The organism is Rhodohalobacter sp. 8-1 (assembly GCF_038150125.1).
In the GTDB taxonomy this organism is placed as follows: Bacteria; Bacteroidota; Rhodothermia; order Balneolales; family Balneolaceae; genus SW132.
Map to the genome: position 1 here is coordinate 115,343 of NZ_JBBVMF010000006.1, position 57,671 is coordinate 173,013.

Sequence of the window (57,671 nt, forward strand, 5' to 3'; positions counted from 1 at the left end):
CGCTTCACCGCTATAAAAAAACGGTTTTCCACGAATTCGTGATTCGAAGACCAGGAAAGCTTCGGATGACAAGCGAAGCGACCACTCGACAATTCAAGGGGAGAGGGGACTTTGGGAACACCGTATATTTCAATATCGAACATTGAACACTGAATGTCGAATACGAAGGGATCCTGAGCGTTAATCTGCGCCGTGGGGGCTTGCAGTGACCTCAGCGTTGAGACAGGTTGATGTGTTGAACTGGTAAACTGTCGAACTGTTATACTGGTTTACTGTCGAGTCGATTCTCGAACGACAGACAATTCCACAGTTCATCAGTTCAACGTGAGCAACGCGAACACTCAACCGTTCAACTTGCGGCAAAAACACTGAAAATGTGCCAAAAGTCCAAACATTTGCGTGGATAGTCCAAGTATTTATCCAGCCTACACGGTACAATCAGGCTGAAACAGGTATTTCTTAATGGATAGCCCTGGTAACGGACACAACTGTCTCCGGAAATTGTACGACAACCACTGTAAGATACCGTGGTTTTTTTGCGACCAAACAATTCCAGGGAAACCAGCCCGGAAGCGTTGAACCTACCTGACAATCCGAAATAAAATAAAATCAAATAAAAATGAAAAAAAGAACCAAAATTAATACGCTTTTAGTGGGCGTTATCGTGTCACTAAACATGATCGGGTGTGAAACGAATGTTACACAGCCAAACCAGACTGACGAACAGCCGGGACTTGCTATTACGAAATCGATGGATGTAGTGCTATCAACATCAACCGACTACAGCAATCATACTTTAGTTTTAGGATATGCTGAATATATTACTGACCCTGCAAGCGATGAGGCTGGTGGTGTTGTTTGGTTCCAAAAAGATCTTGGAAATGCCCAATTATCACATGACTATGTTTATCAAGATCCTCGAAGTACATGGAATGATCCGGAAGCGGGTCTTACATACGGAGTAAAAGAAGGAAACCAATCCTCTGATGTTAATTTGACGAATCAAATTGGCTGGATGCATGACTCAATTAAGACTTGGGATAATCAAGCATGCGCTGATCTTACGTTAAGTGAGAATGACGTCAGTGACGATACGCCCGGAGTAGTAGAAAATTTCTTTAATGGAGGTGGTATTAATCCTGGCCTGATAGAAGCTAATTTGACACAAGTAGGTTTTCTTAGTCCAGCTGAGTTCCCATACTTTGCATTTAACCCAAATGTATTGGGAGTTGCATTTACATTATTTTGGACTGATGTGAATGGGGTTCTAACAGATATTGACAATAATGGTAAAATAGATGTCGCTTTCCGTGAATTATACTACAATGATCGGTATGAGTGGGCAGATAATGGATTAGAAGGGCGACAGCCGAACGGACAGAGAATTTTTGATTTCCCCACTGTAGCTATTCATGAAGCCGGACACGGGGTAAGCATGGCTCATTTTGGCAACATTGGTCTCAAAAAAGGCTCTCTTTTTGCTGCCCCCAGAAGCATAATGAATGCAATTTATGGTGGATTACTGAGAGAACCTGTAGGACGTGACAATGGGTCGTTTTGCAGCAACTGGGCACAATGGCCTAATAACTGACCGTCAAAACAATTTCATGCTTAAAGGAGGCCAATTTGTTTGCCTCCTTTTTTTATGCGTGTTGAATCCTTTACCACTTTTATCTTCATCTCAAAGTAATAGTTACATCATACCACTTTTTAGTGGGGCTGTTAACGGCCAATATTTTACGGAATTAAGTTGGACACATGATTGGAGTAGTGGCCTCTTTATTTTAATTATCAGAAAAATACAGAGAGTCAATTTTTCGATGACCAAGGAAGGAAACAAATTCGTTTTTTAATCACCTGAGTTCGATTAAAAATAATGTTAAAGCAGTCCAAAAAGGGCGTCATCTCGCACTTGATGCGTGATCTACAGTCTTTAACAAAGGTAGGAGATGCGGGATCTAAGTCCGGCATGACATAATTGTTGATGAATTAACTTAACTAACGCCCTTTTTGGACTGCTTTTGGGGGTATTTGACAAGTTTAAGAATAGAACTCAGGTTAATCGATTAGAAAAGAGTCACTAAGTAGGCAGATTACCGAACTAGTAAATCTGCGGAAATAATCGAACTCTCATTCACATCTTCTGAATGGGATAATATCATAAATTCTGAGAGCACACAGTTCAGAATATCCGAACGGCACACAATTCTACGGTTCATCAGTTCAACGTGAGCCACCCTGCGCTATAGCTACGGATGACAAGCGAAGCGAACACTCAAGAGTTCAACTTCCGACAAAAACCCTGAAAATGCGCCAAAAGTCCAAACATTTGCGTGGATAGTCCAAAAGGTTGACGTCGCCTTCATTTACATTCAAATGAGGAGAAAAAACTTAACCATCACCAACACATCCACACAACTATGAAAACAGCAGGTATTATTGGCGGTTCAGGATATATCGGCAGCTACGTCACGAAACGATTTCTCGAAGAGAACTACAGCGTGAGGGTGTCTGCCAGGGATATCTCTAAAAAGAAAAAGTATCAGCATCTGAAGCAGCTTCAGAATGCAGAAAACCTGGCCATTGTTCCGGCCGACGTAACGGACATCGAGTCACTGAGGGCGTTTATGGATGGATGTGATATTGTCGTTCACACCGGCACGCCGTTTCAGCTGGACGTAAAAGATCCAACCAAGGAGCTTTTTGAGCCCACCATCAAAGGTACCGAGAATTTCCTGGCGCTCATCCAGGAATCGGGCACGGTAAAGCAAGTGGTGGTTGTGGCCTCCGTTGCCGCATATAACACGGGGTACCCGTTGCCGGTTGAGGGGCGCCCGGCTGATCATCTCTACACCGAAAGTGATGAGCCGCACCTGAATGAGGAGGGGCATCCTTATGCGCAGGCCAAATATTATGCTGACCAGGTCGTCCAAAAATTTATAGCCGACCACCCGCAGTCCGACATCGACATTGTAAGCGTGTACCCTGTGGGCGTAATGGGGCCGGCTCTATCCCAGCGGGATGATTCCACATCCATGGGCCTGCAGTATCTGTTCAAACATAAGATTGCACCCAACCCATTTGTGCAGATGCTGTATGACAACGACATGGAGTTTGCCATCGTGGATGTCCGCGATGTAGCCGAGGGGATTTTCAGGGCAGCCACCAAGGGCGGATTGCACGGCAGACAATACTACCTGAGTTACGAGAGCTGGAAGGTGTCGGATATTTCACGCATGCTGAACAGCGAGCCGGTAATGGAGAAACGCAGATTTGTGTATAGCGGCATGCGTGCAGAGCAGGAGTTGGGGCTGTCATACAAAACCGCTCACGTTTCATTCAGTGACTACGCCGCAGCAAGCGGTGGTTGAATAGTATACCCGCATCGAGAGGCTGTGAGGAAATTCGATAACATATTTAGATTCAGTTAAACTTTTAAGGCAAATAGATTTATTTCGAAGCTCCCCTCTCTGTCAATCCGCCGGCTGGCGGAGCGATAGGGAGGGGACGGGGGTGGGTCAGAAAGACTGGAAGCGCTGAAATTGACAGGATTCTTAAATTAATTAGGGGTGAAATATTTGGAAATCAATTTTCTCACAGCCTCTCGAGAGAGAAGAGGGATGTCCCTCTAAGTCTCGAAATGTCTATCAAAAGGTATTATTCTACAAAAATTTATCCCTCATTACCCTTGGTCGGTTAGCGCAGGGACATTCTTCAAAAATCAACTAACTAAACGATGACTGAACCAGAAATGCCGCTCAACAACCAAACCACCCTGAGTTCGGATGGCCTTAAACGGACCATCAGTGTTTGGGGTTTGAGCGCCAACATTGTGAACATCGTGGTGGGGACCGGTATATTTGTCTTACCGGCCATTGTAGCCGCCGGTTTGGGATCGGCCGGTTTGATTGCCTACCTGTTCTGTGGTCTGCTTATTGCCCTTATTATGCTCTGTTTTGCTGAGGCGGGAAGCGAAGTTACCGACTCGGGCGGGCCTTACACCTATATTGAATCGGCTTTCGGCAAATATGCCGGGTTTATGACCGCCAACCTTTTCCTGATTGCATATCTGGCCGGCGGGGGCGCTGTTGCCAATGCCGTAGCCGATATCCTGGCAGCCTTTATTCCCCTGCTTGATGTTAAGCCGGTAAGGATTTTCTTCTTCCTGATCATGTTCGGATTTTTTGCCTGGATCAACATACGTGGGGTACGATTGGGAATCGGACTGGTTATTTTCACAACCATTGCCAAGCTCATCCCGCTTTTGTTACTGGTCTTGATTGGCTGGAAAGATGTAATCGGTGATAACCTTTTGTGGGAGTCCATTCCTGACATCAGCAGTATTGGACAGATTTCGCTCGTACTGTTTTTTGCTTTTACCGGTGCTGAGGTCGGGTTGTCTGTTGGTGGTGAGGTAAAAGAACCTCAAAAAACTTTTCCGCGAGCGATCCTTATCGGAATTACCGGCGTTTTGGTTATATACACGCTTATACAAGCCGTTTCTGTTGGAGTGCTTGGAAACGGTCTCGCCAGTTACCCGGAAAATCCGCTGGCAGAAGTTGGGGGTGTGGTTTTTGGTCCGATTGGCATTACACTGATCACAGTGGGGGCGGCGGTTTCCGCTTTTGGAAACCTGAACGGCGGGATATTAAACTTGCCCCGTGTACTATTTGCCGCAGCCAGAGACCGGGTAATACCACCTGCGGCACTTGCAAGAGTTCACCCTGAATATAAAACACCCCACATTTCCATCCTTGTTTTTACAGCCATTATATTTCTTATGGCGTCCATGGGCGGGTTTCAGGTACTTGCCATTGCCACCAGTGCGATCTCTTTGCTTGTCTACCTTGGCGTTGTGCTGGCGGTCATTAAACTAAGGAACGTTGTACCTGATCACGCCCAATCCTTCCGCATCCCGGGCGGATATATAGTACCCGTGGCGGCGTGTCTCGCTATCCTTTGGTTCCTGTCGCACCTCACGGGCAGGGAAGCCATCGCGCTGCTGATTCTTGTCCTGATACTTACGGCCGTGTTTTTCCTAAAGCGCTTTGTGGAAGCAAAAACCGCAGAGCCTGTCAGGAAAAAAGAGATCATCTCTGAACCAGGTGAATCATGATGGCATGCTAAAAAGTCTTCCGTAACACCCACAAAAAATTAAACCCAACCGATGCGCCGTCTGACCAAGCTTCAACCATTTAACCGACAGGTGGCCATAAATTGCGTGAAAAGTCCAAACATTAGCGCGAATAGTCCAAGACTGTAACAAGAGTAAACAGTAAAATAGTCCTGGAAACGGGAGTGACTATGTTGGCGGATGCCTTATCTCGTCAATGTTTAAAATACCGATCCATTTAAAGTCTGGCTTAACGGGCAGATATATAAACACAAAAAATCAAAAGATAATTATTATGAAAATAAGAATAACCTCTACACTATTGTTTGCAGTTTTTGCCTTTTTGGCGGTGGATGCAATCGCACAGGAAACCGAAGAAAACGTACGCATGGAATATCTTCTTTGCACGCTGAATGAAGGATTTACATTTGAGGATGTAATGAACGATGCGAAGGAGTATGGCGAAAAAGTTTCAGCCGACGGAAGTATGTATAATCAATTTCTGCTGCGGCCGATGCTTGTGGGGCAACGTCTTGTTGGAGAAGGGACTGAGAGTATCACCCATATTATCGCCGGCATGTGGCCCAATGGCGAAGAGATGTACAAGGAGTACGGCAACTATGTAAATAAGTATGTTGATGAGGATAGCGAAAATAGCCCGCACACCTGCAGGATATCATATGCAACGATGGATCATGTTGTAATAGATGACTTTCGCGAAAATGAAACCACAGATCAAAGATGGCCTGTTCAGTTGGCGGATTGCACACTAAAAGATGGTGTGTCCATGGAGTATGCTATCCAGGTTCAGAAGGATGTGCATGAGGCAGCTCTTGAAAATGACATGGGTGGATATGGCGTTCATTTTCAGGTACCCTACCTCGGTTTCGAAGATGTTGAGATTGATTTTCTTTCTGCTGCATGGTGGCAAAGTTTTGAACACAGAGGAAATATGGCGCAAAACTACTATAAGATTGCGGAAACTCACGGCCAGCAGATGAATTCTATTGTTAGCTGTGAAAATAACCGGGTCTATTTTGCAGAGCGGCTTTTCACGACATGGGATTAACCATAATCCTTATAAACTGAGTTCGATTATAAATAAGGGCCAAAAGCACTCCCCACCTGTGTAAGGAGGGGAGTTTTTGACTCCTAACAATAAAATTATTTATCGAAATAAAACGTAGCAATAATCAACGATTTTAAACTCTATTAAACAGAACTATTATGAAAACACAGAAAATATATACATCCATTTTATCGGTACTCATCACAGGCATCCTTACCGGACTTATTTCCGCACCAGCCGTACAGGCCCAGGATGAAGAAGATAGTATGCTTCTGTCAATGACGGAATTTGTTGTAAAACCCGGCCACAATACCCAGTTCATGGAAGGGGTTAAAGCCTGGAAAGAGTGCTACCTGGAACATGAAGGTGATTGGACGTGGAATATGTGGAGCCGCGTACAGGGAGAAGGTAACGTATATGCGCTTACCTCCTTCATGGAAAACTGGGCGGAAATGGACGATACCTCCGATGAAGCCGGACAAGCTTGCCAAAACCTGGCGGTAAACTTAATTAACCCCAGCGTTGAGAAGGCTACCCGTAATATGGCCAGTACCATTCCATCGATGAGTATGGCACCCGGAGCAGCGATGGATGTTATTAATGTGAGGTACTGGAGGTTGAATAATCAGAACCTCTTCAGGGAAACGGTATCGGAGGTTGAATCAACGCTGGTTGATGTAGAAGGAGCGCCGAGATCATGGTGGTATGAGCTGAACGGGGGTGACCTGAACGCGCCGCACTATTTTGTGGTAACACCATATGAAAATTTCGCAGCTATGGACAATGAAAGAGATGGCGTCTGGACGGTTGTGGAAAATGAACACGGAGAAGATAAAAGAGAGGAACTTCAAAATAGTTATAGGGAATCCGTAGATGAGACCTGGGCTTTTATGTGGCGAAGGATGGCGGATATGAGCTATAGCGGCGAAGAGTAGCCTGGTGGTTGTGATTAAACAGCAGTCGCCGTTCCTAATTTATTTTAATTGCGGTTGCTGCTGTTTATTTAAAAAAGCTATTTGTGCCAAATTTCAAATAAGAAAGACTACAAGAAGAAAAAGCTATGAAATTTTTAGTTGTAGACGATGAACGCGATGTGGAAATGCTATTTAAGCAGAAATTCAGAAAAGAGATGCGGAGCGGGTTGATTGAGCTGGAATTTGCCTTTTCGGGTCAGGATGCGCTCGACCGCCTTCAGAGCATTCAGCCACCGGATGTGATGTATATTTTTTCGGATATCAATATGCCCGGGATGTCTGGCCTGGAACTGCTAAACAAGATTAAAGCTCAGTTTCCGCAGATCCAGGTGAGCATGATCTCGGCCTATGGAGATGACGAAAACTACCAGAGAGCCATCGATTTTGGAGCCAAAGAATTCTTCACAAAGCCGATTGATTTTGCCTCGCTGAAACAGGAGATGCAGGAAATGTTGGATCAGGATTGAAATGCAAAAAATCATCGGATGAGTTTTTCGGAAAATCGAGTCACGCGGGATTATTAAATATTAAGGTAAAAAGGCCTCCTCTAAAAAGGAGGGGACTTTTTTAGCTCTTCGATGAAGAGTAAGAATCGAATCCAGTTTACAAAGGATCCTGTTCCGATATAAATAATAAATTTGATTATGATAGATCTTCCGATGATTTAAAACTTTAAATGTGGTGCTACTGTATTTCAATTCTCAAACCGACAATCAATAGATCTGTGAAGTCGGTTTAGAAACTGAGTGTTGACTTTATAGCAGATTCATGAAATCAACCCTATAACCCGGACATCATTATAAGCATAACGGATACTGGCCCGGCTCGGGAACGATAATCAAGCTATAACACACGTGCAAAAGGCAGCTGAAAATGCCACGATCATGTAGCTGGCAGGCAGCATAAATTAAACGAATAACGGGTATCATGATATTCGGAGTAAAATGAAAAACCTGCTTTTATCAAAAATTCTGCCTTTTAGTCAAAGTGGCAAGGCGGAATCACAGCTTCTCGAACAGCGATACGTTAATCTGCATACGACGTATGAAAAAATCAGACTTGAAGAGGAAAGGATTAAACAGTTTGCACCTTTAGTTGATAAGATCGATAAACTTTTTGAACTCCCGAGAAGCTGGGACAATGCCAATCAAATTGAGCAGTTTCTGGTTCCCATTTATACCCCACCCGAATTGGATTTAGAGATCAAAGTGAAGCTTTTGCATGCGAAGAGAAGGCTTCGCGAAGAATACTGGAGGTTTTATGATTCTGAATTTGGTGAGTTGAATGAAGAGCAGAAACAGAGTCTGCTCAGCAGATTATACAAAGATTTGCACTGGGCGTATGATGTTGAAGAACTTGGAAAGGATTATACGACGAAGACACGCATCAGAACCAGCATTCTTTTTATCGTTTCAATATTTATGTTTTTCATGATTGATCAGGTACCATTCATTGCTGACTTACTATCGATTACACCCGGTGAGAGAGGTGATTTTATCGTAACTGCCATGGCAGCCGGCTGGATGGGCACTTCCTTCAGCATGCTAATAAGTTTGAAAAATCGTATAGAAATTAGCTCGATCTCTGATTTAAAAGTGATCCACCGCTTTGATTATCTATCGTCGAGAGCACTAATTGGAATGATAAGCGGCCTGCTTCTTTTTTACGCTTTCGAGTCGGGCATTCTGACCGGGATATTTTTTCCGGATTTTAGTACAGAGAGTACAGACTCATTCAGCGGCGACAGAAATGCCGCCCTTTTAATAGTCTGGTGTTTTGTTTCAGGTTTTTCGGAAAAACTTGTGCCGGACCTTCTCAATAAAACGGAGCAAAACATGTCTCAAGACAACATAAAATAATTGTGCAAACTCTTTTTTTATGAACCATCTAAACTTCCAACATAAGCATGCGATCATGAAGATAAATTATAACCACTACCTGACAATACTTTTACTATTCACAGCAGCAATTATGTTTACTGCCTGTGAAAATTCCGGAGAAAAAATATCAGAATCGCATGACGGCGCCACGACTTCAATGCCACACGAGCCGGGCCTTTCTCATGAAAGCATGGAGGCAGGCCAGCTTGTGGTCGAGTTCGCGGCACTGGATTACATGTTTGCCGGCCCCTCCGAAATCCCGTCCGGCTGGACGACCTTTCGTATGCCGAACCGGGGCGAGGAGCATCACGTCATGATACTCATTCAGATGCCTGAGGGAGTCTCTTACGCGGAGTATAACGAAGCAAGAGCCCAGCGTGCTATATCGGGAGAATCGCCTGATTGGTGGGATGATCTGGTAGTTATGGGCGGACCTGCTGCGCTGGCTCCCGGCTTTACAGGTGAGACAACGATGAAACTCGATTCGGGGGAGTACGTGATGGTCTGCCCGGTACCAACCGCCGACGGAACGCAGCACAGCGCCCTCGGCATGATGCGTCCGCTCACTGTCACGGAAGAAGAAACCGGCGCCCCGGAGCCGGAAGCGGACATCACCATGACGCTCCAGGGCCTCGAATTCGAGATGGATGGAGTCATTACACCGGGGCGTCATACGATTCGTGTGGTCTTTGAACATCAGCCCGAAGGCAAACCGCATGACGTACACGTTGCGCGTCTCGGGCCGAATCAGACACTCAAGTATTTTGCCACGGCAATGGAAACCCTTGATTTAACCGACGTCTACTTCATCGGCGGTGCAGAGGACATGCCCGAGGGCTACACAGCCTATTTCACCGCAGACTTTGAGCCGGGGCGATATGCATTCTGGTGCCATTACCACTCAAGAGATGGGATGGTGGAGGAGTTCACCGTCGAACCGCTATAGTGTTAAGTCAAATATGAAATGGTGTGTGACATGGTTAAACTAAGTTGCGGCTGGTTCACATTTGGTGTAATTTTGCATCAAAACAAAAATTTATGGCAAGACAAAGCATATCTCTTACGAGACCAAATGATGAGTGGTTAAAAGCACAAGTAAAGAGTGAAGAATATTCCAGCAAAAGTGAACTTGTGAATGATTTGATCAGACAGGCTCGTAAACAGCAAGTTCAAGTTGATTGGATCAGAGCAAAACTAAACAGATCTGAGGCCGGCGGATTTACTGATGAATCGAAAGAACAAATCTTAAAACAGTCAAAATCATTACTGAGTGGCTAACTATCGATTAAGTAATGAAGCGAAGGAAGACTTAATAAGAATTCATCATTACGGAGTCGAAAAGTATGGAATAACTCAGGCTGATAAATACTTTTACGCGTTTTTTGAACATTTTGAAATTATCGCTCAACGACCATTTTCTTTTGAATCAGTCGATTATATAAAAGACGGATACAGACGATGTGTTTGCGGGGTTGACAGCATATACTTCAGAATAGTGAATGATACAGTTGAAATAATGGCGATTATTGGAAAACAAGACCTCAATAATATTCCGTAATCGTTTCAGCAGTATTTTCAAATCTGTTTATCAACTCGTTTTGCGCGTTTTTGCAGACCTCACTATCAATGTATTCTCAGAATAAGGGTTTGTATTAATAGTTCAAGGTAGGCTTCTCCTGAAAGGGTTCACTAATAAAAAATCACAACTCTTTATAGTTACCAAGCTCCAGTGTCCAGTCGTATTCTTTAAAATCAACAGACGGATCGGCATCCTCGGGAATGATGCCATAGGATTTGATCATTTCAATGGCCCCATCAATACCGCCAAAATCGCCCCTGAACCAGCTGATGAGACGAGTCACCTCAACTCTGTTCTCTTCCGGATAATAATCTGTGGTATCTTCAAGATATTCTTTGGCGCCAATTCGGAGCTGCTCCTCAACCCGATCGGGATCAAAAGGCGCGATGTACGGACAACTGGCCGCCCCGCAATTTATCACGAAATGAATTCTCGGATCCAGTTTATCCCACCAAAACCGCTTGATGAAATCATCCACAAACCATTGGTCAAGATAACCCAGCGAGAGTTTAATTTTTGACCGCCTCATGATTCCGTGCTCAATATCATCAAAGCTAAGTTCTTTCCCGGCAATGGTTACCTGTGGTGCTGTAAAGAAATTATAGCCAAACAAGCTGTTGCGATCTTCAAATAGCTCAGGTTTGTCAAGCAGGAGGATCTGCACGTAAGCGTTGTATACATTGATCCAGAACGCTTTCTTGTCAGATTCTGAATCCAGGTTTTGGTACAGCTCATCTTCCGGTACAGTTGCCAGCCTGTTCGTCATCATAAAATGAGGCTCTCCATCGCGCACGGCCTCAACGAGATCTTTCGAGAGTTCGGCATATGATGCAACGCTGCCAAGGGTGTCTGCAGCCACTATATCTTTGGTTATATTCGCTAAAACAGAATTTTGACTTGAAACTATACACAGCAAAAAGATCATAAATAACCGGATCAGTGTCTTGTGATTTAGAGGAAGCGGGAACGAGAGTCTTTTCGATGAAATCATAAATGGGGAAAAAGTTTGGCATCATTAAACATTAAAATAGAGAGCGAATCCGCGGTATTAAATCAGAACAATCTACCGGCATAAATATCTTGTATTACTAACAGTAACCAATTTAAATACTCTTTTAACAAGGCAATTTAACAGTTTTGTGAGATGTCTGATGGTTCTATTCTATTAAATGAGGTGAACCACGGTCAATATTCTCACTTGAACACAGAGTCAGAAAATCGCGTTATTCGTGTATAACAAAACAATCATTTTATCATGCAGAATTTCAAACATATTTATTGGATCGCTACACTCATCACACTTATTTCCGGGCTGCTCGTTTATACCAATGTAAATGACCGGATTGTTCTGGATCCCGCTGAGGCAGATGAATTTACGCTGGACCCAGCCGAATTCGATCCTGATGATGAGGATGCCAAAATTTTCCGCTACTCCAAATTCGGGCGCAAAGATGAAGCCGTGTATAAGCGCGGAACCCGTGAAAGTGACGGCGCCCCGATTATCGTCGCATCCAGCGATAATTCAATATCAACAGTGACAACTCCCCTCACCGCCGATCCCACAATTTTTCAGAATGTTGATTGGGAATGGAAAATTGAGTCTGTGCTCCCTTCCGGCGACATGACCAAAAAAGACGGCGATGATTTCGCTGCGAGGGTATATGTAACGTTCGATTACGATCCCTCGAACCTTGGCTTTGGGGAGCGAATCAAATACAACCTGTATAAGACCTTTACATCGTTTGAAATTCCGCTTCGATCGCTAAACTATGTGTGGGGAAACAAGCCGGATAGAGTGGGCGATACGGCACCGAGCCCATTTTCCGACTGGGTTCAGTATGTGGTTGTGAAGTCAGGCAATGAGGAAGCCGGAGAATGGCATACCGAAAAGCGAAATATTTTAGAAGATTACCGGATGGTCTACGGCGAAGATCCGCCGGCAATCAGCGGGATAACTATCATGACCGATTCGGACAATACCGGAGAATCAACCCAGGCCTATTTTGGCCCCATTACCATATCGAAAGAATAAGCGGGAGAGCGAATGAGTAAACAGAAGATCGACGATGAACCCCTAATGAGTATTATTATTCCCGCCTATAACGAGGAGCAAACGATAGTGAAGCAGATTCAAAATCTGGCGGAATGCAGCCTGGGGTTTCCCACTGAAATCATTGTCGTGGATGGAGGAAGTACAGATCAAACAGTCAGGAAAGTAAGGGAAATCGATTTTACCTGCCTTGTCACTCAATCGAAAGGCCGCGCGGTACAAATGAATGCAGGCGCAGACTATTCGAGCGGATCGATTCTTTATTTTGTCCATGCCGATTCAAAACCTCCTGATTCGTTCCAGAATGATATTAGAAAAGCTTTGAAAAATGGAGAACAAGCGGGCTGCTACCGGTTTACGTTCGATTCGGATCATCTCTTACCAAAGTTAAATTCCTTTTTCACCCGCTTTGACCGGCTCATGTGCCGGGGCGGAGACCAAACGCTTTTTGTTACCCGAGGCCTTTTTTACGAGCTCAATGGATTTAAGAATGATTATAAAATTATGGAAGATTTTGAATTTATAAGGCGCCTGCGTAAAAGGGAACCGTTCACAATTATTCAAAAAGACACAGTGGTATCAGCCCGAAAATACGATCATAACAGCTACCTGAAAGTTAACCTTGTCAATTTTGTGGTGTTTATGATGTTTTTTTTCGGCGCGTCTCAGGAGGCAATGATTCACGCCTACAAGCAGTTGATTGCCAATACGAAGTTTGGATAGCTGCGCTAAAAATCATCACCAATACTTAAAGACCACTGCAAGTCATACCTGAAATAATGTGGCAGGTAATTGTGTGTATCCTCTTATTAACTAAGGGATTTGTTTAACTGACCATAATTGCCGGCTCCTTATTTAATAGCAGACATATACACTAAATATTGGTTAATAGTTAATGGTATAAAATAAAATCTAAGATAGTTGACGGACGGTTAATAAATCTACAAGATTGCGTGCCAGTGATTTACAAAACCATTATTAAGGATTAAATAAAATAATAGTATTAAATAATGTTCATTTTTTTTACAGGAATTGAATCTATAAATTAAAATCGATTAATGGCTGCGTGTGTGCTTTAAGGTAATCAATACATCCTGCCGGGTTTGAATTGATTCTAAAAAATCGGGGCGGATTAAAGTCCTGTTTGGGTAATCGTATCTATACCATTTACAACATATCATCTGTGGGTACTAAATGTAAATCTCAGGTTCAACTGGGTAGTTCTGCTGTTGTCGTGATCGTTCCGGGCGTTCCGGAAAACAATTGTGGATTTTTCCTGAGCCCTCCGCTATTCAAACATTAAGGTAAAAGCGTTACTTATGGCAGAACCATTGAGAACATCCATATTTTTAGCGGGCCTGTTTTTTATCTTGCCTGTTGTGTTACTTGCACAAACCGAAGCCCCCAACAACCCCACCTTTCTCTCGTCTGAAGCACCCACTCTGCGGTTCGAGAATCTGAACCTCGAAGATGGAATGGCACAACACTCTGCCCAAAACGTCATACAGGACAGCCTGGGCTATATGTGGATCGCCACCCAGGGCGGGCTTCACCGCTACAACGGGTATGAGTTTGATGTATATACATCCAGCGCGTTTGATACCACATCGTTGTCAAGCAGTTCTGTTTTTGGTCTGGAAGAGTCCTCTAATAGTGATCTTTGGGTGGCCACATCAGGTAGAGGGCTCAACCGGTTTAATAGGGAAAATCAAACCTTTACAAACTTCAGTCATGATCCGAATGATTCTACCACGATTGCCTCAAACATTCTTACGTACGTGTATGAGGCAACCAATGGTGACCTATGGGTATCATCACCCTCTGATGGAGTGAGTAGATTACCGGCAGATAGCAGCGATTATTTTATTCGGTATCAGCATGATCCGAATGATCCTAATACGATCAGCTCAAATTTTGCTGTTCGGATTACAGAAGATGCCGACGATAATATCTGGGTTGGTACGCGACGAGGAATCAACAGAATAAATCCGGCGACTGGAGATATACGACGATACTTCACTCCGCCCGACATGTCTCAGCAAAATATACCCTACGTGGTTCGGAGCCAGCATCACTCACCTGAGACACCCGACATTGTTTGGCTGGCTTCCGGAAATGGAATCGTAAAACTCAACGCACAAACCGGCGATTATACGCGATACCTTCCGGACCCGAAAAAATTTGATCGTTCTGAACTGTTAGAGCTCACAGACTTAGCTCCGGACCCGGAAACGCCGAAGATTCTCTGGGCAGTGGGGTTCAATACCGGGCTTGTCAGATTTGATACCCGGACGGAGGAGTACACCTTCTACCGTAACGATCCCGGAGATCCCAACAGCATTGTCAGTAATACAGCGACCAATATTACGACGGATCGCAGCGGTAAATTCTGGATCGGCCATTTGTCGGATGGCGTGAGTCAGTTTACCCCGTCATCAGCAAACTTCTTCCACATACGCCATGACCCGGATAACCCGCAAAGTTTAGGCCCGGAAGAGGTTTGGGGGCTTTATGCAGATCAAAATCAAACACTTTGGGCGGGCACAGGCTACTCTACAGAGTTTTATCTCAATCGAATTGATCTCAACAATGGACAGGTGATACGATATGCACATAATCCGGATGATCCATCTACCCTGTCAAGGTTAAATGTACACGCAATTACTGAGGATATTCTTGGAAGATTATGGGTTGGAACAATACGAGGTCTAAATCTTTTTGACAGGCAAACAGGAAAAGCGACACGCTATCAGCGCGAGCCTGTAGCAGACTTCTTGGCGGAAAATTTTATTACTTCTATTCTTCAGTCAAAAGAAAACCACAATAATCTATGGGTTGGGACTTACAGCGGATTGAAACTTTTTGATATAGAAAATGAGAGCTTTTCCGATGTGCCTATTCGGACTCAAAGTATCGAAGACCCGACTATTACTCACATTTATTATGATTCAATGGATAGATTGTGGGCGGCATCATGGGAAGGGTTAATTCGAATTGACCCGGAGAATGGCGAGCACGTTATTTACAAAAGTAATCCCGCCGATTCAACCAGCCTGAGCTCAAACGGAATTACTGTCATCACCCAGCGGGAAAGTGAACCTGATGTTTTGTGGTTGGGAACTCTTGACGGCGGTCTGAACCGGCTTGATATTGAAAGCGGGGTCGTCACACACTTTACTGAGGACGACGGGCTCGCAAATAATGTGATTTACGGCATTCTGAAAGATGACCAGGGCACGCTCTGGGTGAGCACCAACCAGGGCATCAGCAATTATAACCCGGACGAAAACATGTTCCGAAATTACGGGCTCGAAGACGGACTCATTCAGCTTGAACATAGTCAATTTGCTTTCGCGAAGGATTTAAACGGGATTCTATATTTTGGCCATAAAGACGGCATTACGGCATTCAACCCGGAAAACCTGAGAATCAACACCATCCCGCCCCAGGTTGTGATTTCTGACTTCAGGCTGTTTAACGAAACGGTGCTGCCCGGCGCGGATGCGCCGTTTGACGAGCAGATTGAAAAGGAAGATGAGATTGAGATTTCCTACGATCAGAGCGAAGTAGCGTTTGAATATGTGGGGCTGCACTATAGCAATCCCGCCAAGAACCGCTACAAATACCAGCTGGTTGGATTTGATGCGCAGTGGGTGGATGCCGGGAGCCGGCGTATGGCAACCTACACTAATCTCGACCCGGGAGAATACACGTTTCGCGTACAGGCCTCCAACGCGGACGGCGTCTGGAATACCGAGGGAGCCTCATTAACGCTCACGGTTCTTCCCCCCTGGTATAGAACCTGGTGGGCATATGGCGGGTTTGCGCTTCTGCTGGGCGGGTTTATTTTTGGAGCCGACCGATTTCAGCGCCGCCGGCTTGCGGTTAAAGAACAGGAGCGCGCCGCATTGCGTGAGGCCGAACTCCGCGCTGAGGAAGAGAACAAGCGCAGGTCCGACACCGAGCAGCTCAGCAAAATTGGCCGGACAATCACCTCAACTCTGTCGGTGGACGAAATTATCCATACAACCTACCAAAACGTGAACGAGCTGATGGATGCGGAGGTATTTGGCGTGGGTATTCTGAACCGGGACAAAAACAGGCTGGAATTTCCGGCAACCACAGAAAAAGGGAAATGCCTGAAACACTACAGCCACAATTTGGATGATGATTCCAGGTTATCAGTCTGGTGTTTTAATCGTCAGGAAAAAATCGTCATTGATGATTTTGAAAAGGAGTATGGCAATTATATAACCAAGATAGTAGAACCCATTCGTGGTGAGAATCCCGAGTCGATCATCTATCTGCCGCTGGTGCACAAGGGGGAGGCGATTGGCGTTCTCACCACGCAGAGCTTTTCCAAAAAAGCTTATTCAGTGTACCATATAACGCTGCTCCAGAATCTGGCCAACTATGCGGCCATTGCCCTTGACAACGCCTCGGCCTACCGCCGGCTCAACAAGACGCTTGAGGAACTTCAGGCGGCGCAAACCCAGCTTGTTCAGCAGGAAAAACTGGCATCGCTTGGACAGCTTACGGCCGGCATTGCCCACGAGATCAAAAATCCGCTCAATTTTGTGAATAATTTTTCGGAGGTGAGTGTGGAGTTGGTTGAGGAGGCGAGACATGAGATAAGAGAATTGAGACGTGAGATGGGAGGAGAAACGTCAAACGTGAAAGGTGAAAAAGAAACTCCCCTCTCGAGAGGGGACGGCGCCCCGTCTTTAGACGGAAGCGCCCGGGGTGTGTCCGAAGTGGCAGGAGGTGGGTTAAATGATACCTCTCTTATCCTCGGCATCCTCGACGATATCGAAACCAATCTTAAAACTATCCACAAGCACGGCTCGCGGGCCGATTCCATTGTGAAATCGATGTTGCAGCACTCACGTGGTGGATCTGGTGAGATGGAACCGGCTGACCTGAATAGCATAATCAAGGAGTACGTGAACTTATCATTTCACGGTATGAGGGCCGGTAAAAACCCAATCAACGTGGATATTGACCTGCAGCTGGATAAGTCTATTGGCGAGGTGCCGCTTATGGCGGAGGATTTTTCGCGGGTAGTTTTGAACCTGGTGAATAATGCGTTTGATGCGATGAGGGAAAAGCAAGGTTCAGGGCACAAGGTACAAGGTACAGGGGGATATGAACCTAAATTAACGGTTCGAACCAAATCTGATAGCGGTGGAGCAATCATCGAAATCGAAGACAACGGGCTTGGTATTCCCGATGAGATGAAGGACAAAATCCTGCAGCCTTTTTTTACGACGAAAAAAGGTACTCAGGGGACCGGGCTGGGGCTAAGTATCACCAATGATATCATCAAGGCACATCGCGGAACATTAAGTATTAGTTCCATTCCTTCCGAAAAAACCGTAATTACCATCACAATGAGCTAAATAAGGGTAAAATTAATGCGCAAATCATTGGTTAAGTTATTTTTATCGATCATCCTGATTTTCTTAACGATAGGGGAAATTGAGCTTCTGGCCCAAGATTATGAATTTCGGCATCTCACCACGCGAAGTGGATTGCCCAGCGGATACATCAATCAGATTGAACAGGACAGCCTGGGGTTTATGTGGTTTGCCACCGAACTGGGATTGAGCAAATATGACGGCTACACCTTTACCGATTACCAAGCGGATGAAGAAAATCCCGGCGCAATTCGATCGTCTAACATTTTTTGGTTCAACCTGCTGGACGATCAGAAAATGCTGGTCGGCCATCTTGCCGGAATTGATATGTTTCACGTAGATGAAAACCGGTTTGTACCTCTTGTTGTCTCACCCGACCTTCCCGCACTGGATACGGTACGAACGGTTCTTTTTGATGATCAGGGAGCGATGTGGGTAGGGGCTGGAAGTCAACTGTATCACTTTGTTGATTACGATTTTACGGATACACTGAAAGGGGTAGCCTATTCTTTCGTCAAAGAAAGTACCGATCTTCGAAATTTAGAAGTTGCAGACGGTCAAGTATGGGTCGGTACATCGCAGGGCTTATTTGTGTTTAATAAATCTGACAAGCAAATCACTGCAATTCGTTCGACAAATGAAAAGGTACAGCGAGCGGCAGAATCAGAGATATGGGAGATTATTAAAGGGCCAGACGGGAATTTATATATCGCTACGTTTTACGGACTTTTGAAAAAGTCACCGGACTCAGATGAGTTAACGTTTGTGTCAGACATTGCCGGTTTTTCAGGACAGGAACTGATCGATTTCAAGTTTCAGGATATGATGATCGACTCGGAGGACAATCTCTGGCTTGGGGGAGCTTTCTACGGTGCTGTTAAATGGAATCTGAAAGACAACACATTCATAAAATTCCAGCCCGATGATGCCAGCACCAATACCGTCAATTCGCCGGATATACATTATATCTACGAGGATAATGAAGGCAGCATATGGTTCGGATATCACTATCTGGGAGCCACCGTCATGTATAACCGTTCGTGGAATTATACATTGAAAAAGCCATTCCCTGAGATTCAGGGTGGTGATCCCAGAAATACGATCCTGGAAGTATTTGCTGATGATGAAGGAACAATTTGGGCTACGGCCGGGAATGGATTGATTCGCGATTTAGGAACCGAAAATCAAACCTATTTTTCTTTAGACGATAGTGATATTTCCGTTCCTGAAGATATAAAACTTCTGCAGACCCGAATAACTACCAATGGGAATGACCTTTATTTGACCTCGGCGAGTTCCGTCAATGAGTTTTTACCATACACTGTTGTATTTAACACAGAAACCACAACCTTCAGAATCATTGATGCTAGTGAAGCCATGCTAATGACACAGCTTGAGGGTGTCAAATATAAAGATACGATGTATGGCGGGCAATTTGGGAGCACAAATATTATGAAAATTAACCTGGTTACAGATGAAGTGGAAGAGATTCCGGTCCCGGTTGAGCAAGTCTATTCTGATGCCTCATTCTTAGTTTCAGCTGTCGAATTTTTAAATGGCTCTGATCTCTACGTGAAGGTGTACAGCCTTGGGTTGCCAGACAGTGATATTATTCAACATTTTATTTTGGACCTTGAGACCGGGGAGTTTCGCACGCAAGATATCAGCATAGACTTCCCGATCAATAACATTCAAGCACCTCTCCGCTCATCTTTAGAACCGGGCGTCACCTATATCAATAGCCTCAGGGGGTTGATTCGCGTTGATAATCTAAACAACAGCTACAGTGTTCTGTTTGAGGATAACATGGAGCCCCTTAGGGAAACCATTCGGTTAATGACACAGGATGAGGATGGCTATATCTGGATGAACAATAATGAAGGGCTTATTCGGGCCGATCCGCTGACTGAAACGGTCGACTATTTTGAGCTTCCACCGGATAAATACAGGCCCTACTATGCCCTGCCTACCACGTTACCTGACGGAGATATTATTTTTGCAGGAGTTAATTCATACGTCAGATTTGATCCTTCTGATCTTGAAAGCACCCAAAGTTCAAAAAAAACAATAATCACATCCCTTCAGGCCGGTTCTGAATTATATGAACTAACGTATAATTTGCAAGAGCCACAGGTTCAGAGTGATCAAAACGCACTCACGTTTAACTTTTTGGGATTGAATTTTAGAAATCCGGCATCCGTCAATTATCGATATCGCATCCTTGGCTCCGAAAATGAGCAGTGGGTTACTGTGGGAACGCAGCGCTCAGTGTTTCTTCCTAATTTGCGAGCTGGAGACTACACGTTTGAGGTTCAGTCTGGAAGTCAGGCAGGTACATTCAATGAAGCTACCGCCTCTCTTCACTTTTCAGTATTACCGCCGTGGTGGAATACAATACCCGCATATTTACTCTATCTGATACTTTTTATTGGCGCAGGATTTTCTTTCGACCGTTTGCAACGAAAAAGATTAGTGCGGCAGGAAAGAGAAAGAAACAGAGAAAAAGAACTGGCTCAGGCAAAAGAGATTGAAAAAGCTTATGAAAACCTGAAAGCGGCCCAGGAACAGCTCGTGCAGCAGGAAAAACTTGCCTCACTGGGGCAGCTTACGGCCGGTATCGCACACGAGATCAAGAATCCGCTGAATTTTGTGAATAATTTTTCGGAGCTAAGTGTGGAGCTGGTTGAAGAAGTTCGGGAGGAACTGAGACGGGGTGCCAGGGACGTGGGACCGGAGGGTGAGAATGGAAAAGTGAAAGGTGAGAAAAAAAATCCCCCATTATCAAAGGGAGATAAAGTGGGATATTCATCTCTGGATAAGCAAGAAGTCCAAGACACCGACTTAATCCTCGACATCCTCAACGACATCGAGATGAACCTCAGGAAAATCCACGAGCATGGCTCTCGGGCTGATTCAATTGTAAAATCGATGCTGCAGCATTCGCGGGGCGGTTCCGGCAAGATGGAGCCTGCCGATATAAATGCGATTGTCAAAGAGTATGTCAACCTCTGCTTTCATGGGATGAGGGCGGGTAAAAACCCTATAAATGTGGATATTGATCTTCAGCTCGATGAGTCTGTGAAAGACGTGCCTTTGATTGCCGAAGATTTTTCGCGAGTGCTGGTAAACCTCTGCAATAATGCGTTTGATGCGATGCGGGAGAAGCAGGGTGCAGGGGGGAAGGCGCAGGGTGCAGGAAGATATGAACCCAAACTCACAGTCCGAACCAAATTAGATGATAGTAAGGTAATCATCGAAATCATAGACAACGGGCCTGGTATTCCCGACGAGTTGAAGGACAAAATCCTTCAGCCGTTTTTTACCACGAAAAAAGGAACGGAGGGTACTGGTTTGGGGCTTTCGATCACCAACGATATAATCAAATCACACGGTGGGGAGCTTTCAGTTACTTCAAAAGACGGACAGGGCACGAATTTTATAATTAAACTAAACAAAAAGAGCTTATTATGAGTGACAATAAGATGAAGCTGTTAGTTGTGGACGACGAACGTGATGTAGAGATGCTGTTTCGACAAAAATTTAGAAAAGAAATTCGCAATGGGCTGATTGAAATGGAATTTGCGTTTTCCGGACAGGAAGCAATTGATATATTGAAAAGCAGTGAACCTCCGGAAATAATGTATATCTTTTCAGATATCAACATGCCGGGTATGTCGGGACTGGAGCTGTTGGAAAAAGTTAAATCTGAATTCCCGTCTATCAAAGTGAGCATGATTTCGGCCTACGGCGACAAAGAGAATTACGACAAAGCGATGGCTTCGGGTGCCAAGGAGTTTTTTACCAAGCCAATCGACTTCAATTCGCTGAAAGATGAGATTTCAAAACATATAGAGAATTAGGCTGTTAAACCGGAGATACTATTATGGCAGGACATAAAATTTTAGTGGTAGATGATGAACCCGATCTTCAGATGCTGATGATGCAGAAATTCAGGCAAAAGGTGAGAACAAAGGAGTATGAATTCCTTTTTGCTGAGAACGGAGAAGAAGCACTAAGTGTGGTGTCGAATAACTCCGACCTGTCCCTTATACTCAGCGACATTAACATGCCGAAAATGGATGGGCTTACTCTGCTTGATGAATTACAAAACCTCAAGAGAAACGACCTCAGGACTGTGATTGTGTCGGCATATGGCGATATGGACAACATCAGGACGGCTATGAACCGGGGGGCGTACGATTTTGTAACCAAACCGATTGACTTTAAGGATCTCGAAACCACAATCGAGAAAACACTGTCGGAAATCGTGAAATTTCTGAAGTCTAAGGAAATGGAGGAGCAGCTCGAAGCGCTGAATCACGATCTCGATATGGCGGCCCGCATTCAGCAAAAAATTCTTCACCAGGAATTCCCTGTGTTTCCTGAGGATGAGCGGTTTGATATCTTCGCCAACATGATAGCAGCTAAACATGTGGGCGGCGATTTTTACGACTTCTTTAAGTTTGATGATGACAGGCTCGCCTTTTTTATTGGGGATGTGGCCGGAAAGGGGATGCCGGCATCCATTTATATGGCGGTCTGCCGAACCATGCTGAAAGCAATCGGGTCTGAGGTAGCTGATCCGGCCGAATGTATCGAGAAGGTAAACAACATGCTGATTCCCGAAAGCGATATCTCAACATTTGTCACGGTTTTTTATGGCGTGATGAATTTGAAAACGGGGGAGCTCTCGTACTGCAATGGCGGCCATAACCTGCCCTACATTCAATCGAAGGACGGCAGCGTTAAAGAGCTGGAAAATGTTGGAGGTCTGTTGCTTGGGAAGTTCGAGGAAGCGCCGTACGACATGACGACCATTCAGCTAAGCCCGGGAGATGCGGTCGTAACATTTACCGACGGGGTAACGGAAGCCGAAGATGAAGGAGATGGCTTTTTTGATGAAGAGCGTGTGGTTAGCTATCTCGAAAAACATCCGTCGAAATCATTGGAGTCTCTTGTAAAGGGGCTTTTCCTGGAAGTTATGAAATTTACGGGAGCTGCCGAACAGTCAGACGATATAACGGTCTTGTCTGTCCGCTACGGCTCACCAGAGTAAATTTCTAAAACCATATACATCATAACGCGTAAGGATAACCGGGCCTATTCTTGCTGGTTCTGATAGGCTTCAATAGCTTCGTCAAGCGTTTTATAGTGATCGAATACGGTAATGAGTTTGGTGACAATCAGTAGACTTTCAATTCGATCGGATGCTCCGCAAATTTTAAAATCCCCGCCGGCCTTCCGCATGGTTGTCATGGCCGTAATTAAAATGCCAAGCCCTGATGAATTCATGAATTTAACTTTGCTGAGGTCGCCTATAATGTTGGTCTTTCCCTTGTCAGCCAGTTCTTTAAGCTTATCATGAAAATCGGCTGCATCCGGCCCGCCCATCACTTTACCTTTAAAGGTTACAATTACCGTATTGTACTTTTCTGAGATGGAATAATTCATAGTCAACGTTATTTTAATTATTAAGCAGTAGTTGCGAAGATAACTCTCTGTCTACAGGATTTAAGCATGGAATGCAGTGTGTCAAATGAGGCTGAAAATAAGACGTTACAATACAATTAGTTATCCCTAAAGTTCGCAATCATTAGTTTGCATCGATATATAAACAATCTAATTGTAAAATATAAGTCAAAAAACAGTCTTTATTTTAAAAAAATAGTTAAGTCTGCTCTCCTTTTAGTCTGCCAGGTAAATGATGCAGGAGATTGCGAAAGAGATGTTCAGTGAGCCTTACCGGACCGCTTTATTTAATGGCGATGCGGGGAACAATCAGACATTTAATTCCATTGCATTAAGTAAGTTACCATATAAATCAAAGGAGACATAATGAAGACATACAGATTCAGAAATGGAGACAGCGTAGAAGCCATAGGGCTCGGGACATGGAAATCAGATCCCGGGAAAGTGGGAGATGCGGTTAAAACAGCACTTGAAACAGGCTACAGGCATATCGATTGCGCGGCTATTTACGGAAACGAAGCTGAAGTGGGAGCCGCATTTGATGAGATATTTTCAACGACCGACATCAAACGTGAGCAGGTTCATGTGACGTCAAAATTGTGGAATACAGCACATAAAAAAGAGGATGTGATTCCTGCGCTGAAAAAGTCGCTAACGGATCTGAGGCTCGATTATCTTGATCTTTACCTGATGCACTGGCCTGTGGCGTTTCGCCCGGATGTTGAAGGTTTTCCGAAAAGTGATGACGAGTATTTACCGCTTGATGAGGCACCCATTATCGAAACATGGGAAGCGATGCTCGATGCCAAGAAACAGGGCCTGATTCGCCACGCCGGAGTCTCAAATTTCAGTATTGAAAAACTGGAAGACTTAAGGCAAAAGACAGACGACTTTCCGGAAATGAACCAGGTTGAAATTCATCCCTACCTGCAGCAGCAAGCCATGATTGATTATGGAAAAAAGAATAGTATGCTTATTACCGCGTATTCTCCACTGGGCAGCAAAGACCGGCCCGACCCCATGAAGTCAGACGATGAGCCATCTTTGCTTGAAAATGAGGTAATCAACTCCATAGCGAAAAAGCACGATTCTACGCCGGCACAGGTTCTGATAAAATGGGCCGTTGAACGTGATACCCTTGTCATTCCAAAATCCACAAACCCCGGCCGAATAAGAGAGAATCTGGAAAGTGCCGAAATTAATTTGGATGATGGTGATCACGCTAAAATTAAAGAGCTAAATATTCCATACAGATACCTGGACGCGGAGATGATGGAAACCGAAAGCGATATGTACCAGGATATTTTTGATGACTAATCAGCCTGTATTTATTCGCTAACCTTCAATGCAGAAAACTCTCCCTTCGAAGGTGAGATGGCGAACGATATGGGCAGGTCGGGATGACCTGCATAATCAAGGATGTTCTAAAGCGCTGAACTTTTTCACCTCAATGTCCGATGCGGGTAGTACACCACGGAACAAGATCTATGTTCATCAAAAACAGCTGATTTATAAATTGATACCTCTTAGAATCTAAACAATAGCAGTAAGGACAGAAAATGGACATATCTAAGGAATAGGCTCCCATGTGTATGTTGTGCAAATAATTACAAGATTGGAACCGTAATTTTTTTGCCTACTCTTTATCGCATTTAGGTAATCAAAAAGGTATCTGATTACCCATGAGTTGAAAAATGGATATATGACGATTGGCCTCTACTAAAGTCTTAAAACGATAATGCGAGAGACAGTATCTCAGCCGTAAGTTTCCTAAAAACAGGGTGCAAACGGTTATTAAATTAGATTTCATTAATCCTGACCAATCTGTCTGTTTTTTGCGTTTATTAATTAAGAGAATTTCAAAGTCTGTTAAAAATTCTTTGCTGATTTAACGAGGACTAATTTTCGGAAAAATGAGAGGGCTGAGGTTTACACTCTTACTGTCGGTACTGGTACTAATGTTCAGTTGTGACACGACAAATCCGTCGTTCGATGACACCATACCCGAAGTTTATTTCCTGGATACACGCGTGGTTCCAGCCGGTATGGGCCTGATTCTGGTCAATCCTATTGGCGACAGCTTTGAGGCAAATGAAAGAGTAACACTCGAAGCAATACCGAATGAAGGGTACGTTTTCGAGAAATGGGAAGGTGCCCTGGTCGGTAACACCAACCCGGAATCTATCATTATTGATGATGATAAAAGTATTACGGCCCATTTCTTCCTTCGCAATTACCCCCTAAATATTTTAATAAGCGGAGAGGGAAACGTCGTTGAAGTGATTGAAAGCCGTTCAATAGTCAATACTGAAAATCAGGAAGAGAGTCTGAAAAGTAAGTCTGGGGCAATTGGATTAGGCCAGGTTTCAACACAACCACCTCTTCAAACCGCAGATCCTGAAGCTAATGAAAATAGCAGGTCCAATACTACCGTAAAGCTGAGAGCAGAACCGGCCCAGGGTTGGTATTTTAGCCAGTGGGAAGGGGATCTGACCGGAGATGTAAATCCGGAAGTGATAACGGTAGATGAAGAGAAAAATGTAACGGCTGTATTTCTTCAGGAAGAGTCAGAAGGCTTCACCATTGAAATCGAAGTGATTGGTGAAGGTGACGTTAATAAAAGCCCGGATCGCACCTTTTTTAATGAAGGAGACGAATTAACGCTTACCGCCAATCCGGATCAGGGCTGGAGTTTTGTAGAGTGGCATGGTGATTTAACCGGAATGGAAAATTCACAAACAGTCACAGTCGACAAAGATTTGAGCGTAACTGCACTGTTTGAAGTGTCAGAGGATCCTGGATTGGCGATTACCAGGCAGCCGACCGGATCGACTGCCGGAGTGGTTATGTCTCCATCACCAAGAGTACTGTTGGTTGATGGACTCGGTGACCCGATTCCGGGTGTGGAAATCGGTGTGTCACTCAATGTAAATTCGTTCGCACAAGCAAGCACGCTGCTTGTTAACACTGATGTAGACGGTGTGGCAGTCTTCGATAACCTTACGATTGAAAAGGCCGCATCGAACTATATACTCACGTTTAACGCGGAAGAGGTCGAAGTGCTGAACATATCATCTAATCCATTTGGTGTTGCGGCGGCAGACGTTATACCCTCTAAAACTTCGGCAACGGTACCCGATGGCGGAGCCGGAAGGGAAACGGTAATATCAATACTTGCCCGGGATGAATTTGACAACCTGGTGCCTGGTATAGCAGACGGAATTACGGTTGAGGTGAGCGGAGACAATAGTGCTTCCCCTGTGGTTGTCGAGGGGGATAATCCTGGCGAATACCGTGCATCCTACGTGCCTGAAAACTCGGGCACCGATAAAGTATCGATTCAGGTTGGCGGCGTGCTTATTGCTGGCAGCCCATTTGAAAGCCAGATTGGGACCTCAGAGTATGTGCCTTCAAACAGTACAGCAACTGTTTCGAACGGGACCGCCGGTGACCAATTTGTTATTTCAATATCTGTTAGGGATCAGTTTGATAACAGCGTATCCGGCGTTGCTGAGGACCTTACAGTGAACGTTATGGGGGCAAATAGTGCAACTCCCACCGTTAGTGAAACCAGCAAGTCGGGAGAATACACGGCCAGCTACACTCCTGAAAATGCGGGCACGGACAGAATAGCCATTCAATTGGGTGGCGAGCAAATCAAGGGCAGTCCTTTCAGGCCAAATGTGTCTCCAGCTGCGGCCGATCCAGCAAATAGCACGGCCGAAGTATCTGAAGGAGTTGCGGGACAAGAGACTACAATAACTATTTTTGTGAATGACCGGTTTGGAAACAGCATCGTTAATGTAGAAGATGAGCTTTCAGTTCAGGTTACAGGTGCAAATAGCAGAACGCCTTCAGTCACTGAAACCAGTGTTGCCGGTCAATATCGCGCAAGCTACAACCCGGTAAACTCCGGGACGGATCAAGTATCGATACAACTTGGTGGAGAGCCAATAAACGGAAGTCCGTTCGAAAGCGAGGTGGCAACAGCTGATCCGGACCCGTCAAATAGTACGGCAACGGTACCGGATGGCGTTGCAGGAGAAGCGACTGAGATCACCATTCTGGTGAGAGACCAATTTGGGAATGGGTTGAGTGGCGTGACAGAAGAACTGTCAGTAACTGTTAGCGGTACGAATAGTGCAGATCCTTCCGTAAATGATGGCAGTACTCCCGGAGAATATAATGCGACATACGTACCAGAAACGGCGGGCGTGGATCAAGTTGTGGTCCAGTTGGGGGGTGAGCTAATTCAGGGAAGTCCGTTTGAAAGCACGGTCACGCCTTCAAGTGCTGATCCATCAAACAGCAGCGCGACAGTGCCGGATGGAGTGGCTGGAGAAGAAACGTTGATTACAATTTTCGCCAAAGATTCATTTGGTAACAGTGTGTCGGGTATTGCAGATGAGTTTACCGTGAATATTAGCGGAGCCAACAGTACAACCTCTCCCGTAAGCGCCGGCAGCTTACCGGGAGAATATTCGGCTGTCTATTTACCCGAAGCATCAGGTGTTGATCAAATTGAAATACTGCTTGGAGGGATTTCAATCAGTGAAAGTCCGTTTGAAAGCAGTGTGGCACCGGCAACTGGGGATCCATCAAGCAGCAGCGCTACAGTAGCAGATGGAGTAGCGGGGCAAGAAACCGTGATCACCATTCGTGTGAGGGACCGGTTTGGAAATAATATCAGAAATGCGTCAGATGATCTGTCAGTAGTTGTAAGCGGCGGCAACAGTGTAGCTCCATCCGTAAGTGAGGGAGGATCTGCCGGGCTTTATACTGCAAGCTATATACCCGAAATAGCGGGCAAAGATCAGATAGCCGTTCAGCTGGATGGGGAACCCATTGATGGAAGCCCGTTTGAAAGCGACGTTTCGGCCGCATCTGTCGACCCATCAAACAGCACTTTATCAGCAGATCCGGATGAACTCACCGTCGGTGAAGTATCAATCGTTAAAATCGAACTGCTTGACCGATTCTCAAATAAAGTTATGAACATACCAGGAACTGCGTTTACAGTTTCGGTTAATGGTGACGCTACGGCTGGCTCTATTGAAGAGACGTCTGATAAGGGGTTTTATAGTTTTGATGTAACGAGTACCAATATTGGAGATGTGGAGATTTCTGTATCGGTAGGTGGTATCAAAATTGAAGATGATGCATCCATTGAATTTGAAGCCGGTGCACCAGAAGAGCTGACAATTATCACTCAGCCGGAAGATTCTCAAAGTGGTGAGGCTGTTGGTGGACCTCCCGCGGTTAGGGTATGGGACGGCTATGGAAACCCTGTATCTGGCGTAGATGTGACGGTTAGAGAGGTGAATGGTGCAGAGTTCTTTGATAGTACATTAACAGTTATAACTAATGAATCGGGTATCGCTACATTCAATAATCTGGTATTGAACCGATTCTTCGGAAACTTCAGGCTTATCTTTTTAGTGGATGGCACCTCTGAGGTAACGTCGGAGATTTTCCAGGTGAACCCGTTTATCAATCCTGATTAGTACTTATTCTCACGCAAGAGACATCTCTGAAATTTACTCAGATAAAGCATAGAGTGAGAAAAGATGGTCGTCAGCTCTGAATCCAATATGATTCTCAGAAATATGAGTCACCATTCCCTCCCTGGGAAACTGAACCCTGAATTGAGGCGACCCGGTTTGATCCAGAACAATCCACTCCTGTTTGTCAGAATGAAGTGTAAGTTGAAGCCAGATTCTGTTTTGGGAATCAATAATCATTTGGTGAGCTGGCACTTTTTGCTCGGGCAGCAGTTCATCTACCGTTTCCCATTGTGCAGGCTGGTATTCCCCTTCAAGTGAGTCTCGTTCTGCAGACGACAATGGCTCAGAGATTAAACGGACAGGAATTGTTTTGAGGGTATCAAAACGTATTGGATCTAAAACAGTAATATGAGGTTCCTCTGGCCAAAAAACGTAAAGCTCCGTTTTATCTATTGTATTGTCATACATTAGAGTCGGAGTGAATGGAACTTTTGTAGCCCCTCTTGTCTGGCCGCCAATTTGTAGCAGGGCATACGTGTCGCCCGGGTACACAATCTCTTGGATGATCTCGTCGGAAACTAAATTGTAGCTCGAAATCTTACTTACTGGATCCGCATTCTGACGGTTTAAGACCGAAAAATCCCACCATATCATACTAATAACGTCGGGCCGGGAGGTTGCAAATGCTTCATTAACTCGGGTAGTTTCAGTTCGTGGAACCGCAAATTCGTCAATATTTGATGAATCGAGCGTTTTTCTGATAATTCTTTGTCGCTGCTGATCTACAATCAAAATGGTAGAGTCGTCAATCATCTCTACAGACATGGGGTCCTGCACCTCGCCGGGCCCGTTTCCCTTTTGCGCTATTAAATCAACCAGCTGACCCTGCGAGTTTACCCGAATAATATAGCTGCCTTCCCGATCATTTAGAAGTATATCTCCATCGGGCAACGCAACGGAGCTATAGTTCAGGTGCTGAAAGAAATAGTCACCAGCGTGATCAAACTCTGAAATCAACTCAAGATCGGCGATCGGCAGACTCTCAAATTCAGCTTTAAGATCGATTTTCTGGTCCTGGCTGCAGGAAAGCAGGATAAATATAAACAGTAGCGTAAGGCGGTTGGTGTTTGATGTCATGAAGATTTGATTTGATGAATAACAGGATTTTTGTCAGCTAAGGATTTAGTTGAATATCATATATCAATCTACTAAAAACACTGCATAAACACTGAAAGACCCGATAGGTACCGTCAGGTGAATTTCCATGAATTAAAAAGCATGAGGCAATATCAACAAGATAAATTACTATTGATAGGTTAAATAAATAAAAATACATTCCACGAAAGTCGTGCATTATGAAAAATATTACATTCTCAGCAAATGAAAGCTTAATTGAGGAAGCCCGTGAAAAGGCGCGTCTTGAAAATACATCATTGAACAAACGATTTCGGGAATGGCTTGAGCAGTATGTAAGAAGAGGAAACCAGAAAGAGGAGTTTCAGTCCGTTATGAAAAAACTTGGATATGCTGAGCCTGGAAAAACATTTACAAGAGATGAGATAAATGAGCGATAGATTTTTTCTGGACACAAATATATTTGTCTACACATTTGATGACCTGGAGTTAGAAAAACAGAACGTTGCTTCAAATCTGGTAGAATCAGCAATGACGGGGCGAAATGCATCGATCAGCTACCAGGTAGTTCAGGAATTTATAAATGTCTCGACGTGAAAATTTAAAATCCCGCTTACACCCTCAGATTGCCTTTTATATTTAGGTAAAGTCTTGTTTCCACTTTGGAAGGTTAATCCCAGCAAAGTACTGTTAGAAAATGCAATTCAGATTTCGGAAAGATATCAGTATGCGTTCTATGATTCCTTAATTCTTGCAGCAGCCCTGGAGTCAGAATCGATATTCTCTATTCAGAAGATCTATAGGATGATCAGAAAATAGAATCACTCAGGATAGTCAAACCATTCAGGTAGAATGTAATCTTCTTCGCAATGGATCAGCCGTATCTTAGATTGAAATGTTAGTCTCTTCTACACGCAGCTGTTGCGTGTGATTGGATTAATCCGAAGTCAGTTTGATAAAGACCTGTCAGCATTTCGGTGCCAGTGTTTTTCTGGTCCCGATCCCTCGGGACTTTTTCGGTTTCTGACAGCGCCTGAACACTCCATCTCAACGCTGACAGATCCGGTAGGTGCTCAGGTTGACGATTCAGACCTGACAGCATTTCCGCGCCTTTTGCGGACTTCTGTCAGCGTCGATGCACAAACAACTTTTTTAAATCTTTGGTCTTCTCATTAATGACTCATACTCGCCAACCTACCCGACAGGCGATAAAAACAATCGTCAGCCACGAAAACTTCGTCTTCATGCTGCTTCTGCAGGCTGACGAATTGATAGGGCCCTAATCCAGTTTAAGAGATCTCTCCATCAAACTGCGAAACCTTAACCTACCTGACAGAGTACCAACAGCAATCATCAGCTGGGGAATCGTCTGCACGCTGCATTCGCGGGCTGACGAGTGATTAAGCCTCGACCCCAATTCAAGAGATCTCTCCATCAAATTGCGAAACATTAACCTACCCAACAGACGGCCAACAGCAGCCGTCAGCCGGGCATTCATCAATACCCGGCTGCCTGGCCATCTACACGTGATTCAGAGGCGCCGTAATAGACGCCATTTTCAAGATCCCGCATGATAGCCTGAAAGCGGCCAAAGAAACTGTCACCGATTTGTACGTTATGGCCTTTCATTTCAAGGTCACGAACCACTTGGTAATCGATCGCCGATTCAATGCTGACAACTCCTGAGTTTGTCAGGTGTTCTGAAAGATCATCGGTGGGCTGCGTTGACCCTGAGTGATCCCAGCGGAGTGCATCCCCAGCCTGCTGAATATTCATCCCAAAATCGATGACATTGGTTAAAATACTTACGTGACCGATCGGCTGGTAGGCACCGCCCATATTTCCAAAACTCATGAACGGTTCACCATCTTTCATTACAAAACCGGGGATAATGGTGTGAAACGGACGTTTGGCGGGCGCATACACGTTGGGGTGCTCGGGATCAAGCGAAAAAAGTTCACCGCGGTTTTGGAAACTAAACCCGGTTCCCGGCACAACAAATCCGGTACCCATTCCACGAAAATTACTCTGAATAAGTGATACCATATTTCCTTCGTCATCTGCCGTTGTGAGATAAATAGTGTCGCCATCTTCAAGAACATCAACACCGGTGGTCAGGTCCTCCATGGCTGTTTCACCGATAAGCTCACGGCGCTCGGCGGCATACTCTTTTGAGAGTAAGATGTCGTAAGGTACGTCATGGAAATCGGGATCGGCATAGTGCTTAGCACGATCTTCAAAGGCAAGTTTCTTGGCCTCAATGAGCAGGTGTAATGTTTCAGGTGAAGCAAAGCCGGTTTCCGAGAGATCGAATCCTTCCAGTATATTCAGCATTTGAAGAACAGCTGTCCCCTGAACGTTTCCGCCGACCTGGTACACATCATATCCGCGATAGTTTGTAGTCACGGGATCAACCCACTCAGATCGGTGGTCATCAAAATCTATATACCGGAGGTAACCGTCGTTATCCCTCATCCATTCATCAACTTTTTCAGCTATTTCACCTCGGTAAAAAGCGTCACGCCCTTGTTCAGCAAGCAGGCGGAATGTGTTGCCAAGATCGGGGTTACTGAAGATTTCCCCTTTTTCAGGCCCCTCTCCTTCGATTGCAAAAGTCTCTTCAAATGCTCCTGGCTGATCAATCAGGAACGATACGCTGCGGCGCCATGAGGCCGAAATTGCTTCACTGACAGGGAACCCGTTCTCAGCATACCAAATGGGCTCTGAAAGAATCTCTTCCATCTCTACTGACCCAAACCGTTCGTGCATCTCAAACCAGCCATCCACCGCGCCGGGCACCGATACCGAAAGCAGGTCATAAGGAGGAATCGAGCTTACGCCTTTATTTTCAAGGATCTCCATCAGCTCATCGTAAGACAAGTTTTGAGGCGAACGGCCGCTTGCGTTCAGGGCGTATAGCTGACCACTTTCTTCATGCCAGATAATGGCAAAAAGGTCACCGCCGATGCCATTGCCGGTAGGCTCCATTAGTCCCATTGCTGCGTTGGCCCCGATAGCAGCATCAATTGCATTGCCGCCGTTGCGAAGTATATGAAGCCCAACCTGGGTAGCCAGCGGCTGACTTGTAGCGACCATCCCGCGTTCGGCGATGACTTCTGAACGTGCAGTAAACAGCTTGCCCACTTCACGGTCGATCTGGGCATGAAGCAGGTCAGTCATTAAAAGAAAGGGAAGCAGAAGAGCTGCAGCGAGGGTAAGTTGACGGTTCATAATTTGATGATTTGTAGTTCAATAGAGCATAATGAATATAATAAGCACTGATTTAGCTAATCTAACGAACTATTTAAGAAAATCAATTGGAAACCTCACCTTCGCCTGCATGCTGTTTCTGCAGGCTGGCGAATGGATGTGGCTCGAGCTTAGTCCAAGAGATTTCTTCATCAATCCCGGGGACCTTAACTATCCGTCAGACGAAAAAGGCAATCGTCAGACGGGAATCTCGTCTGCATGCTGTTTCTGCAGCCTGACGAGTGGATCTGCTCCGAACCTGATTCTGGAGATCCCTTCTTCAAACTAAGTGACCTTAATCTACCCGACATACTAAAAAGGCCACAAAGTGCAAGTGCATCGAACCTAATTCAGACATCCTCTCATCAAAACAACAAGCAGTTAAACCAAGATATGTGCGTATATACAGTTGTAAAAGAAGTATTATAATGGCACATATAATTATTCAGCTGTTAATTATAGTTTGCCTCGTGAAGTTTCTTAACTTTATTCGATACAAATTGGCTACGAGCCTGGGCGTTTAGTGCCATCTCTTTATCCTTGCACCATTTAACTAATTCATCTAAATCAATTTCTATTTTATAAACCGTAAATCCATTGCCCCGTAATTCATTAAATGATTTTTCTGCGCTCTCTTTCCATTCTTGATAAGTGTTATCAAAAATATGACTATCAGAACTGATCTGTTTAGCCTTTTCCCATTGATCAGGTTTCCACCATAATATGCCAGTAATAGGATTTGTTTTCATACCCGAAGAATAATGAGTTTAGAGCACAAAATCAGAAATTCAAACATGGCACGTCTATTTAAACTCGGCACTGAAATCTATCTTCTGATGTAGTTCGTCTCAGAGTGCTGAATAGATAGAAATAGACATGCAATGTTTCAGGGTTCGTAACGCTTGCTAACAGTTTTTCAAGCCAGACCTGTCAGCATTACGGTGTTTTCCGTCTTCTGGCAGCGTTGAATTCAGTTCTTCCAAAGCTGACAGATCCGGTAGGCGTACCCATAGGGCGGCACCTGCGGCTGTCAGGTTGGCCACCCTTAACCTACCCGACAGGCGGTAAATTCAGCACCTAAACTGGTAGTCGGGCAGAATCATCTTTTATCTATCATCTCTCATCTGCCTTACGATAATCCACCGCCTCAATCTCTCCGTTCTTCATCATGTGGGTTTCTTTGCCCGGGATAACATCGGTATTGTGTGCGGATGCACAGCTCCATGAGTTTCCTCCATCAACCTGGTGGACAACAAAACTGAAGAGTGTTTGACGAGTTTCGGGTCGGGTATCGTTAAGTGGCGTTTGGTTGGTGAGGCGAAATCGGCAGTGAACCAGCGCAATATCGTCAGACAGATATTTTACCTTAGTTCGTCCCTGCTTTAGAGTGGAGTGATTGAAAATGACTCGCAGTCCATAGTCATGCGCTTTGTAAATATCCTCGCGATTATGCCACCAGATGCCAACGACATTCACAAATTCGGCATCTTCGTCAAACAGGGCGGCCAGCTTTTTGGCGTCGCGTTCATTCCAGACCTCGGTGAACCGGGCGGGAATATCCTCGGGTGACGTGAGTGGCGGGTAGTTTTTGGGATTCATTGTAACTGTCTTAAGTCAATTATTATGGCTAATGAAAATCTTGAAAAAATCAGTTCATTTAATATTGAACGAAACAGAATGGTGTGACGGTTAATAAAAAGCGATCAATACAGTATATTAATAGTTCTGTATACATTAGATTGAACGAAATAAATCTTTTTTGAATGATTCAGGAATATCTTAATTCTGTTGATAAATTTATCATTATCGGGGACAGGGTTCTCATCAAACCTCGGGAGATGGAAACTCACATGAAAAGCGGCCTGGTGCTGCCGGCCACCGTAAAAGAGAAGGAAGAGATTCAAAGCGGTTATATCATCAAAACCGGTCCGGGATATCCAATTCCCAGCCAGGATATTGATGAGCCCTGGAAAGAAACTGCATCACAACCAAAGTTTATGGGGATGCAGGCCGAGGAGGGCGATCTTGCTATCTTTTTAAAAAGCCGTGCTCATGAAATTGAGTTTGAGAATGAGAAATTCCTGATTGTCCCGCATGCAGCGATTCTAATGTTGGTCAGAGATGATCACGAGCTGGAGTGATTTACGGAGTCATCCACGGATCGGTGTCCGGCATGAAAGCATTTTTTTTAACATAATCGAACCCCAATCAACCTACCTTCATGAAACGAATCGACTTTCTTAAAAGCGTTGCGCTGATCTCAGCAGGAACGGCACTTCTTCCTAAAATGAAATTGTTCCAGGATTCCGCGTTTACGGAGCTGCGAGGCGGCACCGGTATTTTTACGATGCGGGGTGGAACCATTGGCTGGTATGTTTCAGATGATGTGACGCTTGCCATCGATTCGCAATATGCACAGACAGCAGCGGATTTTCTGGGCGGCATCGATTCGTTTGGCGGCGGCCCCGAAACCTTTTTGATCAACACCCACCACCACGGTGATCATACATCTGGAAATAGCACATTTAAGGAGTCAGGCTACAGAATTATCGCACATGAGCGTGTGCCGGTATTGCAGCGTCAATCGGCCGATGATGGAAGCACTGTTGTTGCTGCAGAAGAGACCTTTGCCGAGCAACACGAGATTGATCTCGGAAACGAGATGGTTCACATCAAATATTACGGACATGCACATACCTCGGGCGATTCCGTTACTTGGTTCCGAGAGGCCAACGTAGCCCATATGGGCGATTTAATGTTCAATCGCTTATACCCGTTCATCGATCGGGGGAGCGGTGCCTCGATTGAAAACTGGATTACGGTTTTAGAGACGGTTGTTGATGAAGCTGATAACGATACGCAGTTTATCTTTGGGCATGGAAATCCGGAATTTGGCGTGACCGGATCCGCGGATGATCTCTTGCACAAACGCGATTTTCTGTCTAAACTTCTGGAGCACACACAAGCCGGGATAGATGCCGGCCGAAGTCGTGATGAAATAACGAACGTAAATTCATTTGATGAATTCCCGGACTTTATAAGCCCGAGTGATTTTCTTTCACTTTCAAGAAATCTTGATGTTGCTTACCGTGAACTCACAGAAGACAATGGATAGCAGATTACATCAATCTCGTGCACATACTACGCATGAACGTCGCTGCCTTTATTGTGGGCAGCTAGCGCCGCTTGTATGGGTTCACGGCCATGGACAGTGTGCCGCATGCGGAATAAATGTAGAAGAGTGTTGCAGCGGGGAGACCTGTTCAACTACCGGGAATTGATTATTCCTGCAGCCGAAAAACATCTTCACTCTCGATATTGTAGCTCAATGGACAACAGCCCAACACTTAAATGATCATTTATGGATTACACTAGCATTCATCCTAATCTTTTTTTGATAAAAACCTGGCATGGAATTGTAGGTGTGCTTGGTACGCTTATAGTTGCCGTTCATTTAGTGGCATTTTGGAATGGTGACTTGCCTGACATGTGGTTTTTCTATCTGCCCGCTGGCTTGTACATGATGATTCAGGGCTTTGGCTTGTCTTTTGATTATTTCAAAATAAGGTATCCATCAGTAGTAGTAAGCCAAAATCGCGTAAAAACAGAAGGGACCTTCCAGCCTAAGAAAATTGATTTTGAAAAGGTAAAGCGAATCAATCTAAATCGCGGAGAAATTCGGGCAGAATATAAATCGACCGGAAACACGGATTATATCAGAATACCCTTTGTACTTCGGCGGAAAGACAAACTAAATGAATTGGGATATGCGCTGAGATCGCGGTGCAAAGATTCAGACGTGGAGTTTAGTACTGTTATTGAATGATGTAAAGTGGCCGAGCTTGTCTTTGCATGATGCCACTCCGCCTGCTCAGCTTTATACAACATCCATCAACGCTTTATATCAAATCATGCAGTCGATCCAGTCGAGAGCCATGTGGATCAGCAGCCCCAGGCCTGCAAGGTGAACTGTTCGGGATGCGGAAAGAAAGCCGGTCCCGTTATCTTTTTTCCTGAAAACAAGCGGAAGAGCAAACATTAAAATATAGAGCACGATAGCAGGAGTTGTGTGCAGCGGATGAAATCCAATAGAGCATCGATTGGGATCGTAGATAGGATCAGCCAGCAAGTGATCGGCATCGACAATCATAGTGGCAATCATAATCACTGCTGCGTTGCGCCAGCGGTTACGGTAGAAACCAAAGGCGATCATAAGGGGAATTATAAAGTGCAGAATGATATGAATCATGTCGGTAGAGAGTTTTGTAAAACCGTGCTTTTGTCAAATTTCGGCGTTATCGTGAAATCGAAATGCTCACGTCCGTCGGCTGACGGACGCTCCGGTTTCTCCGCAAGCCGGCGGATGGCCTTGAACTTTAACAAAATCACTGGCTTTGTGCCCAAGGCTTTTCTTTCGAGCAGTGCCTTTTGGCAATGAATTGAGATAGAAAGACGAAATTATCGTCATTATTCAGTTCAGAGTTTGTACCGTGGCTTGAAGGACTACCCTTCTTTTATACAAAAATTGATAGCCGTTTTATAAAGAATTTCAGCGAGCAGATGAACAGAGTCAAGCTCCACCCACTCCACATCTTCATGAATTCCGCCGCCTTTAGGGCCAATAATGACAGACTCGATGCCGGCTTCCCCAAATATAGCAGAATCTTCCCACCAGGTGTGGCCAATAATATCGGGAACTTTACCAAGGTGTTCTGTTGCTGCTTCCTTTGTTGCTGAAACGATGTCTGATGATGAATCAACCTCATATGGACTTCGCCAAATCTCTGTTTCAAGCGAGGCCCGGAAATTGGGATGCTTATTGCTCAGCCTATCAATGACAGTCTGAAGCTCTTTTGTAACCTGATCTAGCGTTTCGCCCGGTATAGTTCGCCGCTCGGCATGAATGGTGCACTGATTGGAGTAGACAAACAGGCTGCGTCCGCCCGATATGAGCGGAACGTGAAGTGAAGCCTCGCCACAAAGTGGGTGAGTGTTTTCATCAGGCAGGCGCTGAGACAGCTGATGCAGCTCGGCGAGAACCAAGCCCATATTCATATTGGCGTCAACGCCCTGTTTATGCCGCCCGCCGTGCGCGGTTTTTCCGTCGGTTGTGATTTTAAATATGCCAAACCCGCGGTGAGCGAGACAAAGGTTCAGATCGGTGGGTTCGGTGACGATAGCCGCATCAGCCGTAATTTTATTGACGAGTGCCTGCGCACCAATACTTTCGTGTTCTTCATCAGCCACGAACGAGAGAATGAGGTCGCCTTTAAGCTGAATATTATTTTCTTTGATGGCTTTAGCCGTTCCAAGAATAGCGGCAATGCTCCCTTTCATATCGTAAGACCCCCTGCCGTAGAGGCGGTTTCCTTCAATCCGACCCGAAAAAGGATCCTCCATCCCTGAAACACCAACAGTATCGGTGTGGGCGTTGAGCATGAGCGAGGGTCCATCCCCTTTTCCGGCTATCCGGGCCGTTACGTTTACACGTCCGGGTGACACCGTTTCGATGTCACAGGGAACAGACAGATTGTTCAGCGTATCGTAAATAAATGAGGCAATCTCCTCTTCGCCCGGTCCATCTGGGTCGAGGCCCGGATTTATGGAATTGATCTGAACGAGTTTTTGGAGGGTTTGGGTGGTGAAGGGGGTGTCAATTTTTAGATCAGGCATCGCAATGAGACTGTGTTAATATCATTATTAATTTACACGTTAACAGTTCAAAAAAGGCAGGAGATATCGGATCTAAGTCCGTTATGACAGTATTATAAATGAATTTACTAAACAAACGCACTTTCCGGACTGCTTAAACCATTATTCCCATATTTTTTAATCGAACTTTGGCAAGCATGAAATCAAAATCCTCATCCGCTGACTTCACGTCATCGGATGAGTTGGTCAGGCTCAGAACTATAATTTTGAATGTCATAGGCTTAAATAAAGCCTAACCAATTCACCGGATACAGCGAATTCATACCGTGACCATCCTGGTTCATTCATCATTCAATCAAATCGAGGCCCTGTCTTAAATCGTCTATCAGATCTTCGGAATTTTCAATACCTACGGAATAGCGAATCAGGCTTTCGGAAATGCCCAGCTCTTTTCGCTGCTCTTCAGATAGTTCAACATGGCTCGTGGTGCGGGGCGGGCCCGCAAGCGTGCTCACGGATCCAAGGCTTGCGGCAAGATGGACAAATTTGAGATTATGCAACAGCGTTTTCACATGGTCGTAACCACCCTCTAGCTCAAAACTGAGCACGCCGCCGAACCCGCGCATCTGTTTTTTCGCGATGTCGTGGCCTCTATGACTCTCCAGCCCGGGATAATATACCTGTGACACTTTCGGATGCTCATCCAGATATTTTGCAATAGCCATCGCATTTTCATTCTGGCGATTTACGCGAAGCTCGAGCGTTTTCATGCCTCGAATAACGTTATACGCAGTTTCCGGATGGAGCGTGGCGCCGGTGATTTCGCGGTAATCGAAGATTTTTTGAATCAACTCTTTCTTGCCGCAGACAAGCCCGCACAATGTATCGGAGTGGCCGCCCAGGAATTTTGTGGCGCTATGAATTACCAGGTCCACACCAAGTGCAAGCGGGTTCTGGTTGATGGGGGATCCAAAGGTGTTATCGGACACGACAATAGCTCCTGCTTTTTTCGCTGCCGATGCGATTCGCTTCAGGTCAATAATTTTTAGTGTTGGATTAGTGGGTGATTCCAGATAAACCATGGTACAACCTTTTGCAATTTCCCGCTCCAGTTGCTCGTGATCTTCGGTCTCACAAAGCTCCACATCGATATTGAGCCGCGGCAGAAATTCCAGCAACATCTTGCTGGTTCCGCCATAACTGTCTTTGATGGATACCACCCTGTCGCCGGGTTCAAGCAGCGCGAAGAGCGTATTGCTGATGCCCGCCATGCCGGTCGAAAATGAGGTGGCAGCTTCCGCGTCTTCAAGCTGACGAATTTTCTCTTCCAGTACCGCCACCGTCGGATTCGTATTTCGGCTGTAAATGTGCCCGGCTTTCTTTCCCCTGGCCACATCATACCACTCATCCAAATCGTTATAGGCGTATGTGACGGTGTTGACAATAGGCACCGTTGAGCTGCCTTCCTGAAAAAGCTGCGATTCACCGGCCCAAACAGATGCTGTACCGTGTTTGTGTTTTTTTAGATCCATTTGATAATTAGTTCAAAATGCGTGAGAGGATGTACTGCAGAGCATGAATATGATAATTTGAAGCTTGCCTTCCAATTCAATATTAGTTTTGTGGAGAAGACGGGTTATGAAACGTCTTGCCTCATTCGACACACCCCTCGGTGTGAAAATTGATTTTCAACCATTTTCACATCCTTTTCCCCTCTTAAGAGGGAATTTACGACTCGTTACTTTTTAATTAGCAATGCTCAAATTGACTTGTCGAAATATTTGGTTAAACATGTGCTTATGCAATATTAGTAGCTTTTATTTGCAAAGGTTTATTACGAGAAATTTCAGAAATCAATTCTGACTCATTCTGAATTTGGTAATATTTTAAAGACCGTGTAATCCCCTCTCGAGAGGGGAAATGGACTTGAAAAATGCGGTACGCAGATTTTCAAGCCGAGGGGTGTGTTTCGTGAGGCCGGATCAGCTTTTCGAGACGGTAATGTCACATTTTAGAGACCTGGCAGCAGTAAAAAAAATCAGTACACATTTCTCATGTCAGGCAAAAGTATACAATTGAAAAACGTAATAAAGAAAGCCTGCCTAAACGCTATAAACTTTGTAAATCAGGTTTTTGATGGATGAGCTTTTTATTATGAAAGCAGAAGTCATGCAATGATAAATTTCAATCACCAAAACCCATTATGAAACACCTGCTAAAGATTCTGTTTGCCGTGTTTTTGTCCCTTTTAATTTTTGATATCATCTGCGCACAAGACCGCCAGCGTGCTCGGGAATTAGGAATCACACCTGGAATCCTGACGCCGGGCAAGCTTAACGCTATTACAGATGTGGATGGTGTGATGGTGGGTCATCACACAATGATAGAAGGTGAAAGCACACGAACCGGCGTGACCGCTATACTTCCGCATGATGGAAATCTGTTCAGAGATCGTGTGCCGGCGGCTGTTTACGTGGGCAACGGTTTTGGCAAAGCTCTTGGGTTTACACAGGTTCGGGAACTGGGTGAGCTTGAAACGCCCCTTGCGCTCACCAATACGCTCAGCATTTTTGATGTGGCTAAAGGCGTAGCGGATTATGTGCTCCATCAGCCCGGAAATGAACGCGTGCGATCTGTGAACCCCGTTGTGGGTGAGACCAATGATGGGTATTTGAATGATATCCGGGCACGGGTTGTGTCGACCGATGACGTGTACAGCGCTATTGGAGCTGCCGGCAGCGGTCCGGTGGCCGAAGGAAATGTGGGAGCCGGAACGGGAACCCGGGCACTGGGTTTCAAGGCAGGGATTGGGACCTCATCACGCCAGCTGCCGGAAAGCCGCGGAGGTTATACGGTGGGTGTACTGGTACAGTCGAATTTTGGCGGAATCCTGACGGTTGATGGTGTTCCGGTGGGAGAAGAGCTTGGAAATCATTATATGTCGGGTGATGTGCCATATGAAGTGAGTTCAGGCTCGACCTCCGGTGCCCGGCCATCAACGGCAAGTACTGAAACGACAGATGGATATGACTTTGATGCAGACGGATCAATCATGATTATCGTGGCGACCGATGCCCCGCTTACCTCCCGAAACCTGGAGCGGCTTGCCAAACGGGCAATGCTTGGTGTTGCCCGTACCGGCGGATTTGCATCCAACGGCAGCGGCGATTACGTGATCGCGTTTTCCACGCACGAGGATGTACGGCGATCTGTTGATTCTGATGAAGATACTATCGAGCGGACCGAACTAAGCAACTCAGCCATGAGCCCGCTGTTTCTGGCGACTGTAGAGGCGACGGAGGAAGCCATCCTCAACTCACTCTTCATGGCTGAACCCATGACCGGCCACGACGGTAGCGAGATGGACGCCCTGCCGGTTGATGTTGTGATGGAGATTATGGAGACGTACAATGCGGTTGACTGATAATTCGGCAATTTTGAAATAAGTCAAGACCTGTCAGGTTTTCAAAACCTGACAGGTCTTGGCACAACACACCATTTGCACTTCAGTCAGGGGGTGCTCATATTTGGCTGTCATCTGAAACCATTAAATCTCATGTATGAAGCTCCGATTTCCCATTCTTTGCTCGTTCCTTTTCGTCATATTTACAGCCGCAAATCTGCAGGCACAAACCACCACTCATTACGAGATTTCATTTGAAAATGCGGTTCATCACGAAGCTGAAGTTGAAATTCACTACACCAATCTTGAAGACAAGGTCCTTGAAGTTCGCATGAGCCGCACATCGCCGGGGCGGTATGCGCTGCACGAATTTGCCAAGAATGTCTACTCAGTCTCGGCTGTAGACGAAAACGGTGATGAGCTTGAGATCACCCGGCCAAACCCGCATCAATGGAATGTGAGCGGTCATAATGGAACTGTTACATTTAGCTATACACTATTTGCTAACCGGGGCGACGGAACCTATTCCCAGGTTGATGAAACCCATGCTCATCTCAATATGCCGGCCACATTTGCATGGGCGCGAGGCTATGAACACCGGCCTATTGAAATCACCTTTCACACGCGGGATGACCTGAACTGGAAAGTGGCAACGCAGCTGCAGCATCTGGAGGCAAACAGGTATTATGCGCCAGACCTGGCCTACTTTTTAGACAGCCCTGTGGAAATCGCCGACTTCTTCATGCGTGAGCAGGTGGTAAATGGACAAAATATCCGCATGGCGCTTCATACAAGCGCCATGGCTTCTGAAGTTGACGTCTATTTTGACAAAGTGATCGCCATCGTGGAGAGTCAGCAGAACGTATTCGGCGAGCTTCCGCGGTTTGATTACGGTGAATACACGTTCCTCAACTGTTTTATGCCGAACGCCAGCCGCGACGGAATGGAACATCGAAACTCAACTATAGTTACGAACTCAAAACCACTTGACGAGCCACTGGCCGAAACCAGCATCGGCACAGTATCTCACGAGTTTATTCATGTTTGGAATGTGGAGCGGATCAGGCCGGCATCGCTGGAGCCGTTTGATTTCGAAAATGCCAATATGAGCGGCGAGCTCTGGTTTGCAGAAGGATTCACCAGCTACTACACCGGACTGATTTTGGCACGTGCCGGTATTCAGACTCCAGATGAGTATGTTGAAGGATTGGCTGGCGGACTCAATTATGTGATCAACTCACCCGGAAGAAAGTATCATAACCCGATCGAGATGAGCTACCAGGCTCCATTTGTGGATGCCGCTCGATCGGTGGATCCCGTGAACCGGGAGAACACATTTATTTCATATTATACGTACGGAAGTGTGCTTGGCCTGGCACTCGACCTTAGCCTTCGAGAAATGGAAAATGGGAAAAACCTGGACGATTTTATGAAGCTGATGTGGCATCGGTACGGGGTAACCGAGATTCCATATTCAGTCCGGGATATACAAGCAGCGCTCGCTGATTATACAACTGAAGAGTTCTCAAATTCCTTTTTTAACCAGTATATTTTTGATAGCCAGATACCCGATTTCGAACATTTACTTGAATTTGTCGGCGTGGCATTCGGGCAGTCAAATCCTGATCGTGCAACCCTTGGAACACGTGTTGGCATTGAAGGCGGCCGGGGTATTTTACAGTCAAACGCAATTGTAGGATCACCCCTGTATGAGGCGGGAATTGAGCTGGGAGATGGACTTCTTTCCATCGGCGGCCACTCTTTGCAGGATGTTGGCAGTATCGAAGAGCTTATGGCGGACTTCGAGCCAGGGGAAAACGTACAAGTAATAGTTGAACGATGGGGTGAAAGAAGGACGGTTCAGGTGCAGCTCATCGCGGATCCTTCAATATCCACGGGAATCGATCAAGCTTCAGGTTCTGATGCCACAAACCGCAGGAATGAGTGGCTTGATTCTGAATAAATAAAGAAAAATATTCAGCAGGGCGTGGGGTTTGTAAGGATAAATGTTCTGATATCAGTTTAGTTTAGACTAATAATGATTGCAGGATTTGGACAAGTGAAAAATAAAGTTTATCAATCATGATACTTTTTATTAGAATTTCTTGCATTTAGGGGATAATAGCTATGATTATTCATAGCTATTTATTAACCTTAACCGAGTGATTTGATAGGCTGCAGTAAATCAGAGACTTACCGGTCTGGAAAAAGGATCAGAGATGTATCTGTTAATAAGTGTTCAAAATTTTCTGTAAACTTTTTTATTGCTGATCCTTTTTCTTCGTAAAAATGGCCACTATAGCAGACGTGACAATCCCAAGCGCCAGCGCTCCGCCAGTCGACTGAATGAGATAACTTTTCAGGCTAAAATACGATGCTGCATCCTTCCTGCTCATCATGCCCGATTCAGTTGCATAGGCACTCATATTATCGAAAAAATCCGGTGTGATTATCGTGTGTGTCAAAAGCTGAGCGAGCGGGCTTAGAACCACAACAACCATTGTAATCCAAAATCCACTGACGAATCCCTGGCTCCATGTCATGGAGCCGTTTAGATGGTTATTACGCTTATCCAATAGAGCGAGTATATAAATTCCTACAGCAAAAACTGCAAAGATCATGCTCATCATTGCGTGTTGTTCGATCTGCTCCCCGTGCCATCCCATCATGCGTTCAAACGCCATCCAGATCAGCATAACAGCTGTGAATATACAGCCCCATTTTATCTCTGTTTTTAACTTTTCCATCTCCTGTTATTATGTTGAGCGGTCAATTCAAGAGTACATCAAAAAAGGAAATGATACAAAAACCAAATTTTGTCATACTAACGTTGTGAACAGAATTCGGCTCGTTTTTATGGCGCATTGCAGAGAGTTCAATGACACAGCAGGCGAACAGCGTCTATATCTTCCGGGGTAAGCTGAATGCCGGGATTGAGTTTTTGGGCACCCATCTGGCTGTGCATGATTGATTCCGGCAGCTGAAGATGGTCTAATCCGAGAGCATGACCCAGTTCGTGTGCGAGAATCAAGGTGAGTTCTTTTTTATTCATAAATTGATTGACGGTAACCACGCCCCCGTCATTTATTTTTTGATAGGTAGCTTTGGCAAACCGAAGGTCACCCGCAAATTCTTCGTTATACCGCTTGATTAAATCATTGTGCTCGTCAAATTTACCGTTGAGCTCGTCCATTTCACGGTTGATTGCACGGGCAAGCAGATCAAGTTCCTGCTGCTTACGCCTGATTTGCTCCTGGGCATTTGTCACCTCTTCTTTTCTCCGCTCAAGCTCTTCGAGGTCTGTGCCAGCAAACCCGCCGTTGTCGTTTTTTTCCTCTACCCATGCATTGAGATTGCCTAAGCTATCTGACGTGCGTTCAGCTAATTTCTTGTATTGCAGTGACCGCTCTTCAAATGTCTCTCGCTTTTCATGATGCAAAAGCTGCCGGCGGTCGAGCCTGATTTGTTGAGAACGAATGCGCTCCCTGAACCGGATTTCACGGTCGGTTCGCTCCTGTCGGTCATCGTAAACAAGCCGAATCACAATATCTCCCGATCGTGGGCTGCCATCACTTTTCGATAGAAGAGGCCTTTCTGTACCGGAATTCCAGGTGTTAACGGCAATGTGAACCGCTTCCTCGAGTTCAGGCTGAGAAATAGAAAATCGAGGGTCGATGGTGCCTATTGAGTAGCGAAGCGGCTGGCTGCAGGGAGCTGTTTTTTTGAAAGCTTCAACACCAGCTGAAATGGGCTGAAAAATATAAACCCCCGCCGCTAAAAACATGGTAATGAAAATAAGGATAATGTATTTCAGGGTGTCGCTCATCACAGTAAATCTTTAAATCATCAATCAATACATAAAAAAGGCAGTGATCGTGATTTATTTTACAGCCCGACAATAAATACCGGGACGTTGTAAATATTCAAAAATTAGTTACTCTTTATTAGCTAAAGCCGGACCGGGACCTCAACGGTAACAGGCTCATTATTTTCAAATGTAAGTGTCAGTTCAAACGTATCTCCATCGGAAAGCTGACGATTGAGCTGCATTAACATCACGTGCAGCCCGCCCTGCTCGAACCGAACAGTTGACTGAGCCGGCAGATCAAGTTGCGGGACTTCCCGCATGCTCATCATTCCCTCTTCGCGTTCGTACGATTCATGAACCTCCGCGTTTTGTGCAGCGTCAGTTTCAACAGAAATCAACACATCGTCTTCACTTTTGAAATTGCTTATTAAAAAGTAAGCGGCGCTCATGCGTCCCTCTGCACCCGGCCTTGCCCAGGGATCAACGACCTCAATTCCTTCACCTTCCATCAAATTTGTAGACGCCTGGTTATCTGATTTCTGCTGGCAAGCTGTGAAAATCAATAAAATAAAAATTATGAGTGTACCGAAATAAAGTGATTTCATGGTCCTTTGAGTTAATGGATTACGTTTTGTAAACGGATGGACTTAGCTACTGTAACTGGCTGAGATCTTCGGCTACAATATCAACAGGCGTCATACTGCCGCCATAATCAAATACGAGCCGTGATTGCGAGTCAAGGAGTAAAATTTTATCTGAATGACTGAGAAAGTAAACGGAGTCACCATTTTCAGTTTCCTGTTCACTGCTGATTGCCTTACGAACACTGACCCTCTTCATCAGCCGTTCAATTTCTTCCGGATTTCCGGTCAAGAATTGATACGGGGCTTTGTCCATCTCAAACGCTGCCGCATAACTTTTTAAAACATCGGGCCTGTCGCGTTCGGGGTCAAACGTAATAAGCGCAAACTGTGTGCCATCAGGATAGGTGCCTGCGTTCTCTATTCTTCGCACATTTGCAGTAATAAACGAGCAGATATCCGGGCAGTTTGTGTAGATGAATCCAACAATCAGGGGGGCGCCTTCAAAGTCATCTGGAAATGTGACCTCTTGTCCGTCCTGGTTTACAAGAAAAAACGATTCGCCGCCGTAATCATCAAGCCTGTCAGGACCACAGCTCTGAAGCGACAATGCAACGATTAGAGCGACCAGAATTTTACTACCGGCATTTAATTTAGTGAGATGCATAGGGGAATTTGTAATAAGCGTATAGCGCGACTTTTGTTTCTAAAACCTAAGATACGGCAAATGAGTGAACAATTTGTGAAGAGTATAGTACCAACAACGCTGTCCATCAGTGAAAGTTGTGGGTTTGTTATTGATCGTGTTCTGAGAATAAACGATTGAAAAGAGACGTGGTGGGCGAAGACTTCTAAGGCCTTATAATTTAGTTGGCTTAACATTTGTTGTAAATAGTGTATTTTATAATTTTGAATGATTAACCAACATCTATTGAGAATTTACTGCCAAAGCCAATTAAAAATCGGGTCTTTTAGTAAGCACAGCGCTCTATTTATTTTGCTTATGCTATTAGTTCAGGGCGGTCCCCTGCTGGCAAACTCGATTCTCCAGGAAGAAAAGGATCCCGTTGTTTGGAATGTTTCTTTTGAAGGTAACGATAGCTATTCGGGCATTGTTCTCAGCCAGGTCATCGCCACTGAAGAGCCAAATCTGCTCCGGAAAATTTTCAGGCGGCTTGATGACTACGCCCTGAATGAGACGGAATTGCGGCGGGACCGCATCCGGATTATTCGATATTATGAACGCCGCGGATATGATCAGGTTCAGGTGGATGTAGAACATACTGCAGACAGCCGGGAGTGGCAGCGAAATATAGTATTCCGGATTCGTGAAGGTGAGCCAATTCGGATATCATCATCCAGCGTGGTAGTTGATGCAGATTCTGCAACAGCCGAAAGTCTGAGAGGTGAGAGATCTTTTCAGCGCAGAATTGAAAATCATGACTTTCAGGAAGGGAACCGGTTCGAGACCATTCGCCGGCCAGATGTGGTTGGAAGTTTCACCCAGATTATGGAAAACCATGGGTTTCCATGGGCTTCTGTGGACATAGAAGCGGATATTGATTCACTTGCCAAAAGCGCAGATGTTCGAATAGTGATGAGGCCGGGAGCAAAAAGCTATTTCAGTGATTTCATGTTTGAAGGCGTAGAATCAGTTCCGGAACGAATAGTAGCTCGTGAGATGCCCGTTGATATAGGTGATATGTACGACAGTCGCCAAATCCAGGAATCACAGCGCCAGATATTTGGACACCACCTGTTTCGGTTTGCAACGATTACGATTCCGGATCAAGAACAGGATTCTACGCTCGCTATCAGGGTACGTGTGCGTGAACATCCGCTTCGTACCGTTGAGGCAACGGTGGGGTTTGGTAGTGAAGAATATCTCAGAGGGCAGGTAAACTGGCAGAACCGGAACATTTCCGGGAATGGCCACCGGTTGGGTTTCAATGCCAGGGGTTCTTTCATTGAACAGCGCCTTGGTGCAAACTATCTCATTCCTTACGTGTTTAACACCCGGAGTAGTTTTGTCTCATCTCCATATGGCCAAAGGCGACTCGAGCCGGCATATGAACTCATGCGGGCAGGTATTTCAAACAGTTTAATATATCAGATTAAACGGGCTCAAACAGCAACTGTCTCATACGAATTTTCATTCAACGAGGAATCTTCCAGAGGTGGGGAAGTGAGCTTGCCCGATACAATTTTGGGCTATAACGTTTCGTCTCTGCTGTTTTCAGGCTACTACAGCCAGCGTGTCACGCGAGATCCGGAAGGTTGGGTGGTTCAGCCTTCAGCGGAATTTTCGGGGACATTTGGAGAAAGTACATTCACATTTCAAAAACTGACGCTTGATGTCCGTCATTACTTACCTCTGTCCAGAAGCACCAAATTGGCTACCAGGATTCATACAGGCACTATTTTTTACTCCCAGCCTGATAGTTTGCCGGCAAACATTCGTTTCTTTACGGGAGGCACGAACTCCGTGCGCGGCTGGTCCAGGCAGCAGCTTGGCCCAAAGCGGCCATCGTTTGATGATGGCGGGTTCGACGGTTATGTGCCAACCGGCGGTCGTGCAATGTTTACATTTAATGTAGAGCTGCGGCAACAATTAAATTTTCTATTTGATGGATTTGGAATGGGGCTTTTTCTTGATGGCGGACAGGTCTGGCGCGAAATCAAACGGGTAGATAATCGCCCGCTGCAGTTTGGAGCTGGTGGGGGGCTCAGGTACCAATCGCCAATTGGACCGGTTAGGATTGATGTAGGTTATAAAGTGAATCCGACGGAAGATGATCTTGGAATTTTTGGCGATATGGGCAGCAGCAATGCGTGGGATAGAATAGGAATTCACTTTAGTATAGGGCAGGCATTTTGACAAAACAGAAACCTAAAAAGAAACTTTCGCTTCCTCTAAAACTGATGATCGCACTGCTGATTATAGTGACGATTACAGCCGGAGTACGGATGACACTCAAAAGCGATTGGCTGCTTTCGTATGTCCGTGAGATTGCCGTTGAACAGGCCAATGATCAGCTCAATGGAGAACTTGCTATCGATCGTATGCAGGGGGATCTTCTGTTTGGGTTTACCGTGTATGGCATCGATGTCAGAGATGCCGATAGCAACCAAGTGGTGTATGTTGATTCTGCCGAAGTTCGCTACACATTACCATCTCTTTTGATGAAACCATACCGCCTCGATCTATTGCGAATATCGGGTATGGACGGGAATTTTGTGCAGGGTCCCGACTCTGTTTGGAATGTGCAGCGTCTCGCACCTCCGGCTGATACAACTGCCGAAGAATCGGGCACGCTCTACTGGGAAGTTAATAGGATTCTTTTGGAGCAAACCAATCTGTACGTGAACTCAGATATTCTGTTGCCTGATGGATTCCTGGAACTCGAGAACATCAACCTTCAGGCCGCCGCTGAAGTATTCCCGGATCGTTGGTATGCATCTGTTGATGAACTTGATCTTAGGATACGCGAAGGCAGGCTGCCGTCGCCGGTTGACGTATCGATGCAGGCGGTGGCCATGGACGAGCAAATTACCCTGGAATCGCTGGTTATCAACACCGGGCGTACACTTCTTCAATCAAACGCTCAAATGCTTAACCAGGAGTCACTGACCGGTAATGTTGCATTAACACCACTCTCTGAAAGAGATGTGTCGGCCTACCTTGAAGAGTACCCGCTTCGACAAAATCTGAATATAGGTATCTCCTTCCAGGGAGATTTTGAAAATTTTGAAACGAGCCTGTCTGTCGATGCCGGCACCGGTGGGAATCTGACGGCAAGCGCACGCACCGATATTTCTGATCCATACCTGGTAAAAGAGCTAACCCTGGAGCTCAATCAATTAAACGGCCGGGAGTTGATGGGAGATTCAACCTTGCCCAATCTGAATTATGCACGGCTTGATGGATTCGGTGAAGTTAATCTGATGGAACCGTCATTTGCCGGCTGGGAGGGATCTTTTCAGGTAGACGACCTGTCCGTTTTGGAATATTCATTGGATAAGGCGGAGTTTGACTACAGCCTCAACCGGGGTGTAGCTGAACTTGCCGGCTCAGCAAGCAAAGAATCAGAATCAATACTAATGTCGGTTAACGCGTCGGATATTTTTTCTGAAGTTCCGAAATGGAATGCCGGTGTCAGCACCGTAGGCATGAATTTGGCCGTGTGGCTGAACGACCCGGCGCTCGATAGTGAGCTGTCGCTCAACCTTGATGTAGAGGGAGAAGGTGTGCAACAATCCGACTTACAAAGCCAGCTTAATCTTACCGTGGATGAGGGCAGTTTTGGAGAACAAGCATTTTCAGAACTCACTTTTAAGGGACAGGTATCACCTCGTAAAATATCAGGAGAGTGGAAGGGGCGTGTAAATGAAAGCATTGCCAGGGCTAATGCCACCGTCAATGAATGGGCGGGGTCAATGCCCCGCTACCAGTTCGACCTGTATCTTGAAGAGCTGAATGCGGCTGACTTTAACGGCTTGGAAGAACTTCCAACTTATATCAACGGTCATTTGCAGGGTGAGGGACGGTCGTTTAATATTGAGAATCTTGAAATGACGGCGACTGCTCAGCTCGATTCTACAATTATTAACGGGCAGCCTATAGATTCGCTGAGTGCTGATTTTCGAATCAGTGATGAAATCTTATTTATAGAAAATGCACTGCTTGAAAGCCCCATTGCCGATGGAGATTTTTCACTCCGTCAGCATCTCACAGATTACACGGACCTCGAAAACCGGCTTGACTTTTCAGCGCAGATAAAAGATCTCTACCCTTTTGCACCGCTTCTTGGCGTTGATCAACTTATTGTAAAAGGGTCACTTGATGGGCATCTCGAGCGAAATGGAAATCGAGAGCTTGAGTTTAATGGTAATCTACTGCTGGAGGAAGTGGAGGTCGACACCCTATTTTCATCAAAACAAATAACAGGTAGTGTCAACGCTCTTTTATTGGATGAGCCGGAAATTGATGCAAGGCTCGAAATGACGGGGCCAGTAGTAATGACCCAGGAAATTCAGGATTTTAAAATGACAGCCTCTGCCCGCATCACAGAAGGAGATACGTTTGGCAGCGTCAGTTTTAACCTGGTAAATGATGAAGAGAGCCGGCTTTCGCATTCAGGTAACTATCGGTTTAATGACGAAAGAGTGCTGCTGACCACAGATAGCCTGGCATTTGAAACACCGGTTCGGGTTCTGAACCTTAATAAACCATTCGACATACAGTACCGGAATGATGTATTACGTGTAGACACGCTTCGGCTTCAAACTGAAGACGAATATTCCTTCCTGGAAGCATGGGCACCTCATGTAGACAGCCTGAGACAAAACGCAGGGCTGAATGCAAAAAACCTGAATGTCGGGGTTCTTCAGCGAACATTGATGGGTGAAGAGATGGTGAACGGTTATTTGTCGGCATATATACAGCTGAGCAGCACACCGGACTCGCTGGCTCTTGAGTCAACCGGGCTCTTGTCGTCCCTGAGTTTTGAAAAAGGAGAGATGGATTCGCTCCGTTTTTCCGGAGATATTGAAAATGAATGGCTCAATATTTCCCTCGCTGGCTGGCATGAAAACTCCGAATTGTTGCGGGGCAGTGCTAAAGTGCCGTTTTTACCGGGTGATCCGCTCACGTTCGATGACCAGTTTTTTGATCGTGAAATTGAGGGTGAATTTCATGTAAACCGCTCAGAAGCAAACTACTGGCTTTCATTTATGCCCGGTGAACTTGTACAGGAAACCTCCGGTATGATAACGTTTGATGGTGAAATGACCGGAAAAGCGGGTATTCCGGAATTTGAGGGTGAACTTAAATTCAGAAATGGGCGGGTTTCAGGCGTGCCCATCGATTCAGTAAATGTGGATATGCTATACGATCATGAACAGGAAAATCTTGGGTTCTCAGGCTCCGTCATATCACGAAATGAGCGCGTCCTCGATTTTGACTCCCTTGTGCCTTTTAAACTCGACTTGAGAAAAGCTGAAGTAGTGCTGCCATCAGATGATGACAGCCTGCAAATTGATCTTGAGACACAAAATTTCAACCTGGCGATTGTGAATGATTTTGTGAACCGCGAAATGGTGAGGCAAGTAGCCGGGCGGCTCAACGGAGAGGTGAGCGTTAGCGGGACTTTGGGAGACCTCCAGCCAAATGGCTCGCTTGAATTAACTCGGGGTTCAATGCGGATTGTACAGGCGGGTATAACACTGTCAGACATTGGCAGCAGAGTATCATTTTCATCCGATATTGTAAATCTGCAGCAGTTTAGTGTACGCAGTGGTCCGGGACGGATCAGGGCATCGGGGACGGTAGCAATTGAAAATCTTGAGCCGGGTGATATTGATATTTCAATTAGGGGTACTCAGTTTCAGGCTGTAAATACGCAGGTGTATAAAGCTATTGTAGATCTTGAGTCGAATATCACAGGTACGATTGAACAACCTCAGCTGCGGGGATCCCTCTCATTTTTAAACGGCTTTGTATTCCTTGAGAATTTCGGGGAAAGAGCCGTTGAGGATGTTGTTTTAGAAGAAGAGGAAGAATCTGAACCCATTGATTTCTACGATAATATGGATATTGAAGTGAGTGTGGCTTTCACACGGCAGTTTTTTATTCGAAACCGGCAATATCTCGATATGGAAATCGAGCTCGACGGACAAGTGGATCTTTTGAAGCAGTCCGGCGGTGATCTTCAAATGTTTGGTCAGCTGGAGGGTGTCAGAGGATATGCCCGGCCACTTGGTAAAAACTTTGAGGTTGATGAAGCTACTGTTACGTTTTCCGGACAGGTAGAGAATCCGGAGTTGAATATTCGAACGGTTTATGAGCCGCCCCAGGCGAGTACCGATGTGCAAATCTTCTATATCATAGAGGGAACGGCACAGGATCCCGAATTCCGATTCGATAGTGAGCCTCAAATGGAACTTCAGGATATTTTCAGTTACACTATTTTTGGGAAACCTTTTTACGAACTTGATTCCTGGGAACAGGCTGTTGCGGGAAGTGGCGGCGGACCGAGCGCTACCGATGTGGCTCTTGATGTACTGCTTGATCGCGTAGAAATGCTCGCCTCTCAGCGGCTTGGAATTGATGTGGTACAGATTGATAATTCGCGTACCAGTTCCGACAGCAACACATCAATACTTACCGGATGGTACCTGAACAGGAAAACATTTTTTGCGCTTGTCAATGAAATAAGTACGACTCCCAAAACGCTGTTTATACTGGAGTATATGCTGCGCGACAACCTGGAGCTGATCATCACCCAGGGCGACGACAGCCGCCAGGGAGTTGATTTGAGATGGAAGCTGGATTATTGATTTGGTTGATTCGTTGTTTGAGAATTTAGTGAATTGGGAAAATTGGGAATTAGGTAGTGTGAAGTGGAACAATGCAAAAAGAAAGTTTTAAAGTGCATCTACATCTATCTACAATCTACCATCTAAACCCACGGCGACTGATCTGCCGCCTGCGCAATTTTGGCCGTATCAATCGCAATGACGAGCTCTTCGTTTGTAGGTATCACGTACACGTCAGTTTTGGAAGAGTCCGTACTTATTTTCTGAACAGTACCGCGTTCTGCATTAGTGTTTTTCTCCTCATCCACTTCAATACCCAGGTAATCCATCCCTGCCAGTGATTCCTGCCTGATAAGCGGGGCATTCTCACCGATTCCGGCCGTAAATATAATGGCATCGCAACCGTTCATCGTGGCAATGTAAGACCCTATATACTGTTTGATTTTATAGCAAAACAGGTCGATTGCCTGCTGGCAGCGGCGGTCACCATTGTCTGCCTCTTCGATGAGGTCGCGCATATCGCTGGCGTAACCGCTCACCCCGAGCAGTCCGCTATGCCGGTTTAAAAGCGCATGGACATTAGCGAGTGTCAGCTCCTCTTTTTCGATGAGATAAAAAAGAATCGACGGGTCTATATCACCGCTTCGGGTACCCATCACCAGGCCCGAAAGCGGTGTGAACCCCATGGATGTATCAACCGATTTACCCCCATCAACTGCCGCAATGGATGCGCCGTTACCGAGGTGGCACGTGATAACTTTAGTATCCTGAGCTTTTTCCCCTGTCTCTTTGTAGTATTGCCGGCTTACGAAATAGTGAGACGTTCCATGGAAGCCGTACTTACGAATTTTGTAGCGCCGGTAAAGCCGGTTGGGGATTCCGTAGAGAAACGCCTTATTCGGCAGCGAGTGATGAAAGGCGGTATCAAATACGGCTACGTGGGGAATGTCAGGTAAGTTCTTTTGAGCAGCCTGGATTCCTCTCAAATTCGGAGGATTATGAAGTGGTGCCAGGTCAAATGCCTGTTCAATAGCCTTGGTTACGTCATCATCAATAAGTACAGAATCCTTAAACATCTCGCCGCCATGCACAACCCGGTGGCCCACAGCTTTGATGTCCGACGGCGACTCAATAATCTGGTTATCGGGATCCAGGAGGTAGCTCATGATCTCCTGCAGAGCTTCACTGTGGTTGGCAATGGTACGGGTGCTCTTTGTGTGACGCTGTCCCTCAGGTTCATGTTTTACTATAGAAGTGACGGCACCGATACGCTCAACCAGCCCCTTGCAAAGATTTCTTTCGTCAGATGTGTCAATCAGGTTATATTTAACAGACGAGCTTCCGCAGTTTATGACAAGTACAAGCATGGAAAAAGTGAATTATAGTTTGATGGTTGTGCCGCTCAAATAGCCGGAAACATACACTCCGATTGTAATACACGTATGAAGACATTAATAAAATTAATCTTTTTGTGAAAATCCGAACATTACTACTCATCTACATTGCGGCATTTACCGCCGGCGCCCTCTTTAAATACATTCAGTATCTCATTCAGCCTGAATCTTTTTCACATCTCAATAGTACGGTAATTGAATTAACAGTGGTCTCAGCGCTTGTCACTGTTGGAGTTGCCATATTCTACATGCTCAAAAAGAAGAAGATGATGCAAGAAGATGAATGAAAAGGCTGAAAGTTGTGATTTTTTGTAAATCCCGGTTAATAAACCAAACCATCTTTTAACATCTTGCGTCTTGACTGTTGCGGCGTTATAAGAGATTATCAAGTACGAAAATTAACTTACATCAGTGTTATGCGTAACTTGTTGCCTCTTATAGCATTATTGTTAGTCACCGCAGGAGCGGCATGTACTTATTTTGAGCGGGAGACCGATCGATTGCAGCTTAGTAATCTCGACCCAGACATCATAGAAATGATGGAGAGTGTTTCGGTTGATACAATTCAAGCTACTATCGAAACACTTGCTCAATTCGGTACCCGTCATACACTGTCTGACACAGAGAGTGATACGTTTGGAATCGGCGCGGCCCGGCGCTGGATCAAACAGGGAATGGATCGATACAGCAGGCAGAGCGGGGGCCGACTTATTGTTGAAAACCATAGGTTCAGGCAGGAACCCACCCACCGTATTCATGAAGCCGTCGATATTGTAAACATCGTGGCGACACTCCCTGGAACCGATCCGGCTGACGATCGCATATTTGTGGTCAGCGGCCATTATGATTCACGGGCGTCTCATGTGATGGATTCTGAATCACCGGCCCCGGGAGCAAATGATGATGCATCAGGCACAGCGGCTGTGATGGAACTGGCTCGTGTAATGTCAGACTACGATTTCCGGGCTACGCTGGTGTTTATGGCTGTGGCAGGTGAAGAGCAGGGAGGGCTTGGGGCTCGCCAATGGGCGGCTGAAGCCGCCTCCGAAGGAATGAATATTGCAGGTATGATTACGAACGATATCATCGGAAATCATAAAGCGGAAAATGGACATCTGTCTGATCCAAACAAGGTAAGACTGTTCGCTTCGGGAATTCCGGTACAAGAAAGGCTCGATATGGAAACTGTCCGTTACCTGCAAACGGGTGGGGAAAGCGATATGCCGACGCGCCAACTTGCAAGAACCATCAAAGAAGTGTCTGAGAGCTACCTCGAGGATCTGGACGTCTGGCTGATCTACAGGGCCGATCGCTATTTGAGAGGGGGCGGTCACTTGGCTTTTTTAGAGCATGGATTTCCGGCCGTTAGGTTTTCAGAACCCCATGAGGACTATCGCCACCAGCATCAGGATGTGCGTGAAGCCGATGGCATTCAATATGGCGACCTTCCCGAATTCGTCGATTATGATTACGTGAAGCGTGTGACGGAAACGAATCTTTCTGCGCTCGCTAATCTTGCACGGTCCCCTAAACCGCCCGCAAATGTTGGTATTAATGTGTCGGAGCTTGAGAACGACACCCGTCTGCGATGGAGTCCCTCCGAATCTGAAAATCTTGCCGGATATGACGTCCTTTGGAGAGAAACTACGTCTCCTGTTTGGCAGTATAAAAAGTTTGTGGGCCCAAAAACCCATATCAGGTTAAAAAACATTTCAAAAGATAATTGGGTGTTTGGTGTCCGGTCGGTAAGCAATGGCGGCCATGTAGGTATTCCGGTTTTCCCGATGCCGTTTCGGGAGTAGTGTGTTTATGATTGCCGTAAATAAGGCAATATTTGCTCTTCAATAAACGTAAATATCTGGCGCTGATATTGCCGTGAGCCGTTGCTTCTTTCTAAATCGGAGGTAATACTTATTACAGTCTCAAATTCAGTGAGAATCATGATATACTGCCCGCCGTTGCCCCAGGCAAAGATCATATCATGTCCGTCAACTTGTTTTCGCCACCACATATAGCCGTAATCATAATCGTTGTAGACGCTTCGTGTATAAATGTCGATTGAGTCCATGATCCAGGAT

45 protein-coding genes (1 of these 45 cut by a window edge) are annotated in these 57,671 nt (G+C 45.5%); 30 read left to right on the top strand and 15 right to left on the bottom strand.

Annotated elements, in window-relative coordinates:
* Window positions 1–619: 619 nt before the first annotated feature.
* From AABW11_RS07840 to AABW11_RS07885, 10 genes are all read left to right on the top strand, one after another.
* Window positions 620–1,591 carry a hypothetical protein gene (locus AABW11_RS07840; RefSeq protein ID WP_340104317.1) on the top strand — a complete coding sequence of 324 codons (972 nt, stop codon included), beginning with the start codon at window positions 620–622 and terminating at the stop codon, window positions 1,589–1,591.
* 829 nt (window positions 1,592–2,420) lie between these two features.
* The gene (locus AABW11_RS07845) at window positions 2,421–3,371 is read left to right on the top strand and encodes an NAD-dependent epimerase/dehydratase family protein (protein ID WP_340104319.1); all 951 of its coding nucleotides are present in this window, start codon (window positions 2,421–2,423) and stop codon (window positions 3,369–3,371) included.
* Window positions 3,372–3,736: 365 nt separating this feature from the next.
* Entirely contained in the window at window positions 3,737–5,116 is a 1,380-nt protein-coding gene (locus AABW11_RS07850; RefSeq protein WP_340104321.1) for an APC family permease, read from the top strand.
* Window positions 5,117–5,408: 292 nt separating this feature from the next.
* On the top strand, window positions 5,409–6,182 hold the full coding sequence (locus AABW11_RS07855; RefSeq protein ID WP_340104323.1) for a hypothetical protein: 774 nt from the start codon (window positions 5,409–5,411) through the stop codon (window positions 6,180–6,182).
* A gap of 158 nt (window positions 6,183–6,340) precedes the next feature.
* Window positions 6,341–7,117, top strand: coding sequence for a hypothetical protein (locus AABW11_RS07860; RefSeq protein ID WP_340104325.1), 777 nt, complete (start codon window positions 6,341–6,343; stop codon window positions 7,115–7,117).
* Window positions 7,118–7,242: 125 nt separating this feature from the next.
* Window positions 7,243–7,623 (top strand): response regulator, encoded by a 381-nt coding sequence (locus AABW11_RS07865; protein WP_340104327.1) that lies wholly within the window; start codon window positions 7,243–7,245, stop codon window positions 7,621–7,623.
* 477 nt (window positions 7,624–8,100) lie between these two features.
* A complete protein-coding gene (locus AABW11_RS07870; RefSeq protein WP_340104329.1) occupies window positions 8,101–9,015 on the top strand; it encodes a hypothetical protein in 915 nt (304 codons plus the stop codon).
* A gap of 55 nt (window positions 9,016–9,070) precedes the next feature.
* Window positions 9,071–9,982, top strand: a complete 912-nt coding sequence (locus AABW11_RS07875; protein WP_340104331.1) for a hypothetical protein — start codon at window positions 9,071–9,073, stop codon at window positions 9,980–9,982.
* A gap of 92 nt (window positions 9,983–10,074) precedes the next feature.
* A complete protein-coding gene (locus AABW11_RS07880) occupies window positions 10,075–10,314 on the top strand; it encodes a ribbon-helix-helix domain-containing protein (RefSeq protein WP_340104333.1) in 240 nt (79 codons plus the stop codon).
* Window positions 10,307–10,594: a type II toxin-antitoxin system RelE/ParE family toxin gene (locus AABW11_RS07885; protein WP_340104335.1), complete on the top strand. Its 288-nt coding sequence runs from the start codon at window positions 10,307–10,309 to the stop codon at window positions 10,592–10,594. The genes AABW11_RS07880 and AABW11_RS07885 overlap by 8 nt, the downstream gene beginning before the upstream one ends.
* Before the next feature lie 142 nt (window positions 10,595–10,736).
* Here the strand turns inward: AABW11_RS07885 and AABW11_RS07890 are convergent, their stop codons facing one another.
* Entirely contained in the window at window positions 10,737–11,474 is a 738-nt protein-coding gene (locus AABW11_RS07890) for a DUF547 domain-containing protein (protein ID WP_340104337.1), read from the bottom strand.
* A 396-nt stretch (window positions 11,475–11,870) separates the two neighbouring features.
* On the opposite strand from AABW11_RS07890, the gene AABW11_RS07895 reads away from it, so the two are divergent.
* The 6 genes from AABW11_RS07895 (at window position 11,871) to AABW11_RS07920 (ending at window position 23,138) form a co-directional block, all read left to right on the top strand.
* Complete coding sequence (locus tag AABW11_RS07895) at window positions 11,871–12,647, top strand: DUF3047 domain-containing protein (protein ID WP_340104339.1); 777 nt, start codon at window positions 11,871–11,873, stop codon at window positions 12,645–12,647.
* A 12-nt stretch (window positions 12,648–12,659) separates the two neighbouring features.
* Window positions 12,660–13,388 carry a TIGR04283 family arsenosugar biosynthesis glycosyltransferase gene (locus AABW11_RS07900; RefSeq protein ID WP_340104341.1) on the top strand — a complete coding sequence of 243 codons (729 nt, stop codon included), beginning with the start codon at window positions 12,660–12,662 and terminating at the stop codon, window positions 13,386–13,388.
* Window positions 13,389–13,984: 596 nt separating this feature from the next.
* Window positions 13,985–18,064, top strand: a complete 4,080-nt coding sequence (locus tag AABW11_RS07905) for a sensor histidine kinase (protein ID WP_340104343.1) — start codon at window positions 13,985–13,987, stop codon at window positions 18,062–18,064.
* Between the two features lie 15 nt (window positions 18,065–18,079).
* Complete coding sequence (locus AABW11_RS07910; RefSeq protein WP_340104345.1) at window positions 18,080–21,553, top strand: ATP-binding protein; 3,474 nt, start codon at window positions 18,080–18,082, stop codon at window positions 21,551–21,553.
* An 11-nt stretch (window positions 21,554–21,564) separates the two neighbouring features.
* Window positions 21,565–21,942 (top strand): response regulator, encoded by a 378-nt coding sequence (locus AABW11_RS07915; RefSeq protein ID WP_445263749.1) that lies wholly within the window; start codon window positions 21,565–21,567, stop codon window positions 21,940–21,942.
* 23 nt (window positions 21,943–21,965) lie between these two features.
* Window positions 21,966–23,138, top strand: a complete 1,173-nt coding sequence (locus tag AABW11_RS07920; protein ID WP_340104349.1) for a PP2C family protein-serine/threonine phosphatase — start codon at window positions 21,966–21,968, stop codon at window positions 23,136–23,138.
* 44 nt (window positions 23,139–23,182) lie between these two features.
* On the opposite strand, the gene AABW11_RS07925 is transcribed toward AABW11_RS07920, so the two are convergent.
* Complete coding sequence (locus AABW11_RS07925; RefSeq protein WP_340104351.1) at window positions 23,183–23,533, bottom strand: STAS domain-containing protein; 351 nt, start codon at window positions 23,531–23,533, stop codon at window positions 23,183–23,185.
* 384 nt (window positions 23,534–23,917) lie between these two features.
* On the opposite strand from AABW11_RS07925, the gene AABW11_RS07930 reads away from it, so the two are divergent.
* Both AABW11_RS07930 and AABW11_RS07935 read left to right on the top strand, forming a co-directional pair.
* Window positions 23,918–24,868 (top strand): aldo/keto reductase, encoded by a 951-nt coding sequence (locus AABW11_RS07930; RefSeq protein ID WP_340104353.1) that lies wholly within the window; start codon window positions 23,918–23,920, stop codon window positions 24,866–24,868.
* 641 nt (window positions 24,869–25,509) lie between these two features.
* On the top strand, window positions 25,510–29,055 hold the full coding sequence (locus tag AABW11_RS07935; protein ID WP_340104355.1) for a filamin/ABP280 repeat domain-containing protein: 3,546 nt from the start codon (window positions 25,510–25,512) through the stop codon (window positions 29,053–29,055).
* A 33-nt stretch (window positions 29,056–29,088) separates the two neighbouring features.
* On the opposite strand, the gene AABW11_RS07940 is transcribed toward AABW11_RS07935, so the two are convergent.
* On the bottom strand, window positions 29,089–30,192 hold the full coding sequence (locus AABW11_RS07940) for a hypothetical protein (protein ID WP_340104357.1): 1,104 nt from the start codon (window positions 30,190–30,192) through the stop codon (window positions 29,089–29,091).
* 218 nt (window positions 30,193–30,410) lie between these two features.
* Between AABW11_RS07940 and AABW11_RS07945 the strand changes: the two genes are divergently transcribed.
* Together AABW11_RS07945 and AABW11_RS07950 are read left to right on the top strand one after the other, a co-directional pair.
* Window positions 30,411–30,629 carry a hypothetical protein gene (locus AABW11_RS07945; RefSeq protein ID WP_340104359.1) on the top strand — a complete coding sequence of 73 codons (219 nt, stop codon included), beginning with the start codon at window positions 30,411–30,413 and terminating at the stop codon, window positions 30,627–30,629.
* A complete protein-coding gene (locus AABW11_RS07950; RefSeq protein ID WP_340104361.1) occupies window positions 30,619–30,786 on the top strand; it encodes a hypothetical protein in 168 nt (55 codons plus the stop codon). The genes AABW11_RS07945 and AABW11_RS07950 overlap by 11 nt, the downstream gene beginning before the upstream one ends.
* A gap of 900 nt (window positions 30,787–31,686) precedes the next feature.
* On the opposite strand, the gene ggt is transcribed toward AABW11_RS07950, so the two are convergent.
* Complete coding sequence (ggt, locus tag AABW11_RS07955) at window positions 31,687–33,420, bottom strand: gamma-glutamyltransferase (protein ID WP_340104363.1); 1,734 nt, start codon at window positions 33,418–33,420, stop codon at window positions 31,687–31,689.
* A 31-nt stretch (window positions 33,421–33,451) separates the two neighbouring features.
* Here ggt and AABW11_RS07960 point away from each other — a divergent pair, with 31 nt between their 5' ends.
* Window positions 33,452–33,727, top strand: coding sequence for a hypothetical protein (locus AABW11_RS07960; protein WP_340104365.1), 276 nt, complete (start codon window positions 33,452–33,454; stop codon window positions 33,725–33,727).
* A gap of 163 nt (window positions 33,728–33,890) precedes the next feature.
* Here AABW11_RS07960 and AABW11_RS07965 read toward each other — a convergent pair whose 3' ends face one another.
* Both AABW11_RS07965 and AABW11_RS07970 read right to left on the bottom strand, forming a co-directional pair.
* On the bottom strand, window positions 33,891–34,187 hold the full coding sequence (locus tag AABW11_RS07965) for a hypothetical protein (protein WP_340104367.1): 297 nt from the start codon (window positions 34,185–34,187) through the stop codon (window positions 33,891–33,893).
* Window positions 34,188–34,551: 364 nt separating this feature from the next.
* On the bottom strand, window positions 34,552–35,037 hold the full coding sequence (locus tag AABW11_RS07970; protein WP_340104369.1) for a YybH family protein: 486 nt from the start codon (window positions 35,035–35,037) through the stop codon (window positions 34,552–34,554).
* 164 nt (window positions 35,038–35,201) lie between these two features.
* Between AABW11_RS07970 and AABW11_RS07975 the strand changes: the two genes are divergently transcribed.
* The 3 genes from AABW11_RS07975 (at window position 35,202) to AABW11_RS07985 (ending at window position 37,264) form a co-directional block, all read left to right on the top strand.
* Window positions 35,202–35,579, top strand: coding sequence for a co-chaperone GroES (locus tag AABW11_RS07975; RefSeq protein WP_340104371.1), 378 nt, complete (start codon window positions 35,202–35,204; stop codon window positions 35,577–35,579).
* 80 nt (window positions 35,580–35,659) lie between these two features.
* On the top strand, window positions 35,660–36,553 hold the full coding sequence (locus AABW11_RS07980; RefSeq protein ID WP_340104373.1) for an MBL fold metallo-hydrolase: 894 nt from the start codon (window positions 35,660–35,662) through the stop codon (window positions 36,551–36,553).
* Between the two features lie 246 nt (window positions 36,554–36,799).
* Window positions 36,800–37,264: a hypothetical protein gene (locus AABW11_RS07985; protein WP_340104375.1), complete on the top strand. Its 465-nt coding sequence runs from the start codon at window positions 36,800–36,802 to the stop codon at window positions 37,262–37,264.
* Between the two features lie 78 nt (window positions 37,265–37,342).
* Here the strand turns inward: AABW11_RS07985 and AABW11_RS07990 are convergent, their stop codons facing one another.
* The 3 genes from AABW11_RS07990 to AABW11_RS08000 form a co-directional block, all read right to left on the bottom strand.
* On the bottom strand, window positions 37,343–37,687 hold the full coding sequence (locus tag AABW11_RS07990; RefSeq protein ID WP_340104377.1) for a DUF6122 family protein: 345 nt from the start codon (window positions 37,685–37,687) through the stop codon (window positions 37,343–37,345).
* A 254-nt stretch (window positions 37,688–37,941) separates the two neighbouring features.
* A complete protein-coding gene (locus AABW11_RS07995) occupies window positions 37,942–39,111 on the bottom strand; it encodes an ArgE/DapE family deacylase (protein WP_340104379.1) in 1,170 nt (389 codons plus the stop codon).
* Between the two features lie 326 nt (window positions 39,112–39,437).
* Complete coding sequence (locus tag AABW11_RS08000) at window positions 39,438–40,622, bottom strand: cystathionine gamma-synthase family protein (protein WP_340104381.1); 1,185 nt, start codon at window positions 40,620–40,622, stop codon at window positions 39,438–39,440.
* 671 nt (window positions 40,623–41,293) lie between these two features.
* Here AABW11_RS08000 and AABW11_RS08005 point away from each other — a divergent pair.
* Both AABW11_RS08005 and AABW11_RS08010 read left to right on the top strand, forming a co-directional pair.
* Window positions 41,294–42,514 (top strand): DmpA family aminopeptidase, encoded by a 1,221-nt coding sequence (locus AABW11_RS08005; RefSeq protein WP_340104383.1) that lies wholly within the window; start codon window positions 41,294–41,296, stop codon window positions 42,512–42,514.
* A gap of 136 nt (window positions 42,515–42,650) precedes the next feature.
* The gene (locus AABW11_RS08010) at window positions 42,651–44,456 is read left to right on the top strand and encodes a M61 family metallopeptidase (protein ID WP_340104385.1); all 1,806 of its coding nucleotides are present in this window, start codon (window positions 42,651–42,653) and stop codon (window positions 44,454–44,456) included.
* A 298-nt stretch (window positions 44,457–44,754) separates the two neighbouring features.
* Here AABW11_RS08010 and AABW11_RS08015 read toward each other — a convergent pair whose 3' ends face one another.
* The 4 genes from AABW11_RS08015 to AABW11_RS08030 all read right to left on the bottom strand — a co-directional run bounded on the left by AABW11_RS08015 (window position 44,755) and on the right by AABW11_RS08030 (window position 47,549).
* Window positions 44,755–45,240, bottom strand: a complete 486-nt coding sequence (locus tag AABW11_RS08015; RefSeq protein WP_340104387.1) for a DUF4199 domain-containing protein — start codon at window positions 45,238–45,240, stop codon at window positions 44,755–44,757.
* A 128-nt stretch (window positions 45,241–45,368) separates the two neighbouring features.
* Window positions 45,369–46,319, bottom strand: a complete 951-nt coding sequence (locus tag AABW11_RS08020; RefSeq protein ID WP_340104389.1) for a matrixin family metalloprotease — start codon at window positions 46,317–46,319, stop codon at window positions 45,369–45,371.
* 122 nt (window positions 46,320–46,441) lie between these two features.
* A complete protein-coding gene (locus AABW11_RS08025; RefSeq protein WP_340104391.1) occupies window positions 46,442–46,906 on the bottom strand; it encodes a copper chaperone PCu(A)C in 465 nt (154 codons plus the stop codon).
* A gap of 46 nt (window positions 46,907–46,952) precedes the next feature.
* Window positions 46,953–47,549 (bottom strand): SCO family protein, encoded by a 597-nt coding sequence (locus AABW11_RS08030; protein ID WP_340104393.1) that lies wholly within the window; start codon window positions 47,547–47,549, stop codon window positions 46,953–46,955.
* A gap of 336 nt (window positions 47,550–47,885) precedes the next feature.
* On the opposite strand from AABW11_RS08030, the gene AABW11_RS08035 reads away from it, so the two are divergent.
* Both AABW11_RS08035 and AABW11_RS08040 read left to right on the top strand, forming a co-directional pair.
* Window positions 47,886–49,760 carry an autotransporter assembly complex protein TamA gene (locus AABW11_RS08035; RefSeq protein WP_340104395.1) on the top strand — a complete coding sequence of 625 codons (1,875 nt, stop codon included), beginning with the start codon at window positions 47,886–47,888 and terminating at the stop codon, window positions 49,758–49,760.
* Window positions 49,757–54,220 carry a translocation/assembly module TamB domain-containing protein gene (locus AABW11_RS08040; protein WP_340104397.1) on the top strand — a complete coding sequence of 1,488 codons (4,464 nt, stop codon included), beginning with the start codon at window positions 49,757–49,759 and terminating at the stop codon, window positions 54,218–54,220. The genes AABW11_RS08035 and AABW11_RS08040 overlap by 4 nt, the downstream gene beginning before the upstream one ends.
* 122 nt (window positions 54,221–54,342) lie before the next feature.
* On the opposite strand, the gene AABW11_RS08045 is transcribed toward AABW11_RS08040, so the two are convergent.
* Window positions 54,343–55,566: an acetate/propionate family kinase gene (locus tag AABW11_RS08045; RefSeq protein ID WP_340104399.1), complete on the bottom strand. Its 1,224-nt coding sequence runs from the start codon at window positions 55,564–55,566 to the stop codon at window positions 54,343–54,345.
* A gap of 104 nt (window positions 55,567–55,670) precedes the next feature.
* Between AABW11_RS08045 and AABW11_RS08050 the strand changes: the two genes are divergently transcribed.
* Both AABW11_RS08050 and AABW11_RS08055 read left to right on the top strand, forming a co-directional pair.
* Complete coding sequence (locus AABW11_RS08050) at window positions 55,671–55,880, top strand: hypothetical protein (protein WP_340104401.1); 210 nt, start codon at window positions 55,671–55,673, stop codon at window positions 55,878–55,880.
* 129 nt (window positions 55,881–56,009) lie between these two features.
* Window positions 56,010–57,395, top strand: a complete 1,386-nt coding sequence (locus AABW11_RS08055; protein ID WP_340104403.1) for a M28 family metallopeptidase — start codon at window positions 56,010–56,012, stop codon at window positions 57,393–57,395.
* 5 nt (window positions 57,396–57,400) lie between these two features.
* On the opposite strand, the gene AABW11_RS08060 is transcribed toward AABW11_RS08055, so the two are convergent.
* Window positions 57,401–57,671 carry the 3' end of a serine hydrolase domain-containing protein gene (locus AABW11_RS08060; RefSeq protein ID WP_340104405.1) on the bottom strand. Its footprint extends 728 nt past the window's final position, so 271 of the gene's 999 nt are visible here — the last part of the coding sequence; its start codon lies beyond the right edge, outside the window; it ends in the stop codon at window positions 57,401–57,403.

Bases quoted from the DNA above. Each gene is read 5' to 3' on its own strand.
- AABW11_RS07840 (WP_340104317.1), top strand. From the start codon at position 620: ATGAAAAAAAGAACCAAAATTAATACGCTTTTAGTGGGCGTTATCGTG.
- AABW11_RS07845 (WP_340104319.1), top strand. From the start codon at position 2,421: ATGAAAACAGCAGGTATTATTGGCGGTTCAGGATATATCGGCAGCTAC.
- AABW11_RS07850 (WP_340104321.1), top strand. From the start codon at position 3,737: ATGACTGAACCAGAAATGCCGCTCAACAACCAAACCACCCTGAGTTCG.
- AABW11_RS07855 (WP_340104323.1), top strand. From the start codon at position 5,409: ATGAAAATAAGAATAACCTCTACACTATTGTTTGCAGTTTTTGCCTTT.
- AABW11_RS07860 (WP_340104325.1), top strand. From the start codon at position 6,341: ATGAAAACACAGAAAATATATACATCCATTTTATCGGTACTCATCACA.
- AABW11_RS07865 (WP_340104327.1), top strand. From the start codon at position 7,243: ATGAAATTTTTAGTTGTAGACGATGAACGCGATGTGGAAATGCTATTT.
- AABW11_RS07870 (WP_340104329.1), top strand. From the start codon at position 8,101: ATGAAAAACCTGCTTTTATCAAAAATTCTGCCTTTTAGTCAAAGTGGC.
- AABW11_RS07875 (WP_340104331.1), top strand. From the start codon at position 9,071: ATGAAGATAAATTATAACCACTACCTGACAATACTTTTACTATTCACA.
- AABW11_RS07880 (WP_340104333.1), top strand. From the start codon at position 10,075: ATGGCAAGACAAAGCATATCTCTTACGAGACCAAATGATGAGTGGTTA.
- AABW11_RS07895 (WP_340104339.1), top strand. From the start codon at position 11,871: ATGCAGAATTTCAAACATATTTATTGGATCGCTACACTCATCACACTT.
- AABW11_RS07900 (WP_340104341.1), top strand. From the start codon at position 12,660: ATGAGTAAACAGAAGATCGACGATGAACCCCTAATGAGTATTATTATT.
- AABW11_RS07905 (WP_340104343.1), top strand. From the start codon at position 13,985: ATGGCAGAACCATTGAGAACATCCATATTTTTAGCGGGCCTGTTTTTT.
- AABW11_RS07910 (WP_340104345.1), top strand. From the start codon at position 18,080: ATGCGCAAATCATTGGTTAAGTTATTTTTATCGATCATCCTGATTTTC.
- AABW11_RS07915 (WP_445263749.1), top strand. From the start codon at position 21,565: ATGAAGCTGTTAGTTGTGGACGACGAACGTGATGTAGAGATGCTGTTT.
- AABW11_RS07920 (WP_340104349.1), top strand. From the start codon at position 21,966: ATGGCAGGACATAAAATTTTAGTGGTAGATGATGAACCCGATCTTCAG.
- AABW11_RS07925 (WP_340104351.1), bottom strand. From the start codon at position 23,533: ATGAATTATTCCATCTCAGAAAAGTACAATACGGTAATTGTAACCTTT.
- AABW11_RS07930 (WP_340104353.1), top strand. From the start codon at position 23,918: ATGAAGACATACAGATTCAGAAATGGAGACAGCGTAGAAGCCATAGGG.
- AABW11_RS07935 (WP_340104355.1), top strand. From the start codon at position 25,510: ATGTTCAGTTGTGACACGACAAATCCGTCGTTCGATGACACCATACCC.
- AABW11_RS07940 (WP_340104357.1), bottom strand. From the start codon at position 30,192: ATGACATCAAACACCAACCGCCTTACGCTACTGTTTATATTTATCCTG.
- AABW11_RS07945 (WP_340104359.1), top strand. From the start codon at position 30,411: ATGAAAAATATTACATTCTCAGCAAATGAAAGCTTAATTGAGGAAGCC.
- AABW11_RS07950 (WP_340104361.1), top strand. From the start codon at position 30,619: ATGAGCGATAGATTTTTTCTGGACACAAATATATTTGTCTACACATTT.
- ggt (WP_340104363.1), bottom strand. From the start codon at position 33,420: ATGAACCGTCAACTTACCCTCGCTGCAGCTCTTCTGCTTCCCTTTCTT.
- AABW11_RS07960 (WP_340104365.1), top strand. From the start codon at position 33,452: ATGAATATAATAAGCACTGATTTAGCTAATCTAACGAACTATTTAAGA.
- AABW11_RS07965 (WP_340104367.1), bottom strand. From the start codon at position 34,187: ATGAAAACAAATCCTATTACTGGCATATTATGGTGGAAACCTGATCAA.
- AABW11_RS07970 (WP_340104369.1), bottom strand. From the start codon at position 35,037: ATGAATCCCAAAAACTACCCGCCACTCACGTCACCCGAGGATATTCCC.
- AABW11_RS07975 (WP_340104371.1), top strand. From the start codon at position 35,202: ATGATTCAGGAATATCTTAATTCTGTTGATAAATTTATCATTATCGGG.
- AABW11_RS07980 (WP_340104373.1), top strand. From the start codon at position 35,660: ATGAAACGAATCGACTTTCTTAAAAGCGTTGCGCTGATCTCAGCAGGA.
- AABW11_RS07985 (WP_340104375.1), top strand. From the start codon at position 36,800: ATGGATTACACTAGCATTCATCCTAATCTTTTTTTGATAAAAACCTGG.
- AABW11_RS07990 (WP_340104377.1), bottom strand. From the start codon at position 37,687: ATGATTCATATCATTCTGCACTTTATAATTCCCCTTATGATCGCCTTT.
- AABW11_RS07995 (WP_340104379.1), bottom strand. From the start codon at position 39,111: ATGCCTGATCTAAAAATTGACACCCCCTTCACCACCCAAACCCTCCAA.
- AABW11_RS08000 (WP_340104381.1), bottom strand. From the start codon at position 40,622: ATGGATCTAAAAAAACACAAACACGGTACAGCATCTGTTTGGGCCGGT.
- AABW11_RS08005 (WP_340104383.1), top strand. From the start codon at position 41,294: ATGAAACACCTGCTAAAGATTCTGTTTGCCGTGTTTTTGTCCCTTTTA.
- AABW11_RS08010 (WP_340104385.1), top strand. From the start codon at position 42,651: ATGAAGCTCCGATTTCCCATTCTTTGCTCGTTCCTTTTCGTCATATTT.
- AABW11_RS08015 (WP_340104387.1), bottom strand. From the start codon at position 45,240: ATGGAAAAGTTAAAAACAGAGATAAAATGGGGCTGTATATTCACAGCT.
- AABW11_RS08020 (WP_340104389.1), bottom strand. From the start codon at position 46,319: ATGAGCGACACCCTGAAATACATTATCCTTATTTTCATTACCATGTTT.
- AABW11_RS08025 (WP_340104391.1), bottom strand. From the start codon at position 46,906: ATGAAATCACTTTATTTCGGTACACTCATAATTTTTATTTTATTGATT.
- AABW11_RS08030 (WP_340104393.1), bottom strand. From the start codon at position 47,549: ATGCATCTCACTAAATTAAATGCCGGTAGTAAAATTCTGGTCGCTCTA.
- AABW11_RS08035 (WP_340104395.1), top strand. From the start codon at position 47,886: ATGCTATTAGTTCAGGGCGGTCCCCTGCTGGCAAACTCGATTCTCCAG.
- AABW11_RS08045 (WP_340104399.1), bottom strand. From the start codon at position 55,566: ATGCTTGTACTTGTCATAAACTGCGGAAGCTCGTCTGTTAAATATAAC.
- AABW11_RS08055 (WP_340104403.1), top strand. From the start codon at position 56,010: ATGCGTAACTTGTTGCCTCTTATAGCATTATTGTTAGTCACCGCAGGA.